Annotated in this window: 50 protein-coding genes and 7 pseudogenes (1 of these 57 only partly in view); 30 read left to right on the forward strand and 27 right to left on the reverse strand. The window is 67.9% G+C overall.

Features of this window, described 5'->3' with window-relative positions:
- A protein-coding gene (locus A3IC_RS0120435; protein WP_020551910.1) for an HTD2 family dehydratase crosses the window boundary here: on the forward strand, positions 1-391 show its end. Its footprint begins 452 nt before the window's first position; only the last 391 of its 843 coding nucleotides appear in the window; its start codon lies off the left edge, out of view; its stop codon occupies positions 389-391.
- A 796-nt stretch (positions 392-1,187) separates the two neighbouring features.
- On the opposite strand, the pseudogene A3IC_RS65055 reads toward A3IC_RS0120435, so the two are convergent.
- Both A3IC_RS65055 and A3IC_RS0120455 read right to left on the reverse strand, forming a co-directional pair.
- Positions 1,188-1,929, reverse strand: a pseudogene (locus A3IC_RS65055) (thiolase family protein); the annotation flags it as partial.
- Between the two features lie 296 nt (positions 1,930-2,225).
- Entirely contained in the window at positions 2,226-2,789 is a 564-nt protein-coding gene (locus A3IC_RS0120455) for a DinB family protein (protein WP_020551914.1), read from the reverse strand.
- Positions 2,790-3,157: 368 nt separating this feature from the next.
- Here A3IC_RS0120455 and A3IC_RS0120460 point away from each other — a divergent pair, with 368 nt between their 5' ends.
- Positions 3,158-5,767, forward strand: coding sequence for a hypothetical protein (locus A3IC_RS0120460; RefSeq protein WP_020551915.1), 2,610 nt, complete (start codon positions 3,158-3,160; stop codon positions 5,765-5,767).
- A 10-nt stretch (positions 5,768-5,777) separates the two neighbouring features.
- Here the strand turns inward: A3IC_RS0120460 and A3IC_RS0120465 are convergent, their stop codons facing one another.
- Positions 5,778-6,650, reverse strand: a complete 873-nt coding sequence (locus tag A3IC_RS0120465) for an aldo/keto reductase family oxidoreductase (protein WP_020551916.1) — start codon at positions 6,648-6,650, stop codon at positions 5,778-5,780.
- Positions 6,651-6,788: 138 nt separating this feature from the next.
- On the opposite strand from A3IC_RS0120465, the gene A3IC_RS0120470 reads away from it, so the two are divergent.
- On the forward strand, positions 6,789-7,232 hold the full coding sequence (locus tag A3IC_RS0120470; RefSeq protein WP_026218510.1) for a winged helix-turn-helix transcriptional regulator: 444 nt from the start codon (positions 6,789-6,791) through the stop codon (positions 7,230-7,232).
- A 112-nt stretch (positions 7,233-7,344) separates the two neighbouring features.
- Here A3IC_RS0120470 and A3IC_RS55535 read toward each other — a convergent pair.
- Positions 7,345-7,794, reverse strand: a pseudogene (locus tag A3IC_RS55535) (transposase); the annotation flags it as partial.
- A 410-nt stretch (positions 7,795-8,204) separates the two neighbouring features.
- Here A3IC_RS55535 and A3IC_RS55540 point away from each other — a divergent pair.
- The 5 genes and pseudogenes from A3IC_RS55540 to A3IC_RS65060 all read left to right on the forward strand — a co-directional run.
- On the forward strand, positions 8,205-8,966 hold the full coding sequence (locus tag A3IC_RS55540) for a hypothetical protein (RefSeq protein ID WP_020551919.1): 762 nt from the start codon (positions 8,205-8,207) through the stop codon (positions 8,964-8,966).
- Positions 8,967-9,007: 41 nt separating this feature from the next.
- Positions 9,008-9,831, forward strand: a pseudogene (gene dmpG / locus A3IC_RS55545) (4-hydroxy-2-oxovalerate aldolase).
- A gap of 112 nt (positions 9,832-9,943) precedes the next feature.
- Entirely contained in the window at positions 9,944-10,312 is a 369-nt protein-coding gene (locus A3IC_RS72590; RefSeq protein WP_020551920.1) for a PfkB family carbohydrate kinase, read from the forward strand.
- A 310-nt stretch (positions 10,313-10,622) separates the two neighbouring features.
- Positions 10,623-10,856, forward strand: a complete 234-nt coding sequence (locus A3IC_RS73560; protein ID WP_020551921.1) for a Cgl0159 family (beta/alpha)8-fold protein — start codon at positions 10,623-10,625, stop codon at positions 10,854-10,856.
- Positions 10,816-11,216 (forward strand): annotated as a pseudogene (locus A3IC_RS65060) (thiamine pyrophosphate-binding protein); the annotation flags it as partial. The gene A3IC_RS73560 and the pseudogene A3IC_RS65060, both read left to right, overlap by 41 nt.
- 318 nt (positions 11,217-11,534) lie before the next feature.
- Here A3IC_RS65060 and hisC read toward each other — a convergent pair.
- From hisC to A3IC_RS0120555, 11 genes are all read right to left on the reverse strand, one after another.
- Positions 11,535-12,608, reverse strand: coding sequence for a histidinol-phosphate transaminase (hisC, locus tag A3IC_RS55555; RefSeq protein WP_020551923.1), 1,074 nt, complete (start codon positions 12,606-12,608; stop codon positions 11,535-11,537).
- A 36-nt stretch (positions 12,609-12,644) separates the two neighbouring features.
- On the reverse strand, positions 12,645-14,144 hold the full coding sequence (locus A3IC_RS55560; RefSeq protein ID WP_020551924.1) for an aldehyde dehydrogenase family protein: 1,500 nt from the start codon (positions 14,142-14,144) through the stop codon (positions 12,645-12,647).
- Positions 14,145-14,229: 85 nt separating this feature from the next.
- The gene (locus A3IC_RS0120515) at positions 14,230-15,213 is read right to left on the reverse strand and encodes an ABC transporter ATP-binding protein (RefSeq protein ID WP_020551925.1); all 984 of its coding nucleotides are present in this window, start codon (positions 15,211-15,213) and stop codon (positions 14,230-14,232) included.
- Positions 15,206-16,213, reverse strand: coding sequence for an ABC transporter ATP-binding protein (locus tag A3IC_RS0120520; RefSeq protein WP_020551926.1), 1,008 nt, complete (start codon positions 16,211-16,213; stop codon positions 15,206-15,208). Before A3IC_RS0120520 ends, A3IC_RS0120515 begins: the two co-directional genes overlap by 8 nt.
- Positions 16,210-17,154 carry an ABC transporter permease gene (locus A3IC_RS0120525; RefSeq protein WP_205354391.1) on the reverse strand — a complete coding sequence of 315 codons (945 nt, stop codon included), beginning with the start codon at positions 17,152-17,154 and terminating at the stop codon, positions 16,210-16,212. The genes A3IC_RS0120520 and A3IC_RS0120525 overlap by 4 nt, the downstream gene beginning before the upstream one ends.
- 7 nt (positions 17,155-17,161) lie before the next feature.
- On the reverse strand, positions 17,162-18,166 hold the full coding sequence (locus tag A3IC_RS0120530) for an ABC transporter permease (RefSeq protein WP_020551928.1): 1,005 nt from the start codon (positions 18,164-18,166) through the stop codon (positions 17,162-17,164).
- Positions 18,167-18,236: 70 nt separating this feature from the next.
- A complete protein-coding gene (locus A3IC_RS0120535) occupies positions 18,237-19,961 on the reverse strand; it encodes an ABC transporter substrate-binding protein (RefSeq protein ID WP_020551929.1) in 1,725 nt (574 codons plus the stop codon).
- Positions 19,962-19,999: 38 nt separating this feature from the next.
- Positions 20,000-20,290 (reverse strand): hypothetical protein, encoded by a 291-nt coding sequence (locus A3IC_RS68795; RefSeq protein WP_211232300.1) that lies wholly within the window; start codon positions 20,288-20,290, stop codon positions 20,000-20,002.
- Positions 20,291-20,295: 5 nt separating this feature from the next.
- Complete coding sequence (locus tag A3IC_RS0120545; protein WP_020551931.1) at positions 20,296-21,447, reverse strand: nitrilase-related carbon-nitrogen hydrolase; 1,152 nt, start codon at positions 21,445-21,447, stop codon at positions 20,296-20,298.
- 12 nt (positions 21,448-21,459) lie between these two features.
- Entirely contained in the window at positions 21,460-23,028 is a 1,569-nt protein-coding gene (locus tag A3IC_RS0120550; protein WP_020551932.1) for a phytoene desaturase family protein, read from the reverse strand.
- 160 nt (positions 23,029-23,188) lie between these two features.
- A complete protein-coding gene (locus A3IC_RS0120555) occupies positions 23,189-23,812 on the reverse strand; it encodes a helix-turn-helix domain-containing protein (RefSeq protein WP_020551933.1) in 624 nt (207 codons plus the stop codon).
- Between the two features lie 168 nt (positions 23,813-23,980).
- On the opposite strand from A3IC_RS0120555, the gene A3IC_RS0120560 reads away from it, so the two are divergent.
- The 4 genes from A3IC_RS0120560 (at position 23,981) to larB (ending at position 27,611) form a co-directional block, all read left to right on the forward strand.
- Positions 23,981-25,600 (forward strand): thiamine pyrophosphate-binding protein, encoded by a 1,620-nt coding sequence (locus A3IC_RS0120560; protein WP_158696028.1) that lies wholly within the window; start codon positions 23,981-23,983, stop codon positions 25,598-25,600.
- Positions 25,601-25,622: 22 nt separating this feature from the next.
- The gene (locus A3IC_RS55565) at positions 25,623-26,459 is read left to right on the forward strand and encodes an IclR family transcriptional regulator (protein WP_281174502.1); all 837 of its coding nucleotides are present in this window, start codon (positions 25,623-25,625) and stop codon (positions 26,457-26,459) included.
- Between the two features lie 109 nt (positions 26,460-26,568).
- A complete protein-coding gene (locus A3IC_RS55570; protein ID WP_020551936.1) occupies positions 26,569-26,934 on the forward strand; it encodes an adenine nucleotide alpha-hydrolase family protein in 366 nt (121 codons plus the stop codon).
- A complete protein-coding gene (gene larB / locus A3IC_RS0120575; protein ID WP_020551937.1) occupies positions 26,931-27,611 on the forward strand; it encodes a nickel pincer cofactor biosynthesis protein LarB in 681 nt (226 codons plus the stop codon). The genes A3IC_RS55570 and larB overlap by 4 nt, the downstream gene beginning before the upstream one ends.
- A gap of 149 nt (positions 27,612-27,760) precedes the next feature.
- On the opposite strand, the pseudogene A3IC_RS65065 reads toward larB, so the two are convergent.
- From A3IC_RS65065 to A3IC_RS0120600, 6 genes and pseudogenes are all read right to left on the reverse strand, one after another.
- Positions 27,761-27,997: pseudogene (locus A3IC_RS65065) on the reverse strand (respiratory nitrate reductase subunit gamma); the annotation flags it as partial.
- Positions 27,994-28,326 (reverse strand): nitrate reductase molybdenum cofactor assembly chaperone, encoded by a 333-nt coding sequence (locus A3IC_RS55575; RefSeq protein WP_020551938.1) that lies wholly within the window; start codon positions 28,324-28,326, stop codon positions 27,994-27,996. The pseudogene A3IC_RS65065 and the gene A3IC_RS55575, both read right to left, overlap by 4 nt.
- A 223-nt stretch (positions 28,327-28,549) precedes the next feature.
- Positions 28,550-29,296 (reverse strand): SDR family NAD(P)-dependent oxidoreductase, encoded by a 747-nt coding sequence (locus tag A3IC_RS0120585; RefSeq protein WP_040876926.1) that lies wholly within the window; start codon positions 29,294-29,296, stop codon positions 28,550-28,552.
- Between the two features lie 447 nt (positions 29,297-29,743).
- Positions 29,744-31,732, reverse strand: coding sequence for a glycoside hydrolase family 5 protein (locus A3IC_RS0120590; protein WP_245599358.1), 1,989 nt, complete (start codon positions 31,730-31,732; stop codon positions 29,744-29,746).
- 78 nt (positions 31,733-31,810) lie between these two features.
- Positions 31,811-32,422 (reverse strand): family 1 glycosylhydrolase, encoded by a 612-nt coding sequence (locus A3IC_RS71175; protein ID WP_245599359.1) that lies wholly within the window; start codon positions 32,420-32,422, stop codon positions 31,811-31,813.
- 285 nt (positions 32,423-32,707) lie between these two features.
- Positions 32,708-33,574: an alpha/beta fold hydrolase gene (locus A3IC_RS0120600; protein WP_245599360.1), complete on the reverse strand. Its 867-nt coding sequence runs from the start codon at positions 33,572-33,574 to the stop codon at positions 32,708-32,710.
- 132 nt (positions 33,575-33,706) lie between these two features.
- On the opposite strand from A3IC_RS0120600, the gene A3IC_RS0120605 reads away from it, so the two are divergent.
- From A3IC_RS0120605 to A3IC_RS72600, 12 genes and pseudogenes are all read left to right on the forward strand, one after another.
- On the forward strand, positions 33,707-34,915 hold the full coding sequence (locus A3IC_RS0120605) for a Rieske 2Fe-2S domain-containing protein (protein ID WP_020551943.1): 1,209 nt from the start codon (positions 33,707-33,709) through the stop codon (positions 34,913-34,915).
- A complete protein-coding gene (locus A3IC_RS72595) occupies positions 34,912-35,046 on the forward strand; it encodes a hypothetical protein (protein ID WP_020551944.1) in 135 nt (44 codons plus the stop codon). The genes A3IC_RS0120605 and A3IC_RS72595 overlap by 4 nt, the downstream gene beginning before the upstream one ends.
- Positions 35,043-36,362, forward strand: a complete 1,320-nt coding sequence (locus A3IC_RS0120615; protein WP_020551945.1) for a M20 family metallopeptidase — start codon at positions 35,043-35,045, stop codon at positions 36,360-36,362. The genes A3IC_RS72595 and A3IC_RS0120615 overlap by 4 nt, the downstream gene beginning before the upstream one ends.
- Positions 36,359-37,309, forward strand: coding sequence for a DODA-type extradiol aromatic ring-opening family dioxygenase (locus A3IC_RS0120620; RefSeq protein WP_020551946.1), 951 nt, complete (start codon positions 36,359-36,361; stop codon positions 37,307-37,309). Before A3IC_RS0120615 ends, A3IC_RS0120620 begins: the two co-directional genes overlap by 4 nt.
- 21 nt (positions 37,310-37,330) lie before the next feature.
- Complete coding sequence (locus A3IC_RS0120625; RefSeq protein WP_020551947.1) at positions 37,331-38,197, forward strand: alpha/beta fold hydrolase; 867 nt, start codon at positions 37,331-37,333, stop codon at positions 38,195-38,197.
- Positions 38,194-39,006 carry an alpha/beta fold hydrolase gene (locus tag A3IC_RS0120630; protein ID WP_020551948.1) on the forward strand — a complete coding sequence of 271 codons (813 nt, stop codon included), beginning with the start codon at positions 38,194-38,196 and terminating at the stop codon, positions 39,004-39,006. Before A3IC_RS0120625 ends, A3IC_RS0120630 begins: the two co-directional genes overlap by 4 nt.
- Before the next feature lie 71 nt (positions 39,007-39,077).
- Entirely contained in the window at positions 39,078-40,502 is a 1,425-nt protein-coding gene (locus A3IC_RS0120640; protein WP_245599361.1) for a lactate racemase domain-containing protein, read from the forward strand.
- Between the two features lie 82 nt (positions 40,503-40,584).
- Positions 40,585-41,802: a cytochrome P450 gene (locus tag A3IC_RS0120645; RefSeq protein WP_040876914.1), complete on the forward strand. Its 1,218-nt coding sequence runs from the start codon at positions 40,585-40,587 to the stop codon at positions 41,800-41,802.
- A gap of 41 nt (positions 41,803-41,843) precedes the next feature.
- Complete coding sequence (locus A3IC_RS0120650; RefSeq protein ID WP_158696030.1) at positions 41,844-43,133, forward strand: CoA-binding protein; 1,290 nt, start codon at positions 41,844-41,846, stop codon at positions 43,131-43,133.
- A complete protein-coding gene (locus A3IC_RS55580) occupies positions 43,130-43,756 on the forward strand; it encodes an acetate--CoA ligase family protein (protein WP_052173653.1) in 627 nt (208 codons plus the stop codon). Before A3IC_RS0120650 ends, A3IC_RS55580 begins: the two co-directional genes overlap by 4 nt.
- Complete coding sequence (locus A3IC_RS0120660; protein ID WP_020551954.1) at positions 43,753-44,997, forward strand: phenylacetate--CoA ligase family protein; 1,245 nt, start codon at positions 43,753-43,755, stop codon at positions 44,995-44,997. The genes A3IC_RS55580 and A3IC_RS0120660 overlap by 4 nt, the downstream gene beginning before the upstream one ends.
- A 76-nt stretch (positions 44,998-45,073) precedes the next feature.
- Positions 45,074-45,181, forward strand: a pseudogene (locus tag A3IC_RS72600) (cutinase family protein); the annotation flags it as partial.
- 183 nt (positions 45,182-45,364) lie between these two features.
- On the opposite strand, the gene A3IC_RS70145 reads toward A3IC_RS72600, so the two are convergent.
- From A3IC_RS70145 to A3IC_RS0120675, 4 genes and pseudogenes are all read right to left on the reverse strand, one after another.
- The gene (locus tag A3IC_RS70145; RefSeq protein ID WP_020551955.1) at positions 45,365-45,832 is read right to left on the reverse strand and encodes a DUF6228 family protein; all 468 of its coding nucleotides are present in this window, start codon (positions 45,830-45,832) and stop codon (positions 45,365-45,367) included.
- Between the two features lie 40 nt (positions 45,833-45,872).
- Positions 45,873-45,938, reverse strand: a pseudogene (locus tag A3IC_RS73565) (hypothetical protein); the annotation flags it as partial.
- Positions 45,935-46,255 (reverse strand): ferredoxin, encoded by a 321-nt coding sequence (gene fdxA / locus A3IC_RS0120670; protein WP_026218516.1) that lies wholly within the window; start codon positions 46,253-46,255, stop codon positions 45,935-45,937. The pseudogene A3IC_RS73565 and the gene fdxA, both read right to left, overlap by 4 nt.
- 14 nt (positions 46,256-46,269) lie before the next feature.
- Positions 46,270-47,289 (reverse strand): NAD(P)/FAD-dependent oxidoreductase, encoded by a 1,020-nt coding sequence (locus A3IC_RS0120675; protein ID WP_052173655.1) that lies wholly within the window; start codon positions 47,287-47,289, stop codon positions 46,270-46,272.
- Positions 47,290-47,420: 131 nt separating this feature from the next.
- Between A3IC_RS0120675 and larC the strand changes: the two genes are divergently transcribed.
- Entirely contained in the window at positions 47,421-48,629 is a 1,209-nt protein-coding gene (gene larC, locus A3IC_RS0120680; RefSeq protein ID WP_020551958.1) for a nickel pincer cofactor biosynthesis protein LarC, read from the forward strand.
- 267 nt (positions 48,630-48,896) lie between these two features.
- Here larC and A3IC_RS0120685 read toward each other — a convergent pair whose 3' ends face one another.
- Complete coding sequence (locus A3IC_RS0120685; protein ID WP_245599362.1) at positions 48,897-50,936, reverse strand: carbohydrate-binding protein; 2,040 nt, start codon at positions 50,934-50,936, stop codon at positions 48,897-48,899.
- Between the two features lie 118 nt (positions 50,937-51,054).
- Here A3IC_RS0120685 and A3IC_RS0120690 point away from each other — a divergent pair, with 118 nt between their 5' ends.
- From A3IC_RS0120690 to A3IC_RS0120710, 5 genes are all read left to right on the forward strand, one after another.
- On the forward strand, positions 51,055-52,401 hold the full coding sequence (locus tag A3IC_RS0120690) for an ABC transporter substrate-binding protein (protein ID WP_020551960.1): 1,347 nt from the start codon (positions 51,055-51,057) through the stop codon (positions 52,399-52,401).
- A 128-nt stretch (positions 52,402-52,529) separates the two neighbouring features.
- Complete coding sequence (locus A3IC_RS0120695) at positions 52,530-53,342, forward strand: carbohydrate ABC transporter permease (RefSeq protein WP_020551961.1); 813 nt, start codon at positions 52,530-52,532, stop codon at positions 53,340-53,342.
- Positions 53,339-54,202, forward strand: coding sequence for a carbohydrate ABC transporter permease (locus A3IC_RS0120700; RefSeq protein WP_020551962.1), 864 nt, complete (start codon positions 53,339-53,341; stop codon positions 54,200-54,202). Before A3IC_RS0120695 ends, A3IC_RS0120700 begins: the two co-directional genes overlap by 4 nt.
- Positions 54,203-54,204: 2 nt before the next feature.
- Entirely contained in the window at positions 54,205-55,959 is a 1,755-nt protein-coding gene (locus A3IC_RS0120705) for a glycoside hydrolase family 36 protein (RefSeq protein ID WP_245599363.1), read from the forward strand.
- A gap of 33 nt (positions 55,960-55,992) precedes the next feature.
- The gene (locus tag A3IC_RS0120710; protein ID WP_020551964.1) at positions 55,993-57,036 is read left to right on the forward strand and encodes a LacI family DNA-binding transcriptional regulator; all 1,044 of its coding nucleotides are present in this window, start codon (positions 55,993-55,995) and stop codon (positions 57,034-57,036) included.
- Here the strand turns inward: A3IC_RS0120710 and A3IC_RS73570 are convergent.
- Positions 56,992-57,228 (reverse strand): Mu transposase domain-containing protein, encoded by a 237-nt coding sequence (locus A3IC_RS73570; RefSeq protein ID WP_425387348.1) that lies wholly within the window; start codon positions 57,226-57,228, stop codon positions 56,992-56,994. The genes A3IC_RS0120710 and A3IC_RS73570 overlap by 45 nt on opposite strands.
- Between the last annotated feature and the right edge of the window lie 443 nt (positions 57,229-57,671).

A 57,671-nucleotide genomic window follows, 5' to 3' on the forward strand; every position in this document is an offset into this window, starting at 1 on the left:
GGTCGAACAGGTCGAGGACATCGGACTGGAGCCAGAGGAGTGGCGTCTGCCGATCGATCCGGCGCTGCTGTTCCGGTTCTCCGCCCTGACCTACAACGCCCATCGCATCCATTACGACCGTGACTACGCGCGCGAGGTCGAGGGGTACGCCGGGCTTGTGACGCACGGTCCGCTGCAGGCGATCGCGATGGCCGAGGCCGCGCGCGAGCGGGGAGCGGACCGAGGGGTCTCGATCGACTACCGACTGGTGTCCCCGTTGTTGGACCACCAGGGGCTGGTGGTCTCGGCGGTCGCCGATGGTGCGAGCTGGCGCACGGGCGCGCGTGACCTTTCCGGCCGCGCGACAGCTCGCGGGCGAGTCACTCGAGGCGGGCTCGTGCAACCCTCCTGACCTATTCGATGCGATCCTGGGCCAGTCGGATCCGACCACAGGGCGCGCGCGAAGGCGGCGGTGTCGCCCGGGTCGTGTTCGTGGGCGAGTTGGGCGATCGCCAGGGCCAGGCCCGCGCGCACGCGCGCGTCGTCCTCGATCCTCAGGCGCTCGTGCAGGGCCGCGGAGATCTCCCCCGCTCGCCCCGAGGCCGCGGCGAGGGCGTACGCGGCCGCCTCCCGTATCGCGGGGTCGGGGTCGTACAGGAGCGCGATCGGGATGTGCGCGTACGCGGCGATCGCGTCGCGCGCCGCCTCGACCGTCCAGTTCCGGAGGTAGCCGCCCACGTCGAAGTGCCGGGAGTCGTCGGGATCGGCGACCCGCAACAGGCCCGCGCGGGACCCGTCGTCCCAAAAGCGCGGCCGCGCGGGCCGTCATAGTCGTCCAAGTCGGGTCCTGCGCGGTGTTCGAGGGGGCCGATCGGCAGGTGGGCCTTGAGCGCGGACAGGTAGACGGTGTTCATGTCCAGGGCGACGACCTCGTGATCCCCGGTGGGCAGGTGCTTGTTGCGCCATTTGGGGCGGGCCTCCCACACCGCGTCCGACTCCTCCTTGCTGCGCTTGCGCAACAACTCCGGCAACGGCGGGTACCAGGTGTGCTCGTAGCGGGAACCCGCCCGGGCCAGGCGGCGCGGACGCGGGACACGGGGAGGTACCCGGATCCACGACATCGGCTCCGCGGCGGAACCAGCCGCCGGCGGTCAGCGCGTCGGCGACGCCCGTCGCGTGCGACGCCCGGGGGCCGTCGAGCACGTACGCGGAGAGGCGTTGCCCGCGGTCACGGTGCCGTCGGGGCGGAAGACTGGGGCCAGTCCGGCCAGGGCCTGCGGCGTGGTGGCGCGGATCGACTCGTCGCGGATCGGTCCGACACCGGGAACCTCAATCACCTGGTTCGCGTAGAAGCCGCGGTCCCAGGCGCCGGCCGCGGCCCGATGCGAACGCAGCGCGAAGGCGTCCTGGTCCTCGCGGAAGATGCCCTCGCGCTCGGCGAGTTGCTCGGTGGCCTCCCCCAGCGACACGGTCCAGACGGCCGGCATCGCGGGGTTGACCAGTCGCCATCCCAGCGTCGTCGAGACCAGTTCCGCGCCGGCCGCCGGGAAGGCGCGCTCCGGTTTGGGCAGCACCCAGGGCGCCCGGGACATCGATTCCACCCCGCCGACCAGCACGAGATCGCTTCCCCGAGGGCGATCTGCCGCGCGCCCGCGATGGTGGCCTCCAGGCCGGAGCCGCACAGTCGGTTCACGGTGACCGCGGGTACCGAGACCGGGAGCCCGGCGAGCAGCACCGCCATGCGGGCGACGTTGCGGTTGTCCTCCCCCCGCGCCGTTGGCGTTGCCGAACACCACCTCGTCGATCCGCGCCGGATCGAGCGCCGGGGTGCGGGCGAGCAGCGCGCACCGCCAGCGCCGCCAGATCGTCCGGGCGGCAGCCGGCGAGCGCGCCGCCGTACCCGCCGAACGGGGTGCGAACCGCGTCGTGGACGAACACTTCGCCGGTCATGCGCGGCCCTCCCCTGCGGCGTGCAGAAGCCTGTCCAACTCCGGCCGGGTGACCGGCCTCGGATTGGCGTAGGGGTTGGCCGAGGTGTCGGCCGAGCTGGTCGACCTGGGCATGCCCATCTTCACCGACAACGCACCGCCGCCCCAACCGGATGCGGGAAGACCCGGGCCTCAAGGCTGACCACTGAAGCAACTACCGGCCCCGCCCGGGCGGGGCCGTATTCACTGAAGCTCGCAGCCACGGAGCGGCACGGAGTCCACGTAGGTTTTCGAAGCTCGATCGCCGGTTACCGGAAGTCATATGCGGCTCGGTACGGCTCCGTCCTGCCAGCGGTAGAGGTCGCGCAACAGGGAAATCTCGGCGCCGTGATGGATCAGCTCCCTGTTGACGTGCAGGACCCTGTTCTCCATGGGAAACCGCTCGGGACCCACCGTGGGCGGATTCTCCAGGTCAGTGTCCGAGAGTTCACGGACCCCCGCGTTCCATCTCGCATACATCTCATCGAGCTGCTTCAGCGCCTGGTCAGCGGTCCCCGCGTAGGGGAATGTCTCGGAGTTGACGTCCTGGCCGCCGAAGTACCATCCGACCCGATAGCCCAGGCAGGAGACGATGATGTGCGCCAGTCGCCAGGCAATCGTGGTCACCGGCGCCGGCTCCGGGCCAGGGGACGCGAAGTCCATCGTCCATTGCCCCGAACCTTCCGACATCGGTGCGGCCGACGTGCCACGTGGGCGGACACTCCAGCAGCCGCGCACCGGCTCCCAGAAGTACTCCTCATTGGTAAGACCGTCCAGCCGCGGCCGTAGGTTCTTGTGCCAGTACCAGTCCAGCTGGTCCGCGAGTCGCTCGCTCCTTGTCATTTCCGCACACTACTTACAACGAAGACCTGGCTGTGACCCTCGCGGACGCCGTCGTCGGCCCGCAATCCCCTGATCCATCCGCTGGCGATCCCGTGTTTGACACAGCGGACGCCACGGCGAGCCACTGCAAGATCGCGACTTCAACGCCAGTCCGGAAAAGGGCCGTGGTCCGGCGGGGTTGCCACTCGATGCGACGATATGCCCGGGCCCGCCCGAGGCGGCCGAAGCGATCCCGGGCCGTGTGGCCGGGAACCGGGTGGTGCTCCCAGGGTCGGGCCGGGCCCGGCGTCCGACGGGCCTCCTACGCTGATCGCTGCCGCGCTCCGCTCGGGGAGGTGCGGCCGTCCCGGCGAGGAGTGGCAGCCCAGGTGAACACGTACGAGAGTCTGACGGTCCAGCGCGCGGCGTTGTATGCCGCGCACCACCTCGCGCCCGCCGCGACGGCCGCCGAGCTGGTGGTGCGGCTGAGGATCGAGACGCTCCGAGCGCTCACCGCCGATCACATCGCCCCGCCCCCGAACCTGATCGAGACCGTACTCGCGTCGGGTGACCGCGACCTGCTGGTGCAACTCGCGGGCAACCGGCACCTCGACGAGGAGGCGGCCGTGCGCATGGCCCGCGGCGGCGACCCGGCCGTGGGCCATGCGCTGCTCACCTGCCGCGACCGCGGTGAGCGGGTGCGTGCGGCGGTCTGGGCGGACGCGGACCCCGCGTCGGCGGACTGGCACACCGAAGTCGTGACACCCCTCCTGGAGCACACATCGCCCTGGCTGCTGCGGTCGGCGTTGTACGCGCCGTTCCCCGAACTGGTCCGGCACGCGGTCCGCCATCTCGCCCCGTACCTGCCCCCGTGGATCGTGGTGGACCGCGTCCTGAGCACCTGCGTCGCGCACCCCCGGCCCGTGCACGCGCGCGCCGAACTCGAAGCGTTCGCGGAGCTGTTCCACGACGAGGACAACGCATCGCACCACCCGGAACCGGCTGCGGTGTTCCGGGAGGCCGCCGCCGCCGACGAGCCCGCCGCCGTGTTGCGCGCCGCCCGAGCGCGGCTCGGCGGCCATCCGCGGCCACGCGCCGACCACGACTCCTGGCTGCTCGGGCTGCGGTTCGGCGATCGCCTCGAGGCACCGCCCGGCGGCGTCGACTGGGCGGCGGTCCTGCGCGAGGACGCCCGGCTCCCGTACGCCATCGGCCCCAAGGTCGAACTGACGAGGCACGAAGGATGCCCCGAAGCACTCGTCTTCGCGGCCGTCCGCGCCGGCCTCGATACGTCGTACGCCGTGCACCTGCGCTCGGTACAGCCCACCGCCCCACTGCCGTCGGACGTGCTCGACGACGATCCGCCGGCCGACCTCCTCGTCTGGGGAATCGACAACGACCGCTTGGCCCTCGACGAGGTCCTTCGCGTCGTCACCCCGGCGAGCGAGGTCCTGGCCGCCCTCCACCGACTGTGTCCCCGCCGAACGGACTCCGTGCCCGACGACGAGGACGACGACGGTTCCACCCGCTACCGCGGCCCGGTACCCGCGGCGCTCGCCCCGGCCCTCGCCCGGCTGATCGAACCACTCGGCGACGACCCCGAGGCATGGATCTCGCTCCACCACCTCGTCGCCCGATTCCCCGGCACCTGCCACGAACTCGTCGCCGCCGCCGTGGCGCACGCCGCCGACGAGCGCGCCAAGGGAACGCCGGTCACCTGGCCGCGCGGCCTGGCCGCGCGTTTTCCACCCGACGCCCCCAAGGGCGCACGCGCGCATCTCTACGCCCTCCTCAACGCCGCACCCGACCACGTGCAGTGCGCAGTGATCCCCGCACTCGACCTGCGTGCCGTCCAGCACCTCACCGTCTACTACCCGCTGTCCGCGAAGGTCCGCGCGCACACGTACGCCGTACGCGGCACCGAGGCCGCCGTCGCCAACGCCGCGCACTGGGAGATGCCGGCCGACGTCGTCGACGGGCTGCTCGACCTCGACGATCCCGAAGTCAACGCGAGCCTCTACGACTTCGGCGGGATCGCCCAACACGAACGCATCCGCATATGCGCGGGCAGGCCCCGCGGCGGCGGCAGCGGGCGGGTTCCGATCAGCCCGGCCCTCGGCGACCTGCTCGCTCGCACCAGCGCCGCGACCCGGCGCAACTGGCTGCTCGCCGCGCTCGATTCGGGCGACCCGATGCTCGTCCGCTCGATGCTGGGCCGGACCCGCCTGAACACCGAGGTGGGTCGGCTGCGGGTCGCGGTCGGTCTGTGGGAACGTCACGGCCCCGACGCCGTGGCCTCGCTGCTGGACGAGACGCAGTACCCCGGCCGCCGCCCGGGCGCCAAGCACCCCTTCCCGGCGACGACGCACCGTACGCTCCGCACCGCACTGGCCGCGCCCACGCCCGAGGCGGGGTTGGCGTCCGTCCGCGAAATCCTCGCTGCGGCCCGGACCCCGGACGCCGCGGCCGGGTACATCCTCCGCACCGGCCGGAGCGACGAGCGGCTGGAGCACTTCGAAGCCGAGTACGGCATCACCGTCCCGTGGGACCTCCTGATCGCCGCCGACGACCGGCAGCCGCTCTCCGAAGACCTGTCGGCGGCCCTTGCCGCACACCCCGACTGCCCGCGGCGCCTCCTGACCGCCTACCTGGCACGCATCGACTTTCCGATCGGCATACACGAACCGGACTGGCTGCCGAGCGCTCTGGACGACGGCCGGCTCGTCCCCGCCGACCTCCTCACCCTGGCCGCCCCCGCGGGCAACGCCCTCGCCCATCTCGGCGGAACCGACCTGCCGTTCACCGAGGACTTGACCCGTTTGGCCGCCGAAACCGACTTCGACCCCGCTCACGCCGAACACTGGACGGTGGCGATCCGCCTGCTCCCCGAATTCACCGGCACCCTCCCCGAACTCCTCGCCACCACGGCCTCCGTCCTCCGCCATCCGCTGGGAAGCGCCGTCGCGCCCGTCGAAGGGCGCGACAGCGCTTCATCATGATGACGTGGGGTCAGCGGCCGATCTTGTCGAGCTCGGCGAGGTCTTCGTCGGAGAGCGAGAGTCCCGCGCCCGCGACGTTCTCGCGCAGGTGTGCCACCGAGGAGGTGCCGGGAATCAGCAGGATGTTCGGCGACCGCTGCAGCAGCCAGGCCAGGGCGACCGACATCGGTGTCGCGTCCAGTCGGGTGGCCACGGCCGTAAGGACCGAGGACTGCAGCGGGGTGAAGCCGCCGAGCGGGAAGAAGGGCACGTAGGCGATGCGCGCTTCGGCGAGCTCGTTGATGAGCTCGTCGTCGTGTCGGTGGGCGAGGTTGTACATGTTCTGCACGGACACGATCGGTGCGATCGAGCGTGCCTCGGCGACCTGTTCCGGCGTCGCGTTGCTTACGCCGAGGTGCCGGATGAGGCCCTGCTGCCGGAGTTCGACGAGCGTCTCGAATGCCTCGGTGAGCGAGCCGGGCACAGGGCCCTGGGCGTCGCCGAGCCGGAGGTTGACCACATCCAGCGTGTCGAGGTCGAGGTTTTCCAGGTTTTCCCGGACTGCGCGGCGCAGGTCGTCGGGCTTGCGGGCCGGGGGCCAGCCGCCCTGCTCGTTACGGGTCGCACCGACCTTGGTGACGATGTGCAGGGAGTCGCGGTAGGGGTGCAGGGCTTCGCGGATCAGCCGGTTGGTGATGTGCGGGCCGTAGGCGTCGGCGGTGTCGATGTGGGTGATGCCGAGGTTGACGGCCTCGCGCAGGACGGCGAGGGCGCCGTCCTGGTCGGCGGGCGGACCCATGACCCAGGGGCCGGCGAGCTGCATGGCGCCGTAGCCGAACCGGGTGACGGTCAGGTCGCCCAGGGTCCAGGTGCCGCCGGGGAGTGAAGCGGGAAGCGTGCTCATGCCGCTGCTGCCTTTCGTGTCGAGCCAGGCGCTGGTGCCTGATGGTTTCTTGCACCATCATTGACATGTAACTCTCCGCGGGGAAGTAGGCACTTCGGAGTGCGTAAGGCACCCGAGGGAGTGTGAGGAGTGGTTTTGATGGCGACGATGACGGCGGCCCAGCAGAGGGCGCAGGCCAAAGTGCAGTACGACGCGTTCGTGGCGGCATGCCCCAGTCGGCAGCTGCTCGACCGGATCTCCGACAAGTGGGTCACGCTGATCCTGGCCGCGCTCGGCAACGGCAGCCCGCACCGGGCGGGCACCGACTGCGCGGGCGAGCCCCGGGCGATGCGCTACTCGGAGCTGGCCCGCCTCCTGGCCGGGATCAGCCAGAAGATGCTCACCCAGACACTGCGCTCCCTGGAGCGCGACGGTCTGCTGACCCGCACCGTGACGCCGACCGTGCCCGTCACGGTCTCCTACGAGCTGACCGATCTCGGCCTGTCGCTGTACGACATGATGCGCGGTCTCAAGAGCTGGGCCGAGACTCATATGGACGACGTGCTCGCCAACCGCGGGACCTACGACGCCCGCGTCGACTGAAACCCCAAGGGCAAGACGTGGCCGGTCGCCCGTTTCGGGCCTCGGCTCGGACAAGGGTCGCCGGTCGGCAGGAACAGTCTGCGCGTAAAAGGCAGGGCGGATAGGCAGGCGGTCATGGGCGTCGCTTCGGGCGCTTGTCCCGGCGGTGGGTGGTCCAGGCTCGGCGGATCAGGCTACGGACGGTGATGATTGTGTCAGCGAGGTCGAAAAAGGCGTGGATGACGGTCGTGCCGCGCTCGTAGCAGCGGGCGAGGCGGTGGAAGGCGTTCTGCCAGGCGTGTGTGCGTTCGACGTGCCACCGCTGGTTGGCCTGGATCGGCGCCTTCTCACCCTTATGGGCGATGCGACCGTGCAGGTGACGGGCAGTGGGTTCGGCGCGGGTCTTGTCCGAGTCGTAGCCGGCGTCCAGGTGCACGGTGATGTCGTCGGGCAGGGGTCCGAGGCCATCCAGCAGGTCCAGGGTCGGGGCGAGCAGCGGGGAGTCGTGGCGGTTCGCTCCTGCGAGAACCCTGCCGAGCGGAATTCCGTAACCGTCCGTCATCCCTGAGCGTTTCAGGCGGAGAACGTGGCGCTCCACATGCTGCGGGCATGCAGTTCGGGCCGGTCCGGGAGGCGTTGGAGTGAAGGAAGACCTGGTAGTCCCCGTCCGCGTACGGGCCGAGCGGCCGACCCTCGCTTGAGCGCCCTGGCGAGCGTGGCCTCGGCGCTGACCCCCGGGCCTTGGAGGCGCGGCCTCCAGGGGCCCTCACCGCAGTCGCGGGCCTGCTGGGCCGGCGCTGAGGAAAGGACACCGCCGCGAGACGGGCGGCCGTGCCCTTCCTCGCCCACGCCGCCGTGCACGCCCTCCACGGACGAGCAGGAGTGCTCGCGTTGCTCGCGGGCGCGGGAGGCCAAGGCCCCATCCGTGGGCCGGCGACGAGGAGGGGCACGCGCGGGTCGGGGCCGAAGTCTCCGGTTTGCTGCACCTGCTCGGTGACGACGACCCGCGGGTACGCCGCCACGCGGTGCGTGTCGCCCGCCGCCGTCCGCGCGGTCGCCGCCCTGGCGCTGCTGGAGCAGGAACACGCCCCCTACCCGGCCGACCTGGTCGCGGTCCTGGCCGACGCCGGAGGCGATGGCGAACTCGCCGTCACCCGACTCGAATTCTTTCCCGGGATCGGCAACACCGACTCCCGCATGGCCGCCGTACTGGCCCACGATCCGGACGCCACCGCGGCAGTGGCCCGCGCCTGGATCGCACAGGGCGACATCGACGAGTTCACCGAGACCACCTCGGCCGCGATCGTCGAGGTCGGCGGTGCCCGGCGCGGCAAAGCGATCATCGTCCTCAACCCCGCCGAGCCGCCGCTCATCATGCGCGACACCGTCTTGGCGCTGGTGCGCGCGCCCGGCCCCGATACGGTGGACGAGATCCGTGGCGCGGTGGCGGCGATGGTCGCGTCCGTCGCCGGGTACGTGCCCGGCTACCGGCTCAAGCAGGAGGTCCAGGTGACCCCCGTCCCCGCCGACCAGCCGCTGGAAACCCTGCCGGCCCCCGGCGCGGACCGGCCCACCCACCAGGTCTCGGTGTTCCTGGAGGTCGAGGGAGCCGCACACTACCTGCCCGCCTATGCCGGAAACCTCGACATCATGACCTCGGCCGCGCTCCGCGTCGGCGACCGGATGGCGGCCCGCGGCCCGGGCGCCGACAGCACCCGCGGCACCGCACCGCAGCACGTGGAGGCCGCCCCGTGAGTACCCCGATCTTCGTCCAGGACGTCACGCTGCGGGACGGCATGCACGCCGTTCGGCACCGGATCTCCACCGCGGACGTCGCGCGGATCGTCGCTGCCCTGGACCGGGCCGGCGTGGACGCCATCGAAGTGGCACACGGCGACGGCCTCGCCGGCGGCTCGCTCAACTACGGCCCCGGCTCGCACAGCGACTGGGCCTGGATCGAAGCCGCCGCCTCCGTCCTGGAACGGGCCCGGCTGACCACCCTGCTGCTCCCCGGCGTCGGCACCATCCACGACCTGCGGCACGCGTACGACCTCGGGGTCCGCTCGGTCCGGGTCGCCACGCCGTACGGCGCGCACTGCGTCTACGTCACCGACTCCGGCGGCAGACTCACCATGAACGACGTCGCCGCCCGGGTGCGCGCGTATCGGGACGTGCTGCGCCCGGAGACCGAGATCGGCATCCACGCCCACGAGAACCTCTCGCTCTCGGTGGCCAATTCGGTAGTGGCGGTGGAGAACGGCTGCCTCCGCGTGGACGCCTCGCTGGCCGGGCACGGCGCGGGCGCCGGAACTGCCCACTGGAGGCCTTCATCGCGGTCGCCGACATCTCCGGCTTCGACCACCGCTGCGACCTGTTCGCCCTCCAGGACGCCGCCGACGACCTGGTCCGTCCACTCCAGGACCGCCCGGTCCGGGTCGACCGCGAAACCCTCACCCTCGGCTACGCGGGCGTCTACTCGTCCTTCCTGCGGCACGCCGAAACCGCCTCGGCGCGCTATGGCGTGGACGTGCGTGACCTCCTCATGGAGTGCGGACGCCGAGGTCTGGTAGGCGGCCAGGAGGACATGATCGTCGACATCGCCCTGACCCTGTCCACCTGACCGCCCCGGCCGGAATGGGGCTCCGAAGAACAATGCGGGGTTCCGGTTCTCGGTCTGCGCTCGGTCCGACCGCTTCACCCTCGGCGGCGCCCGCGTCGTCGGCCCGGCACACATGACGACTGGTGACAACGGCGCCCCATTCCTTGCGGCGTTCCCGGCCGGCGTCGATGTCGTGTCTCCCGAGGCGTTGGATCACGCGGCGCGGTCCCGGCTTGCCGATCCCGACACGACCGCTCGCGAGGTCGGGGCCGCGGCTGCCGAGGGCGACCTCGACCTCGCGGCTGCGGCTGTCCCGGGGCGCGCCGGGCTGGTCGACGGCCTCGGCGCCGGCGACGCGTTCGGCGGCGCACTCGCGGCCGGCCTGGCCCTCGGACTGCCGCTGCGCCGCACCCTGGAGATCGCCAACGCCGCCGGCGCGCTGGTCGCCGGCCGACACGCGTACGCAGACGCGATGCTCACCCTCGCGAGATCGACGACCTGATCGCGCGCTCCACCGACGATGCCGGCCGCATCGACGGCTCCGTTCCCGTCTCCGTCTCCGCCCCTGCCGAAGGACAGCTGTGAGCATCGCCCCGACATCGCCTCGGTCGTCGCCACCCGCCTGACCGACCCCGGCGCCCTCCGCCGCGCCGCACCGGCCCGGCCCGGGTTCGAGCGCGCCGGCCTCGCCCGACCGCTGTTCATCCTCGCCGCCGACCACCCCGCGCGGCGCGATCGCCGCCGGGGGGCGAAGCCACCGCGACGGGCGACCGGCACGAACTGCTCGCGCGAAGGCGCCGGCCCGCCCCGGAGTGGACGGCTTCCTGGGCACCCCGGACATCGTCGAGGACCTGATCCTGCTCGGCGCACTGGACGGCAAGCCGGTCCTGAGCTCGATGAACCGCGGTGGCATCCCCGGCGCGAGCTTCGAACTCGACGACCGGTTCGGCTCCTACGACGCGTGGCATCGCCGAGGGCGGCACCGACGTCGACGCGATGTACGCCGTGGCCGGGATCGGGCAGGCGCCCCTGGAGCGCCCCGGTGACCTGACCTACCATCAGGCCCGCAACGGGCAGACGATGGTGCACGTGGCGGTGGCCTACGCGCCCGCACCAGGCGCAGGCTCTCCACGCCGGCGTGCACGACGTCGGTGGGGCCCGGGGCGACCGACATGGTCACCGGGGCCGCGCCGGCCACGATCAACCGGCTGCCGATGCTGCTGTCGCCGGACGACACCTTCGCCACCCGCGCGGCCTCGTCGGTCCTGCGGGGACTGGAACTGCCGTACGCCGCCGACATCAGCGTCGACGACACCTTCCGGCCCGTCTCGCGCTTCTTCGACCGCGCCCAGCGCCCGGAGCAACTCGCGCACGCCGCGACGCAGGCCATGCGGGTGCTCACCGACGCCCGGCGCCCGGCCCGTGCGCCGTCGCAACCCTCACGGCTCGGCGAGGACGGTCGACTCCTGCCGGGTCTCGGGTGAATACCGCGCGGGCGCCGGCGTGTTCGGCGGCGTCGAAGTACCACCTACTCGGGGATGCCGTCGCCGAGCCCGTCGGTCAGGGTCGGCGACGGCGTCGAGGTACTTGTCCGCCCGGCGCTCGTCGGCGAGGGCCGCGTGCACCCGACCGGTCTGCGAGGCGGTCGGGGCCGGGTCGCGGGCATCGTGGCCTTCGCCGCAGCTACCGGCCGTCGACTCTCTTCCGTTGGCCCGGCCCGGGTATCAGGCGCTTGCTGCGAGATCGTGCAGGGCTTCACGTAGGGCGGCAATAAACGTCTGGTTCTGCTGCGGCGTGCCGACGGTTACTCGTAGTCCGCCTTTGAGGTCGAAGGAGGGGCCTGTGGGTCGAGAGATGACTCCGCGTGCGTTGAGTGCCGCGTCGATCGCGGGGACATCCTCGAGATCCACCACGAGGACGTGGTTGGCCTCGGACGGCAGGACCCGCAGTCCCAGCGCGGTGAGTTCGGCCGTCAGGTACGAGCGTCCCTCTCGGTTGACACGGCGGGACAGCTCCAGGTGCTCGCGGTCGGCGAATGCGGCGTTCGCGGCGCGCAGCGCGAGGCTCCCGGTGTGGAAGGGCGGCTGGACCGCGCGCAGTTGGTCGGCAAGCTTTGGCGTGGTGAGTCCGTATCCGACACGCAGACCGGCGAGTGCGTAGATTTTGGAGAAGGTGCGGGTGACGATGATGTTGCGCCCTTCGCGCAGTAGGTCGACGCCATCGACGTGCTGGTCGTCGTCGACGAATTCTCCGTATGCCTCGTCGAGGACCACCAGTACGTCGTCCGGCAGTGCGTCGAGCAGGTCGGTGATCTGTGTGCGAGTGAGCACAAGCCCGGTCGGGTTGTTGGGGTTGGTCAAGAAGAGCATGCGAGTTCGCGGGGTGACCGCCGCGCGGATGGCGTCGATGTCGAACGCGTAGTCGCGGTGCGGGATACCGACCGCGGTGGCGCCTGCCGCCCGTGCGCCTATGCGGTACATCGCGAAGCTCGGCTCGGGGATGATGGCCTCGTCGCCGTGTGTGAGCACCTGTGCGGCCACCGACAGGAGCACGTCGCATGAGCCGTTGCCGATCACGACGTTGGCGGGGCTCAACCCGGTGCCTTCGGCGATGGTGTCGTGCAGTTGCCGAAGTTCGGGTCCGGGGTAGATGTGGCTTTGCGACGCGTATGTCGTGATGGCTTCGACGGCCCGCGCCGAGGGGCCGATCGGGCTTTCGTTCGAGCCGAGCTTCACGACGGTTTCGACGCCGAGTTCACGCTTCAAGACGTCGGCGGACTTTCCTGCCACGTAGGTCACTTCATTCTCCCGTGCTCGCCAGATCGATTTCCCGGGTCACGCGTACCACCGGAAGTGCTCTCCGGGTTCGGCCAGGCTGACGACCACGGACTTCTTGAACGTGAAGCCTTCGATTCCGTCGCGGCCCAGGTCCTTCCCCAGACCGGTCATCTTGAGGCCGCCGAAAGGCGCCTCGGCGAACGGGATGGCCGGCAGGTTCACGAAGATCGAGCCGGCTTGCAGGCGTGCGGCCATCGAGTGTGCCCGCTGCACATGGGTGGTGTGGATGTTCGCCGACAACCCGTACATGTTGTCGTTCGCGAGTTGCACGGCCTGCTCCGGGGTCTCGAACCGAATCGCGGCCAGGACCGGGCCGAAGACCTCCTGTTGGGCCAACTGCGAACCGTTGTCGACGCCGTCCAGGATTGTCGGTGTGTAGAAGGTGTCGGCCAGACCGGCCACGGTGAGCGGCTCGCCGCCGGTCAGAAGCCGGGCTCCGTCGCTCACTCCGGCTTCGACGCACCGGTGGACCTCATCGAGATGCGAGCGGGAGATCAATGCGCCGACCTGGGTGGTCGCGTCCAGCGGGTCGCCGACCCGCAGCCGCCCGGCGCGCTCGACGAGGCGGCCGAGGAACTCCTCGTGCACGGTGCTCTGGACGAGAAGGCGCGAGCCGGCGGCACAGACTTCTCCCTGGTTGAGGAAGATGCCGAACAAGGTGGCCTCGACGGCCGCGTCCAGGTCGGCGTCGCCGAAGACGATGTTCGCCGACTTGCCCCCGCACTCCAGCGTCAGGGCTTTCATGGTCGGGGCTGCGCGAGACATGATCGTCTGCCCGACCGATGTGGAGCCGGTGAAACTGACCTTGGCCACCCCGGGGTGGGTGACGAGTGCATCGCCGATGGCCGATGGACCGGTGACGACGTTGAAGACACCGGCCGGGATACCCACGTCCTGCGCCAACTCGGCAAGCCGCAGCATGCTCAGCGGGGTGAGGCCGGCCGGCTTGAGCACCACGGTATTGCCTGCGGCCAGAGCGGGTGCCACCTTCCACGACCCGATCGACAACGGGCCGTTCCACGGGACGATGGCACCGACGACACCGAGGGGCTGCCGAATGGTGTAGTTGAGGACGGGCATGCTCGAATTGGGGATCGTCTCACCGTAGAGCTTGTCCGCCCAGGTGCCGTAGTAGTCGAAGCACGCGGCCGTCCCGGGGATGTCGAGCTCCGACGTTTCCCGGATCGGCTTTCCGACATTGCGGGTCTCCAGCTCGGCGAGCTCCTCGCGATGCGCGTCGACTGCGGCGCCGAGCGCGCGCAACAGCTTGCCGCGCTCACGGGGGCTCATGGCGCCCCACTCGCCGTGGAACGCGGTGGTCGCGGCGTCCACGGCGCGGTCGACGTCCGCGGCCGAGCTGTGGGCGACCTCCGCCAAGGTCTCCCCCGTCGCGGGGTTGCGCACGGCGAGCTGTTGCCGCGTCGCGGACGGAGCGAAGGTGCCGCCGATGAAGTTGCCCCACACGCGGGTGGCTTCAGCCGTCGTTTCGGTGGTCATCGTACGGGCCCTTCGAATCGGTCGGAAAGGTTGACCGCATGTCTGCGGTGGGCCTGAGCAGTTGCTTCCGTGCCCCGCCCGGGCACTATGCGCTCGCCTGCCGCTCGTAGAGCAGGCAGGCCGCTTCGTGCCCGCCCGCCCCGACCGGTAGCAGCTTGGGAACCGTCCTGGTGCACGCCTCCACGGCTACCGGGCAGCGATCGGTGAACAGGCAGCCGTGCGCCGCACCGGGAGTCGGGGGAAGCTCGTCGGGCAGCTCCACGGTGCCGTCCCACTTTTGGTCGATGCGAGGAATCGAGGCGACCAGTTGTTGCGAGTAGGGATGCTGGGGACGGCTGAGAACGGTGCTCCCCATGCCGTGCTCGACGGTGACCCCGCGGTACATCAAGAAGGTCTCGTCGGCGATCTGGTGCGCTGTGGCGAGGTCGTGGGTGATGTAGAGGAAGGAGATACCGTGCTCGTCGCGCATCCGCTGCATGATCCGCAGGATCATCGAGCGTAGTGATGCGTCGATCATCGAAACCGGCTCGTCGGCGACGATCAGGTCCGGCTTGAGCAGATAGGCGCGCGCCATCATGATCCGCTGGCGCTGGCCGCCGCTGAGCTGGTGCGGATACTTGTGCAGGACCTCGGCGGCGTTCAGGGAGACGACCGACAGCGCTTCCTCGATCAGGGCCTGTGCGTCGTGGCGCTGCCTGGCGAGCCGGAAGTTGCGGATCACCGTGTCGAAAGTGTGGCTGACCCGGTAGAAGGGGTTGAACGTGCCGTAGGGATCTTGGAAGACAGCCTGCACGTATCGGCGGAACTTCTTGCGGTCCACGCGGCCGAGGCGTGAGATGTCGCGCCCCTTGAACATGATCTTGCCCTCGGTCAGCGGAACCAGTCCGAGGATCGCGGAGGCGAGGGTCGACTTCCCACTACCGCTCTCCCCCGCGATCGTGACGATGCGCGCCTCGCCCGCGGGGATCACGAGGTTGAAGTTGTCCAGGACGGTCGGCGTCGCGCCCGAGCCGTCATGCGCCGGGTATCGCTTGGTGGCCCCGATGATCTCGAGCAGCGCATCATTCATGCGAGACGTCCTCAGACACGGAAGAGGCGGGCGGTTGTGCCTGCGCGAAGTGGCAGAAGGAGATCCGGTCGGGCGAGACCCGCACCGCCGGCGGCGCCGTGCCGCGGCATACGTCGGCCGCCTTGGGGCAGCGGCCCTGGAAGATGCATCCGGCAGGCGGGTGGCGCAGGTCCGGCATGCGATGCTCGCCGGTCATGACCGTCAGATCCTTGCCCGGCGTGGGCACGGAGCCGACGAGTTGGGCGGTGTAGGGGTGGGCGGGCGCGGCGAAGACCTCGGCGGTCGGCCCGGACTCGACGATCTTGCCGGCGTACATCACCGCTATACGGTCGGCGAGTTGAGCCATCAGGCCCATGTCGTGGCCGATCATGACGATCGCCACGTCGAGCCTCTTCTTGATGTTGTCGAGGGTCTGCGCCACCACGCGCTGGACGATCACATCGAGAGCACTTGTCGGCTCGTCCGCGATGATCAGCTCGGGTTCGAGCGCGATGGCCATGGCGATGCAGGCTCGCTGCTTCATTCCGCCGCTGAGCTGGTGGGGGTACATGTCGGCGACGCGGGAGGGCAGGCCCACCGAGTTCAGGTGGCCCAGTATCCGTTCACGCAGTGCCGAACGGTCGATGCGGTCGTCGGTGTGGGCCTTGATCACATCCGCCAGTTGCCTGCCCACCGGCAGGACGGGGTTGAGTGAGTTCTGCGCGCCCTGGGGGATAAAAGCGACCTTCGACCAGCGTACCCGGCGCAGTTGCTCACCCGAGAGGGCCAGCAGGTCCACCCCGCCCAGCGTCGCGGTGCCTGCGTGGGTGCGGCCGGGGGGCTGAAGCAGGCGGAGCAGCGCCATGGCGGTCGTTGTCTTGCCGCAGCCGGACTCGCCTATCAGTCCGAGGAGTTCGCCCGCGCGGACGTCGAAGTCGATGCCGCTGACGGCGTGTACCACGCCGCGCGTGGTGTCGTATCGGATGTCGAGGCCGCGTACCTCGAGCCCGGCGGTGCTCACGCCTTCCCCCTGAGCCTCGGGTTGGCCACCCGGTCCAGGCCCAGTGTGACGCCCAGGAGCGCGAGAAATATCCCGAGCAGGGCGATGACGGGTGGCCCCCACCACCACCACATACCGCGGAAGATCGCCGATCCCTGCAAGGCGTCGGAGATGGTGGAGCCGAGTGTGGGATAGCGGCTGGGTGCCAGGCCCAGCGCCTCGAGGCCGGTGACCGCGAGGATCACGCCGGAGACGGTCTGCGCGAAGGTGGCCGCTATGTAGGGCAGCATGTTGGGCAGGATCTCGCGGAACATGATGCTCGGTGACGAGGCGCCGGAGAGTCGGGCCAGCGCGACGTAGCCGCGTTCGCGCATCGACAACACTTGGCCCCGCAGAACCCGTGTCGGTATCGGCCAGGCGAAGAGCGCCATGATCAGGCTGAGCCCGACGACTCCGAGGTCGGTGACGTAGCTGGCGATGACGACCAGCACGGCCAACCCCGGGATGGCGATGCCCACGTCGGTGACGGTACCGATGACTGCGTCGATCCAGCCGCCGAAGAACCCTGCCGTGAATCCCAGGACGATTCCGACCGCGACGCCGATGCCGGCGCCGAGCAGTCCGACTTCCAGGGTCTGCGGAATACCGATGAGCATGCTTGCCAGCATGTCGCGCCCCTGGCCGTCGGTACCCAGCGGATGGCCGCCGGTGTTCGCGACGAACCCGTGCGTGACGGACGGGTCGGCCCAGGCCGGCACCATGTTGTTCGCCGCAGCGCCGATCAGCGCCTCCTTCTTGGCGACGAAGAGCGGCGCGATCCACTTGGTGACGAAGAGGAGGGCGAGGACGCCCAGCCCGGACAGCAGCATGGGGTTGAGCCAGGGGTTGTCTCGGCGTCCTCGGCCTGCGGCGTCCGGTTGCTGCTCGGCCGATGACTCGACGAGGGAGGTCATCACTACCATGCCTGCCTCACCTTCCTCTCATGTCGATGCGCGGATCGAGGAACGGATAGACCAGGTCGAGCAGGAATGTCGAGACGGACACTCCCAGGATCAGGAAGAAGGCCACTCCTTCGATGACTGTGTAGTCGTTGGCGAGGATGGCCTGATAGAGCAGGTTTCCAAGACCGGGGTAGGCGAAGACGGTTTCGACGACCACAACACCGCCGGCCGCCGTTCCCAGTGCGAGTCCGAGCGAGGTGACCTGCGGCAGGATCGCGGTCCGTATGCCGTAGTGAAGGAATACCGAGTGTGGCCGGAGTCCTTTGGCTTCGGCCAGCATCACGTAGTCCTCGGACGTGGTCGTGATCAGCATGCCTCGCATGCCCATGGCCCAGGCGCCCATCTGGACCAGGACCACGGACAGCAGGGGCAGTATCGCGTGGCTGACCACGCTCGACACGAACGGCAGGTTCGGTCCGGGCACCACGTCGGCGCTGTACGCGCCGGAGAAGGGCAGGAGGTGCCATTGCTGCGCGAACAGGAAAAGCAGCACGATGCCGATCATGAACGCGGGAAGCGAGGAGAAGAGAAGGGTAATGGGCAGTATCCGCCGCAGGGCGCGCGGCGACTTGGGCCAGCCCATTATCGCCCCGATCAGCGTTCCCATGACGAACGAGATCAGCGTGGCGGAGATGACCAATCCGAATGTCCACGGCAGGGCTTCCAGTACTATGCTGTTCACCGTGGCAGGGAATTCCGACAGGGAGTATCCCTGGTCGAATCGGATCGCATTCCACAAGTAGTCAAGATATTGGTGCCACAGTGACTCGTGCAGACCGAGCCGCTTTTCATAGGCGTTTACGAGCGATGGGTCTGCGGCGCCTCCGCCGGCCGCCAGCTTGGCGATGATCGCGTCTGCCGGGCTGCTGCGTCCGAGCCGCGGGATGATGAACATCAGGGTCAGGCCGAGCCAGACCGTCAGCACCAGCCTGGCCGCACGTCCCAGCACATAGCGCCGGGTCAGTCGGGACATGCTCTCTCCTCCGTATTTCCCGCGGTCGTGATGTTCGCGTGGGTGCCGTCCACCGGCACCCACGCTCGCGTCAGCGGGCCGGCTGGATCGTGTGCAGGAGCTTTTGGACGGACGAGGAAACGTACAGACCCCATACATAGGGATTTGCCGCGGTGGGCCAATCCGTCCAGTTCCGAGTACTGACCGGGTTGATCTGATAGTTGTTGAGCAGCGGGATCATCGGAAGATCCTGGTACCAGTAGCCCAGAGCTTCCATGACCAGCTTCTGCACATTCGTGGAGTCGTTGGGCGGCACTTGGGCCAGCTTGTCGACGACCCCGCTGTACTTCTTGGCGTTGTCGGTGTCCCAGCGGAAGGGATTGGCATAGAAGCCGGAGATCTTTTCTCCCTTCGACACGAGGTGGCTGACGTTGAAGGCGTTCAGCGATTCCCAGGGATGCGTCGTGCTGCCGCACGATCCGAAGAACAGGTTGGCCTGGAAATTCCCGGAAGTCTCGTCCGCGACGAAATTCGGAACCGTCAGCTTGTCCTGAGAGGCGTCGATGCCGATCTGGCGCAGTTGTTCCACCAGGACGGCGGTCACCGCGTTCTTCGGTGCGGCGTCGAAGTTCTTGATGACGAGGGTGAGTTTCTTGCCGTCCTTCTCGAAGACTCCGGAACCACCGCGGTGGTAGCCGGCGGCTTCGAACATGCTCTTGGCCTTGGCCGCATCGAAGGTGCCGACGTTCGTCCTATCCGCTTCGGCGGAGCCGGTCACTGCGGTGACCTGGTTGATGGCCGGGAAATCGGGGAACGGCGTCAGCATGGGCTTCGAGGCGCCCGAGAATGCCACGTCGATCAGCTTTTGGCGGTCGATGGCGTAGTTCACGGCCCAGCGCAGTTTCGGGTCGTTCCAGGGGCTTCGGGAGGTGTTGAAGTCCAGCGAGTATCCGCACACGTCGGGCTGCCCGTACGGCGGCCTCGTCTGCCAGGTCTGGATTTTCGTGTCGTTCGCCTTCAGCGCCTGGTAGGTGCCGAGCGAGAACTGCGCCCCGACGTCGAGAGCGCCGCTTGCCATCGCGGAAGCCCGCGTCGACTCGGTCCCGAGTGCGGTCCACTGCAGCTTCTTCGGGGCCGGTAGCGGCTGGAACTTTGCTGCTACCCCCCACCAGTTGTCCGAGCGGGTGTAGGTGAACGTGTTCGGTGTGACGGAGGCCAGTCGGTACGGTCCGGTGCCGACGGGCCAGCCCTTCTTCGGGTCGTAGTTGGTGAAGGTCGCGACATCGTTTTGCTGCGCCCAGATGTGCTTCGGCAGCACGACCAAGGTCTTGGAGGCCAGTGCGGTGCTGAACAGGCGCAGGGCGAAGAGCGGGTCCGGCTTGTCGACTTCGAGCGTCACCGTCAGCGGATCGACGGCATGCGCGGTGACGTCTTTGACGTCGAGCGAGCCACTGAGGATCTTGCCCGTCTTGATCAGGTCGACCGTGTAGACGACGTCGTCCGCGGTGAACGGCTCTCCGTCGCTCCACTTGATGCCGTTCTTGAGCTTGAGGGTCCACACCTTGTTGGCGGCATCGGGCGCGATGTCGTCGGCCAGCCACGGCTCGAGTTTGCCGGTGGACACGTCGGTGATGAACAACGGCTCGTAGACAGCCTGGATCAAACCATTGACCTGGTTGCCCCCGTATGGGCTGAAGTTCGTTACGGCGTCAGGCTTGCCCTGGTCCATGTCGAAGACGACCGTACTGGACCGGTCCGTCTTGGGGGTCGAACCGGAGGTGCAGCCGGCCAAGGCCAGCAGCGTGGCAAGCCCCACCGACGCGAACCCTCGGGTGGCTCTGGCTCTTCGAGCTGTCATGACGGTTCTCTCTTCGTTCGTGGATGTGACGAAGACGCCGGCGCGGCGGGAGACGCCGCCGAGGCACGCTTGCGGCGCCGGAGGATGAGGGGCAACCGGAACACATAACCGATCACCGCCGGCCGAAAGGCCATTCGTAGGAACGCGATGACATCTTCTGCTTCGACATAGGCCTTGACCTTCAGGGCCTTCTCGTTTCCGCCGCTGGTGATGACGAGGGCATCGCCGTCGGGGGCCAGCGCGCCGATGGTGAACTCCATCCGCGCAAGCTTCGTCACAACACGCATTCTGATCAGTCCTTGCGGAGGAGGCCGCGGTTCTGGGCGCGCAGAACTCGGGATTCGAGGAGGTCGGCCATTTCCTCGGCGATGAACCCGTCCGGCGGTGTGAACTGTCCTCGCGCATACAATGTGCGCATGGCGTCACGGGCGCCGCGCACCTTGGCGGCCAGATTGCGGGGTGGCTGCCCGTCGGGGAAGCGGTTCGCCGGGTAGATGGGATCGGCGTAGATCTCCCGGAAAGGCTCGGTCCGAACGTCGATCCAGGTGTTATGGTTGGCGATGGTGCGGTGTTCACGCAACGATTCGATGTCGATCGTCGCGGCGATGATCTGCTCGCTCGGGTACGGCGCTTCGCGCAACACCATGCCGGTGTAGTCGATAATCATGGATCCGCCGGGGCAGAACGCCTTCGGGTAGAAGGCGTGGTTCACCTGACCCCAGTTCGAGCCGAGCAGGTAGGACATATTGTCGTGCGCGCGCGTTTGCCGGGTGAACTTCCAAAAGTCCCACGGCCGGCTCACGCCCTCGAACTCCTGGATGGCGCCCGGGTGGCAGATGACCTCGACCCCGTTGAAACCGAGTGCTCGTGAGACCTCCGGCGTGCACCCGTCGTGACACGTCATCGTTCCGAGTTTGCCGATCTCGGTGTCGAGGACGGGGAAGAGGTCTTTGATCGAGTTGCCGTAGACCTTGCCGTAGTCGTCGTACAGGTCGTGGGGACTCGAACCGAGGCCGAGGGTCGCGGGAATATGCCACTTGTGGTATTTGAGGGCGATCTCGCCGGAGGGGTCGATGATGAAGGCGGTGTTGAACCAGCGATCCGGGAATTCCGGCGTCACCTCGATGACACCGCCGCCGGCGATGTAGATGCCGTACTCGCGCGCCTTCTCCGCGAGTACATCCATTTCCGGCCCGGGTATGCTGACCGCCTTGTCCAGGAATTGCTGGATGCCGTCCTCGCCCTTACCCGGAGTTGTCACTCCCTGCATGAAGTACTCCGGCAGGACGACCAGGCGGACGGGGACCTCCCAGAAGTAGCCGACTCCGAAGTCGATCAGCTGTGTTATTCGCTCGAGATTGGCGCGGATGCCTTCTTCGTTCTTGGCGACCGATACTTCCGGCTGGACCACGAGCGCCGTGTACTTCTCGATCCGTTCGGGCATGCTGGCGACTCCTCAGAATTCGGATGCGCGGAGACCGAGGTCTTCGAGAATCACACCGGCGGTTACGGTGCCGGCCGCGGATATCGCGCCGCCGGGGTGACAGTAGGAGCCGGCCATGTAGAGCTTCTTGAGTGGCCCGCGGTAGTCGGAGAAGCCGGCGAACGGCCGGAAGATGCCGCCCTGCGACTGTCGCATGGCGCCCCCCGTGGTCGTCCCGTTGACCAGGCAGGGGTTGTCGCGCTCCATGCTGGGGCCGGTCTGGATGTAGCTGCCGAGTATGTTCTCGGTGGTCATGTTCGACGTGTATTCCTGCAACTTCGGGAGCATGACGTCCCACATGTACTTCTCGCCGACCTCGTCCCAGTCTTCGCCGTTCGCCAGCTCGATCGGCACGAAGGTGTCCATGATCAGCGTGTGCTTGCCCTCGGGGGCGCGAGTCGGGTCCTTGAGCGTCCAGCAGGCGACCCACAGGAACGGATTGGTGGGGGCGATTCCGAGCTCGATCTCCGCGTACTGCCGACGGATGTCGTCGACCGAGCCGAAGATACGCTGGAACGGCGTGTGGTCGACCTCTTCGCCGCACAGGTACTTCGGTGCCTCGTGGAGAGCGAAGTGGGCGCGGACGATGGTGAAGTCGCCCGGGTTGTAGTGGCGCACCTTCTCCAGAAAGGCGTCGTCCAGTACGCCCTCGTCGAACATCCGGCCGAAGAGCTTGGGATTGAGCGTGGTCACCACGCCCTTGCCGGCGTGGAAGGTGCGTCCGTCCTCGAGCTCCACGCCGGAGGCCTCGCCATCGGTGGCCAGGAACCGCTTGACCGGTGCCTCGGTGAGCACGGTGCCGCCGTAGTGCTCGATCATCCGCGCGAGGGCGTTGGGGAGTTCGATCGTGCCGCCTTCCGGGATCGACTCACCGAACTCGTGGATGGCGGGGATCATGATGTAGATGAGCTCGCCGCGACCCTCCTGCCACGGTCGGTTGCCCGCTGCGGTGGCCCAGCCGAGAATGAAGGAGCGTACGTGCTCGTTCTCGAAGTTCTCCATCGCGAAGTCGTGCGGGCTGAGCGTGAAGCTGCGCAGCATCTCGACGCCCTCGGGCGTGGTCTCGAGCATGGCACTCATGAGGCTCGGCGGGTTGGGGGGTGAGAACATCCCCGTGACGAAGCCGTCGCGTATGTTGACGAAGTTGTCGTAGATCTCGCGGTAGCGGCGGGCGTCCTTTTCCGAGTACCACGCGATCGACTCACACGTCTTGTCGACGTCGCGGTGTACCACGATGCCGGGCCCGTGCTTCATGGGGTGTCCCGTGATGTGGTCCTCGGCCCAGATGTACCGCAGGCCGAAGTCGCGCTCCAGCTCCGGGAGGATCTCCTTGAAGCCGGGGTTGATGTGGTTCCACACGTGCGATGACCCGTAGAGATCGTGCTTGAAGCCGGGCAGGGTCACCTCGTCGGTGGTGCATGCCCCGCCGAGCCGGCTGTGGCGTTCGAGAACCAGCACCCGCAGGCCGTTCTTGGCGAGTACCGCGCCGGCGGCGAGACCGTTGTGTCCCGCCCCGACGATGATCACGTCATGGTCACTCATGCTCACCCGCTGCCTCCCGGGACACCTTTGGTTCACCGAGTGGTGACCTGAATGTCCTGTGTAATTTCCTGCAAATTGTGCTGGCAGTGAAACTCGCACTGGGCGATGACAGCGTCAACGCGGCCGGTCCGTCCAGCGGACCCGGTGTCGGCGGCCCGCCCTACAGGGTCGGCGGAGTGATCGCCGTGACGATCAGGACGTCGACGTCGCCGATGTTACGGCTCCTGTGCGGGTGCGTGCTGAGTTGGTAGATCGCGTCTCCGGGGCCGAGTTCGATGTACTCCTCGTCCCCGGGCGGACCGACCCAGATTCCGACGTGTCCCTGGATGACCAGCCCGCATTCCTCTCCGTCGTGCACCAGGCCCACGTCACCGGTGTCCTGGCCCACGGGGATGACCACCCACATCATCTGCAGAGCGCGGCCCAGATCCGGGGTCAGCATCTCGTTGTGGATGCCCGAACCGGGATAGATGATGGTCTTCCGCATGTTCGCGCGGACGATTTCGGCGTACTTGGTCTGCTGTTTCGAGGCTGTGTGCCCTGCGGGCGGCGAGCCGACCTCGAACAACTCCGCCATGGACAGACCGAATGCCTCGGCCAGATTGTGCAGTGTTCCCACCGAGGGACGCGCCACGTCGCGCTCGATCTGGCTGAGAAAGGACACCGAGATCCCGCACTGGGGCGCCAGGTCGCGCAGCGTCTGCCCTCGCCGCTTGCGCTCGGCGCGGATCCGGGCGCCCAGTGAACTGCCCGCTCCGCCGTGTCCGGCCGGCTTTAAGGCCACGATGCCTCCTCGTGTCACGTGCGACGACCGCCACCGGCGCGGTACGTAACGCTTCCTTCATTGCTGCGGACACCCCCTTGAAACCGGCGGGAGCCGAGGGTACCGTGCAAACGAAATTACACTACAGTCAAAATTTGAGGAAACCAACTGCTTATGATCCACGCCACGGTGGCACGCACGCTCGTCCGCTACCTGTCCGAGTACGGCATCGACACGGTCTTCGGAATACCCGGGCTGTACAATATGCCGCTCTTCGAAGCGATTCGGGAATCACGGCTGCGTGTCGTCACCGTGCGCCACGAGCAGGGGGCGGCGTTCATGGCGGACGGGTACGCGCGAGCCACCGGACGGCCCGCCGCGGTGGTCACACTCCCCGGGTGCGGTGTGCTCAACGCCATGACGGCTCTGAGCGAGGCACACGCGGACTCATCGCCGGTGCTGCTGCTCAGCTCGCAGGTCCCGGTCGAGCACATCGATCACAACGACGGCCTGCTGCACGAACTCACCGGCCAGTTCGCCGTCGTGGACGCGGTCATGAAGCACAGCGAGCGACTGTACCGAGGTGAGGACACCACCGCCGTGGTGCGCCGGGCGCTGAAGGCTCTGGGCCGTGGCCGGCCGCGTCCGGTACAGATCGAAATCCCCCTCGACATCCAGGACGTGGAGGTGTCGGCACCGGATCTGTGCGGGGTGACGTGGCAGGCCCGAGCTGCGGCCGAGCCGTCGGCGGAGGACGCCGGGGTGCTGGGCGAGGCGTTGGCGGAGCTGTCGGCGGCCGAGCGTCCGCTGATCATCGCCGGCGGCGGTGTGGTTGCCGCCGGTGCGTCCGCGGCGTTGACGCGGGTGGCCGAGCGGCTCGGTGCCCCGGTGCTGACCACAGGCATGGGAGTGGGCGTGATTCCCGGAGACCACCCGCTGGCATGCGGTGTCTCATGGATCGCGTCAGCCGACATCACCGATCTGATCGCTGCCTCGGATGCCGTTCTGGCGATCGGGACTCGCTTCAATCAGGGCATGACCAACGGGTGGAACGTTCCGCTGCCGCGGACGACCCTGCGTGTCGACATCGACCCCGAGGAGATCGAGCGCAACATCGCGGTGAAGTACCGCGTGGTCGGCGACGCCGGCGTGGTACTCGAGCGTGTGGGGGCCTGGCTGGTGGACCGCTCCGTCGACCGGCGGGCGCAGGTGGAGCCGCGGCTCGCCGAGGCGCAGCGGGCCTACCGTGCGGCCCAGCACGCCCGCGTGGGCACCACTCGACCGTGGTTCGACGCGCTGCGTGCCGCGCTTCCCGAGGACGGCATCATCGCCGCCGACATGTCGCTGTTCTGGGGGGACATGCTCGGCTCCTTCCCCGTCCGGGCCCCACGCCGGATCCTCTTCCCTTGGGGCATGGGCACTCTTGGCTTCGGCGTCCCCTCCGCCATCGGCGCGAAGATCGGCGTCCGCGACCGCGCCGTCGTGTCGATCGCCGGCGATGGCGCCTTCCAGTTCACCGGCAGCGAGCTCGGCACCGCAGTGCAAGAGCGCCTGGCACTGCCGTTCATCGTCGCGAACAACAACGCCTACGGAATGATCAAGATGCAGCAGCTCGCGCGGTACGGCCACGACGTCGCCGTCGACCTGCCCGCGCCGGATTTCACCGCGCTGGCCACGGCCTACGGCGCGCGGGGGGTCCGGGTCGAGCGACCGGAGGACCTGGCAGGTGAGCTCAAAGCCGCCTTCGCCGCCGACGGCCCGACTGTCATCGAGATCCCATGGGGAGACACGTTCGCCGGACGCGAGTGAGGTGTACTTCATGTCCACGCCGATGGATTCGGTCGTCATCGAACCAATCGATCCCGCCAACTCCGTGTTGGGGAAACTGACCTTGCTCTTGGGCGCGTTCGGGTTTGACAATCCCGACTTGTCCCTTACCGAACTGGTCCGCCGCAGCGGGTTGACCAAGCCGACGGTGCATCGGCTGTGCGGTGAGCTGATCCACTGGGGCTATCTCGAGCGGTCGGGCACCGACTACCGGCTCGGCATCCGGCTGTTCGAGATCGGACAGCGGGTGGGCAGCCAGCGCCAACTGCGCGATGCCGCCAGGCCGTTCATGGAGGACGTGCAACGCATGACCGGCGGTGTGGTCCACCTGGCCGTGCGGTACGGCACTGAAGTGCTGTACCTGGACAAGATCACCGGGCATCGGGTTGTGCAGCCGTCCCGGATAGCGGGACGCATGCCGATGCACTGCACCGCCACGGGCAAGGTGCTGCTCGCGTTCGCGTCTCCCGAGCTGCTGCGAATGGTCGTGGCGGCCGGGCTGACGCGGATGACGCGGCACACCATCACGGCGCCCGGCTCCCTCGCACACGAGCTTGCCCAGGTCCGGCGCGCACACCTGTCGAAAGAGGTCGAGGAGACCCGACTCGGGTACCTCAGCATGGCGGCGCCGATCCGCGACGCCGCCGGATCGGTGATCGCGGCCCTCTCGGCTACCGTGCCCAGTGCACGCGCCAACCTGCCGCTGATCTCCCGGGGCGTGCGGAACGCGGCGCACAGCACGTCGGACAGCGTCGCCCGGGCAGACCCGCCCGGAGCCGCAGACGGCACGGGCGGCGCTGTCCGTCCTGCCCCCTCAAGGGCGGACTACGGAGAGGAGTGAGCGCCATGGCAGTCGACCGCACCTTCGGTGGCACGCTACCGCCGCGGGGCGATGCCACTGTTCGGCGTGTCCTGGACCGGGCGTGCTGCGTCCGCCTGCCGGTGCCGGCGTGGACAGGGCCGGCGTACGGCGCGTCGCGTGCGCCCTGCGCCTACCGTGTGCGGACAAGCCCGCCGCGCCGTGTCCCGCCTCGCGGCTTGCTCACTTCGACCCTGTCGAGCCGGGCAAGCTTCGGCAGATCGAGCAGGCGGAAGACGCCTTGCCCGAGCTGGGCTTCGCCGAGCCGCGCGTTCGCCGCCACGGCGACGTCGCCCGCGTCGAGCCGGTTCTCGGGGAGCTCGCCCGTGCCTCCGGTGGTGCCCGTCTTGCGGTGTTGGGCGCCGGGCGGTCTACCGGCTTCCGTTTCGTCGCTCTCGATCCGGCCGGCGTGCGGTCCGGTGCTTTCACTCTGCCGTCGGTTCCGGCCCGCATATGACTGACGACTGGGCGATGCCGAGGGCGCTCGCCGATTTCGTGGAACTGGATGTCGACCGCACCGCCCGCCGCGGCTATCCGGAGGCGGTCTACTGCGAGGGCAAGACAGCCGAGCAGGTCGCCGCCATCGCGCGGACTGTGCGCCACGACGGCTTGCGAGCACTGTTCACCCGTGCGGGCCCTGAGCACGTTGCCGCTGTGCGCTCCGAGCTGCCCGACGCCGTCCTCGAACCGGCGGCCCGGATCCTCGCATGGCCACCCGATCCTCCCGAGCCGTCAGGCGGACATGTGGTGGTGGTTGCCGCGGGCACATCCGATCTTCCGGTCACGCTCGAAGCGCACTTCACCGCGCGCCACCTCGGCCGCCACTGCGCCCTCGTCGTCGATGTCGGCGTGGCGGGCTTGCACCGCGTGCTGGACAAGCTGCCCCTGCTGCGGGCGGCTCGCGTCATCGTGGTGGTCGCCGGGATGGACGGCGCACTGCCAAGCGTCATCGCGGGCCTGGTCGCCGCGCCTGTCGTTGCGGTTCCGACATCGGTCGGCTACGGCGCCTCGTTCGAAGGGCTGGCCGCGCTGCTGGCCATGCTCAACGCATGCGCACCGGGCGTATCCGTCGTCAACATCGACAACGGGTACGGCGCAGGCCACCTCGCGGCACAGATCGCAGCAAGCCACTGAGATTCACCTCGCGATGCCGCCCCGCGCGTAGGCGGCGTATCCGTGATCTCCTCCACCTGCGGGTGTAGGTACTCCCGGACCTGCGCCAGGTGGCCGTCACCCGCCTTCGCCTCCGTGCGCACCCGCTCCATGCGGTGGCGCCGGGCCGGGCCGCCGATGTGGCCCAGGACGACGAAGAGGATGCCGAAGTGGAACAGCGGGCTGCCGATTCGCAGCAGCCGGTTCTCGTAGAGCTGGGAGGATCGGGTGGTCCAACCGAACTTGTCGTACCGGTAGCGCCAGGCGTGACCGGCGACGAAGGCGACCAGGGCCAGGTAGGGCAGGACGACCCACAGGAGCGAGTCCAGGGCTCCGGTGTCCGCCGGCGTCGCGGCGTGCGGGTTCATCGGCGCTCTCCGGTCGGCTGCGGCATGAACTCGGGGGGTGCGAACGGCGCGAGTCCCACTTGCTCCTCGGGCGGCCCTTGGGCGGCGGGCGCGGCCACGGCCTTGCGCTGATCGCGGCCGAGGGCCGGCAGGGTCGCCGAGACGGAGTCCAGGACGTCGACCCAGGGCGAGCCCGCGTCGCCCAGCGCCAGGCGCAGCAGTTCCAGTCCGGCGCGGTGCTCCTGGAGGAGTGCGCGCCCGGTGTCCGGGGCGCCGGTGGCGGCGAACTCGAGGACGACCGCGAGGTGGTCGGGCAGTTCGGCGTTCGCTCGACGGGACGGCTGAGGCACCTGGTCGGCGAGCTCGCCGAGACCGTGATGAGTACTCGGCGCTTGTGGAAACGGACCGTCCTACGGCCTGCGGGCAACCGGAAAGGCACGACGCGAGCACGAACGCATCCGACCCTCCTCCGAATGCGACACTGGAGAGTCGACATCGAAGCCCCGCCTCATCAGCCACCTCAAGCGCACGCTGTGACGGCGACGGCCCGGGCCAGGCTTCCGGGGGCGAGATTCAATGCACCGGGAACATGGCCAGCGCCCCACCGTCCACCGTGAGCACGGAGCCGGTGAGGTATGCCGCCCCAGCTCCGGCCAGCCAGGCGATCACCGCACCGACCTCGTCCGGTGTCCCCAACCGACCAAGCGGGATCGAGCGCGCCACCGCGGAGGCAGTCGCGGGATCGGCAAGCGCTTCGGCGTTCATGGCGGTCTCGACGATGCCGGGGACCAACGCGTTCACCCGGACAGCCGGGGCGAGTTCGACCGCGAGGGCCTTCGTCAGACCAAGGACCGCAGCCTTGGTGCTGCTGTACGCCACGCTGGAGGCGGAGCCGCGTAGACCATTCATCGATGCCACAGTGATCAAGGAACCGTCGCCCGAGGCGGCAAGGGCGGGAGCGAACGCCCGCGCCATCTCTATGGTCGCCACGACGTTCACGTCCAACAGGCGCCGGACGACATCCGGCGTGTGGGCGGAGAGATCACCACGAAATGTCTCGGCGGCGCAGGCTACCAGCACCTGTGGCGACAGCTGCTCAGCGGTGGACTGCGCCCAGCGAGTCACGGCGAGCCCGTCAGCCAAGTCGAGCTGTTCAGGGCGTACCCTGCGGCCCAGACCAGAGATCTGGTCGCATACGACACGCGCCTCTGACGCGTTGCTGCGGTAGGTGAACGCGACGTCGTGCCCCGCGTGCGCGAGCGCGAGGCTCGCGGCTCGACCGATCCCACGCGATCCACCGGTAACTGCCGCCCACGTCATCCGCTCCACCTCGCCGGGATATCGGGCACCGGCCGTCGGCACCCTGCCCGCATCCTGGCAAGGCGCCGTGGTCTCGCCAATTCAGCGGTACTGGTGAGCGGACCTCGTGGTACACCCCTGTCCATCCGAAACTGACGATCATCGTCGACACCCGGGTCTCCCATCACCAGGGAGATCCACACGCCGGAGTCCACCCCCACCGCCCCACCGGGAGGCCAACCGGCGCCGTCGTCGTGGCTTGTCCGTTGCCAGGGCGGCACGCGCCGGTCGGGCGGGTGGACAAGACAGTGACGGGGCTTCTTGGCCAAGCTCCAATGAGGTCACAAACGCCCGTCCGGCCGCGTGCGTGGTGACGCCCGGGCGACAAATCCCGAACAGGACAGCCGCAGCGTCGGTCAGGTCAAGGGTCGGACCCACCGGCAGCGTCACCACGTCACATCCTCACTGTCAGGTCAGCGGGCGGCAGAGCAGTGCGTCGGGGACGGCTTTTTGCCCGTTGCTCCAGCCGCCCTGCCACAGGTTCCAGGTGTAGGCGACGCCCGCGAGGTACTCGTTGTCGGCGCACTGGCCCTTGTAGTCGTGGGGGGCCCAGTCGTTTTGGACGGCGCCACCGGTGGTCGGGCGGTTGTCACCGCGGTCGAACCACAGGACTCGGCGGTCGGTCGACAGGGTCTTGGCGGACGGCGCGCACAGCAGGCCGGACATCGCCGTGCCGTTGACGCTGAAGCCGACCACGAAGTGGTTGTCGGGGCATTCGAACTTGCTGTATCCCCCGGCCCAGTCACCGTGGGTGACGTAGCGCTCGTCGGTGACCAAGACCCAGTCACCGGCCGCCTTGGCGGGCTGGTTCGCGTCGGTGCACAGGGCGCGGTGACCGAGTCGGCTGAGGGCGACCAGGCGCTGGGTGTCGGGACAGTTGCCCTTGCGGTTGTTCGGATGCCAGTCCGGCTTGGCCGGCATGGTCTTCGAGGCGTTCTGGTCTCCGAAGTCGGTGTCGAGCATGTTCCAATGGTCGACTTGGTCGATCGGCCCGGTCACGCTCGGGGCGTCGATCAGCTTGAACCAGTCGGTGGCGCGCCAGTCGCCGGGGTCGGTGAGACCCAGCCGCTTGCCCGAGGAGTCGTAGGAGATCAGCGCCCAGTTGTCGTTCGGAACGCCGTGCGTGGTCCAGCCGATCACCGGCCACTGGGCGAAGTCGGTGTCGTTCTTCACCAGGATGTCGGTGAAGTTGTCGAACCAGGCCTTCTCCTTGACGTTGTCGGAGCCGCGGCCGCCGGCGCCGAACTCGCTGATCCACACCGGGGCGGTGAAGTGCTGACCGGCCTGAGTGACGAACAGCGCCTCGTCGTCGACGACCCGGGCGAGTTGCTCGGGGGTGAGGTCCTGGTAGCGGGGGTCGTTGGTCTCCCCGTTCTGCCAGCCGCCGGTCGCGCCGGTGTGGTTGGGGCCGGTGTAGCCGTAGAAGTGCGCGGAGTAGACCAGCTTGCCGGAGTCGACCAGGGTGTTGGAGAGGTTGCGGACCGGGGTGAGCGTCGGCCGGCCGTGGCTGGTGATGCCGGACGGGATGCCGTACCAGTTGATGCCCTCCATGATGACCAGCATGTCGGGGTCGGCTTCGAGGATCTTGTTGCCGGCCTCCTCGAAGGCGGCGTACAGGTCATGGCCGTTGCCCCAGCCCCAGTTGGGGTCGTCGTACCAGTCGCGGCGGACCTCGTTGCGCAGGTCGGCGCCGACCACGCGTTTGTTCGCCTTGTACCGATCGACCATGGACAGCCAGTCGTCGATCCATTGACGGGTGGTCTGGCCGCTGTTCCAGCGCTCGTTGCCGTCCAGGGCGCAGCACCAGCGGTAGGTGGTGGTGTGGTTGTTGAGGATCACCGCGAAGCCGTCGGCGGTGAGTGCCTCGACCACGGCGTCGTACACCTGCAGCGGGGTCTTGCCCTTCAGTTGCGGATTGGCCGCCACCGCGGAGTCGGGGACCGCAGTGGTGTCGTGCACCATGGCGTTGGCGAAGGGCAGCCGGATCGCGTTGAGACCGAGGGCGTGGAAGTCGGCCGTGATCCGGGCGATCGGGGCGCGGTCCAGGCCGAGCGGGATGTTGTGCGAGACCTGCCCGGACTGGTTGTTCGCCGGGTCGTCGACGTCGCCGCTGCCCAGCCGGTTGCCCTGGGCGCCGGCCCAGTTGCTCGCCTTGAGCTTGAAGCGGTTGCCGTTCGCGTCGACGATGTACCGGCCGCGCGTGCTGAGCGGACCGCTCCAGGACGCGGCCGGCCGGCTCCCGGTGAGCACGGTGGTGCCGGTCGGAGTGGTGGCGTCGGTGGCCGCGGCCACCGGGCCGGGGATCGCGCCGAGCAGCAGAACTCCCGTGACCAGGGCGGCGGGCACGGCTCGGGCGACGGTTGCTCTGACGGTGTGCAAGGGTGCGGTCGATCTCACGGCGCTGCCCTCCGAGGCGTGGTCGAGTGGAGGCGCTGCAGAACCGGACCGGCGGTCCGGAGTCGGGGAAGAAGGCCGTCAGCCCTTGAGGCCGCTGGTGGCGATGCCTTCGACGATGTACCGCTGGGCGATCACGAACATGACCACCAACGGTGCGATGGTCACCACCGCACCGGCGAAAATTCCGGGCAGGTTGATGGTCCGCGAGGCGATGAAGGTGGAGAACGCGATCCGGGTGGTCCAGGCGGACGGATCCTGGCCGACCACCAGGGGAGCCACAGGAAGACGTTCCACCGGGTTGAGCCGGCCGCCGTCGTCCTTGAGGCCCTGCGGGAGGTTCCGGTGGAACAGGGTCGGGACGGGCTCCACGCCGCGCGCACGCAGGCCGTCGACCAAGTCGAGGCACCCCGAATGAAGTCCGCGGGCAGATGGTCCAGTGCCATGTCCAACCCCTAGAACATGAGTTCTGCTCATGTTAATCCCTCTGGGTGGGATGATGGAAGCGTGAGAGATCGCACCGCGGGCGCTGTCGCCGAGCACGCCGATCGTCACGCCGACCGGGCGAATTCGTCGGGAAGCCGCCGGGCTTGTTCCGGCGGCATCCCCCGCGCGCACGAGGTCTTGCACCATGGCCACACGCAGCACCGACGCCACCTCCGAGCGCCGTCCCACCTCCACCGTGGCGGCCACGCGGAACAGGCACCGGCACTTCCTCCGGACACCGCGGCGTAGAACCGGACTTCTTCCGGCGGCGGAACCCGGCTGGTGGACACCCGTGGCGCGGCGCACGCTCGACTGCCATGGGCGCCGCATCGGCGAGACCGTGGCGAGGTGCCGCACGGAGCGGCTGCGGCGACGGACGCGGGCCAGGCACTCCAAGGTCCGGGGTCTCGATCGACGCACCGTGGTGAGGTCGGCACGATCGCCCGGGTGTTGCGCGTCCGAGGGCGTTGGGACGGCGTCTTTGCGCGGGCCTCAGTGCTGCTGGTCGAGGAAGCCTGTGACCAGGCTGTAGAAGTCGTGCGGGCGCTCCTCTTGCAGGTGGTGAGAGGCGCGATCCATGACGTAGAGGTGCCCGCGCGGCACCATCCGGGCAAGCATGAGTGGGTAATCCGGGGTGAGGAAGGCATCGTGCATCCCCCATGCGAAGAGGACGGGTGCGGCGATCCGGCCGAGTTCCGTCGTCAAGTCCTGCCATTCGCCTCGGGGGTTGTCGGATGACGCGGCCAGCGACATCTCCTCGGGATCGAGGCTTTGGTCGTATCGCATGGTCACGTTCTCGTCCGGTATGGCGTCGGCGTCGTACCACTCCAGCCGAGCCAGGAGCTCACGCATCTTCGTCCACGACGGCCCTGTCCCGCCGTAGTAGGCATCGCGGGCGTTGCGTCCTCGTCGGCCGCCCTCCGGCAGGGGGGCGAGCGGACCGTGGAAGACGGGCATGCTGCCGGTGACCACCAGCGATCGCACCCGGTCGGGGTACTTGGCCGCGAGATTGAGCGCGATGGTTCCACCCCAGGAGTTGCACACGAAGTCGGCACGCTCGATGTGCAAGGCGTCCAGGAGGGCCACGGTCTTGGCGGCATGGAAGTCCCACATCGGCCCGGTGATCCGGCACTTCTCCGAGCGGCCGTACTGCAGGATGTCGACGAGGTGGCAGCGGCGATCACGCGCGAACAGCGGCGCGACCGGACCGAAGTCCGACCACCCCGTGCAGCCCGGGCCGCCGCCGTGAAGGAAGACGGTCGGGCTGCCCTCACCAAGATCGACGTGGTGATACGTCACGCCTGCCGCTTCGGTGAGCACTCCAGGGGGCATGGGGTCGATCCGGTTCTTCGAAGTCATGACCTCATCGTCCCGAGTGAAGGCTGTTTCCCGGGCGTACTCGGGTTCGCTCAGTGAGACGACGGCCTTCGACACGGGCTGCGGGATCGGCAAGATGAGGAGCGAACTGCCGCGCCGCGGGAGGAAGGCACGATGAATCAATCACCAACACCGGAGGCATCGGCGACCGATGTCGCCGGACGAACCGCGCCGCGTCGCGCCGGTCGACAGGACTGGTCGACCTGGCCGCACTACGATGCGGCGGCTCGGGGCCTTCGCGGCTACTGGTACCCGATCACATGGGCGAGCCAGGTCACCGACAAGCCGTCCGCTTTCACCATCTGCGGAGAGAAACTCGCGCTGATCCGCGACAGCGGGGAGGTGTACGCGCTCCATGACCGGTGCCCCCATCGGGGCGTACCGCTGTCGCTCGGCAATCAGCAGTTCCCTGGCACGTTGAGTTGCCCGTACCACGGCTGGACCTGGAACCTGGCCGACGGCGCGCTGTGCGCGGTGATCACCGACGGACCATCCTCGCCGATCCGCGGCAAGGTCACGGTGCGGACGTATGCGGTCGAGGAGCGACTCGGCATGGTCTGGGTATACATCCCGATCGGCGACGAAACGCCGCACCCCATCGATGAACAACTGCCCCCCGAACTGGTGAGCAATCCCTTCGTCATGGGCGGGAGGATCGACCAGCGGACCGGTAACTGGCGCTTTGCCTGCGAGAACGGCTTCGACGAGGGGCATGCCAAGTACTTGCACCGCACGGCGCTGTGGCGCCTGTTCAAGCCCATGCCCACGTGGAACATCACGCGGATCGTCCCGCAGGATCGATGGATCTTCCGGGTGCAGGACGAGGTGCACTGGGAGGCGGACTTCCCCGGACTCGGCAAGTGGAGCAACCAGCGCTGGTGGAAGAAAAGCCCGCCGAAGGAAACGTTCAACATAGGCAACACCGGCGCGGCAAAGAAGATCGATCCGACGATCGAAGCCCAGGGGTTCCCGGGCTTCGCATCGCTTTCCGCGCCGGGCGTGCTGCGTATCGCATACCCCAAATTCATTCATTACGAGTTCTACGTGCCGGTTGATGAAGACAGTCACCGATATGTCGGGGTGATGGTCAACTTCACGCACGGCTGGCGCACGGCGCTCTTCTACGGCAAGTACCTCGGGGCGATCCGGTGGCTGTTCCATGGCCAATTCTCCGGCCAGGACGCCTGGATGGTCGATGTGACGGACGCTCCGCCCGAGAAGCTGTATCGCCCGGATGTGTCGCTCACCTCGTGGCGCAACCTCGTCGAGACGGAAACGACGACCAAGTTGGCTGCGCTGGAAACCCGTGAGGAGGCACGATGACCCGCACGGAGGGCATGCTCACCGTGGCCGTCGGAATGGCCTTCGGAATGGCCTTCGTGCCTGCGTGGCGCTTTCTCTTCCGGCGCGCCCGCGCCCTGCCCCAGACCCAGGTGCACCGGATCAACCAATGACGGATCTCGATGAACAGCGCCGGTCCTGGAGCGAAACCGCCAAGCGGCGCATCACGCCCGAGCGGCTGCGCCGGCTCGTCTGCGGGCTGGTCGACATCCCCAGCCCGACGGGTGGCGAAGGACCACTCGCGGAGCACATCGCGGCCACCTTGCAAGCCTCGGGGATCGCCGCAGCGGCACAACCGCTCGATGACCGGCAGGCGAACGCGTGGGGCCGGCTGCCCGGTTCCGGTCTCGGCCCGGATCTGATGCTGTATGCGCCGATCGACACGCTCACCACCGGCGACCCTGACCAGGACATGCCGTGGATCGGCCCCCGGTGGCGCCGGGACATGGCTGCGGAATCCGTCGTCGACGGCGACCTGGTCCTCGGTCTCGGCGCGTCCAATCCGAAGGGCCATGCCGCCTGCGTGCTGGCCGCTGCGGAGGCGATCCGCGCCGCCGACATTCCGCTGAGCGGCGACCTGGTGGTCGCGTTCGGAGCGGGCGGGATGCCGACCAACTCATTGCCCGGCAGCGTACGCCGCAACACCGGGCAGGGAGTCGGCTGTTCCTTCCTTCTCGAGCAGGGCGTGTGGGCCGACTACGCCCTGATCGCCAAGCCGGGATGGTCGGTGTCCTGGGAGGAGGTGGGCCTGGCGTGGTTCGAGGTCACCGTTCACGGCACGCACACCTATGTCGGCTCCCGTCACCGGCTGCCCTACCGCAACGCCATCGCTGATGCAGGTCACATCGCCCAGCACCTGGAGAAGTGGTTCATCGACTACGCGCAGCGGCACACCGACGGGCTCGTCTCGCCCCAGGGCATCGTCTCGTCCATCGAGGGCGGCTGGCCGAGGATGGCGGCCGTGACGCCCGCCGCGTGCCGGTTGATGGTCGATCTTCGCTTGTCTCCTCGGACCTCTCCGATGCAGGCCAAGCGCGAGTTCGCGGCCGCCATCGACAGCGTTGTGGACCAGCACCCCGGGTTGACGGTCACGTGGCGGCCGGTACTTGCGATCCCCGCAGCCTCAACCGACCCGGCGTCCTGGGTATGCCGCAGCGCGATCGCCGCGTGGGAGCGGATGGAGGGACGCGCCCACGAGCCCATCCGGGGCAACAGCGGCGCGACGGACGCCAACATCCTGCGTTCGCGCGGAATTCCCACGGTCCGCGTCGGGATGCCGAAGGTCGCAGACGCCTCGTCCCCGATCGATTTCACCCTGGGCATGAACACCGTGGACGTTCAGTGGATGCAACGGCTCAGCGAGTACCTGGTGGAGGTCGCCATCGACACGGTCACACGTACCCGCGCGGAAGTGAAGCTTTCGTCATGAGTGAAATCGTGCTCGGCATCGGGGCGTCGCACAGCACCTTGATGAATACGCACTGGGACCAGACCGTGCACATCGAGCGGGCCGAACGGTTCCGCGACGCGCTCGGCGTGGCAAGGGACCGGTTGGCCGCGGCCGCACCCGACACCGTGGTGCTCGTCGGCTCCAACCATTTCCGTGGTTTCTGGCTCGACCTGATTCCCGGCTTCACGATCGGCGTGGACGAATGCATCGCCGGCGGCGAATCGGGGACGCCTTCGGGCCCGCAGGCAGTGGACGTTCCGCTGGCCCGTCACCTTGCCGAGAACCTCATCGAGGAGGGCGGTTTCGACATCGCGTTCTCGGCACGGCTACAGATCGATCACGGCCAATCGCACGCGATCCAGTACCTCCTCGACGGGCTGGACGTGCCGATCGTGCCGATCGTCGTCAACGTGTTCGCCCCGCCACTGCCCCCGTTGGCACGCTGCGACGCGCTGGGACGCGCGATCCGTCATGCCGTCACCGCCTTCCCGGACGACCGGCGCGTGGCCGTCATCGGCTCGGGCGGCCTGTCGCATCGCCTGCCGTGGCCGGACTGGCGTGACCCTCACGGGGACGACGAGGTGTTCATCGCGAAGGCGTGGCTCAACGGCCGCGAGAACTGGAAGGAGTACGAAGCTCGCCGGCGCGAGATCGTCCGCGCCGGCGAGGCATCGATCAACCCTCACTTCGACAACGCGTTCCTGCGCCTGCTGGAAGCCGGGCAAACCCACCGCATCACCGAGTACACCACCGAACAGCTTGAGGAAGCGGCCGGCAACGGGGGGCAGGAGATCCGGACCTGGCTGATAGCTGCCGCGGCATGCGGCCACGCCCCCGGACAGGCGCTGGCGTACGAGCAACTTCCCGAATGGCTCACCGGCATGGCTGTCGCTGTCATCGACCCTGCCGTCAAGCGCTCGACATAATACGAGAAAGAGGTCAGGCACATGAGCGTGTGGACTGCACTGGCAGAGCTGGACTACCGGCACGCCTACATCGACGCTGCCGGAATCCGGACTCGCTCCGTTCAAGCCGGCCCCGAAGACGCCGAACACGTTGTGTTCCTCCACGGCACCAGCGGGCACCTCGAGGCCTTCGTACGCAATCTTCCGGCGCACGCGCAGCACTATCGCTGCCACGCCATCGACATGCTCGGGCACGGCTTCACCGACAAGCCCAAGCATCCATACGATATCCCCCACTACGTCAAGCACCTGCTCGACTACCTCGACGCCGTCGGCGCTCAGCGTGCCCACCTCGTCGGCGAGTCGCTCGGCGGATGGGTGGCATCCTGGCTGGCGAGCGAGCACCCCGATCGAGTGGCCTCGCTGCAGTTGCTGTGCATGGGCGGCACCAAGATCAATCCCCAGGTGATGGAGCGACTGAAGATATCCACGACGGCCGCGGCACTGGGAGAGGACCGCAACCTCACCAGGCAGCGGCTGCAACTGCTGTGGGCGGAATGGGACGAGGAGTTCGGAGAGGAACTCACCGACATCCGCTACGCGATCTACCATCGCCCCGAGTTCCAGAAGAACCTGCACAACCTCCTCTCCCTTCAGGAACCCCAGGCACGCGAGCGCAATCTCCTGCGTCCCGACCGGATGCAGCGGATCAGCACGCCGACCCTCGTCGTGTGGGGCAACAAGAATCCGTTCGGCGCGGTGCCGGAGGCCACCGCGATCGCCGAGGCCATCCCGGGAGCGAGGCTTGAGGTCTTCCCCGAGTGCGGACACTGGCCGCAGCACGAGCAGGCCGACCGCTACAACGCGTTGAGCCTGGAGTTTCTCGCCCACGTGGTGAAAGAGCAGTGACGGCGGACCCGGGTTCCCTCGCGATCCGACGCGGATACGCCGATACCGCGTTCGGCCAGGTTCACTACGCCGAGTGCGGCTCGGGCCCGCCTGTGGTGTTGCTGCATCAGACGCCGCGGTCGTGGGACGAGTATCGCGAGGTACTGTCACCGCTCGGACACACCCACCGAGCCATCGCGATGGACACCATCGGCTTCGGGGCCTCCGCTCCCGTCGTGGATCACAGCATCGAAACGTATGCGGCGGCGGTGCTTGCCTTCTTCGACGCCCTGGGTCTGCCGCGTGCCGCACTCGTCGGGCACCACACCGGCGGTGTCATCGCGGTCGAGGTCACCGCGGCGGCTCCCGAGCGGGTGGAGCGGCTCGTCCTCTCGTCCACCCCGTACATCGACGCCGAGGCGCGCCGGCGTCGCAAAGACCTGCCGCCCATCGACCTTGTCGAGGTGGATCCGAACGGAACTCATCTGGGAGAGCTGTGGGGTCGGCGACAAGGCTTCTACCCGCCTGGGCGGCCGGACCTGCTCACCCGCTTCATCCGCGACGCGCTCGTGCATGACCCGGCCGACCTGGAAGCCGGCCACGAGGCGGTGGGACGCTACCGAATGGAGGAACGCATCGGGCGGATCGGCTGCCGAGTCCTGTGTATCGGGGCCACTGCTGACCCGTACGCGTTCCCCGAACTGCAGAGGCTGCGTGCACACTTGCCCGGCGCGGACATCGCGGTGGTCGACGGCGGCATGGTGCCGCTGATGGAGGAACATCCCAGCGAGGTTGCGGAATTGATAGCCCGTTTCCTGACCGACGCGTGATCGCTGTCGCCCTGCCGACGGCTTCATGCGTGCTCTGCGGCGCCGCGTGACCGGCGGCTTCGGGCCCGCAGATGTCCGGGCGTGAGCATGAAGGGGTCGAGCGACCCGCCTGCCCCTTCATCCTCACGCCTGCGATCGCCTCGGATCAAAGATCCTCGGCGCTACGCGCGGAGAACATTCGCAAGACGATGAAAATGGTGAGTTCCATGGCGCGGGTGTCCCCTTCACCAAACGGGCCGGACGGCGACGTCGGGGTGATCGGCGGGCCGCATGAGCGTGTGGCCGACGCAGAGGCTCGCGCCTTCATACGGGCGGCGCTCGACAGGCAAGCTCTCGACGGACGCAACGTGGTGGTCATCGTCCCTGACGCGACCCGCAGTTGCCCACTCCCGTTCCTTCTCTCCTGCGTACACGAGGCACTGGTCGAACGCGTGCGCGGGATGACCTTTCTGGTGGCTCTTGGTACCCATGCTCCGATGAGCGAGTCCGCCCTCGCGGCCCACCTCGGCTACCGGCCGCAGGAACTCGACGCAACGTATCCCGGTGTCAGGGTGCTGAACCATGAGTGGTGGGATCCTGCGACGTTCGTGTCGGTCGGCACGATCTCCGGGTCACGTCTCAGCGAGCTGTCCGGTGGCCTTCTGTCCGAGCCGGTCGACGTCCGGATAAACCGCGTCGTCGTCGACAGCGACGTCGCCTTGATCGTCGGCCCGGTCTTCCCGCACGAGGTCGTCGGCTTTTCCGGAGGGAACAAGTACCTCTTCCCCGGCGTGGCGGGCCAGGACATCATCGACATCTCGCACTGGCTGGGCGCGTTGATCACGAGCGCGTCCATCATCGGCACTCGGGCGGTCACTCCGGTCCGTGCCCTCATCGACGAGGCGGCGTCGCTCATCTGCGCCCCCAAGACGGCTTTGTGCCTGGTGGTCGGCTCGGGCAGTGGTGCACTTCACGCAGTCACCTTCGGCTCGTCCGAGCACGCCTGGGCGGCTGCCGCGGAGATCGCCGCGGAGACACACGTGCGCTACCTGGACGCCCCGGTGAAGCGCGTGTTGTCGATCATCCCGCCCAAGTACGACGACATCTGGACGGCCGCCAAGGGCTTCTACAAGCTCGAGCCGGTCGTCGCCGACGGCGGCGAGGTCATCCTCTACGCGCCGCACGTGCACCGGCTCAGTGCGATGCATCCGGAGATCGAGCGGATCGGTTACCACTGCCGCGACTACTTCGTCGGCCAGTGGGATCGATTCAAACATCTCCATTGGGGGGTGTTGGCTCACTCCACCCACCTACGCGGAGCGGGCAGTTGGGATGCGGAGACCGGCGAACGATGCAGACTACAGGTCACGCTGGCGACCGGCATCCCGGAGGATGTGGTGCAGCGCGCCAACCTCGGATACCTCGATCCTTCGACGATGGACCTCGACACCTACGCCGCCGATCCGGACACGCTGGTGGTGCCCAACGCCGGCGAGGTGCTGTTCCGGCTCCGCTGAGCTCGGACACAGCCTGCGGCCAGGGTCCGGTCGCCGGAACGACCGCGTTGACCCACTCCACACCTGCTCGAAGACTTGCCGCATGAGTGAGGACTGGTCCGTTACATCGGTGGTGCGGCGTCTGCTGAGCCCGGCAGGTCTGGCGGACCCATACGCGATCTACCGAGAGATCCGGGCGGCTGCCGACGCAGGCGAGCCCACCGGCCGTTTCCTTTTCCGATACGTCGATGTACGCGAGGCTCTCTACGATCGCGACCTGAGTTCGAACCGAGTCTCAGCGATCCTGCGCCCCCTATCCGATGCTGCGCGTGCCGAGAACGACCTGCTCGAGAGCACCTTGCGTGACATCGTCGTCTTCCGCGATCGCGCGGATCACCGGCGGCTGCGCAAGCTGCTCACCTCTGCGTTCTCTCCCCGCATGGTCGAAATGGCCCGCCCCATGATCGAGCGGATGACCGATGATCTGCTCTCGGACCTCGGCGGATCGGGAGGCGCCGACCTTCATCGCGAGCTCACGTACCCGCTTCCGGCCATGGTGGTCGCCGCTCTGCTCGGCATCCCGGAAGCCGACCGCAAGGCCTTCCAGTCGTGGGCCTTGGACATCGTGCTGGTGGTCGGCTCGGGTTCGCTCACCCCACAGTTGGCGCACCGAGCCAATGACAGCATGGGCCGGATGCGCGAGTTGATGGCGTGGCTGGTGGAGCGGCGGCGGCGCGAGCCGGGACCCGATCTGCTCAGCGCGATGATCGCTTCGTCCGACGATGGTGATCGGCTGAGCACCGAGGAGTTGTACGCCAATTCCCTCTTCCTCATGACAGCCGGGCACGAGACCGCGACGAACCTGCTCGGCAACGCGCTGCTGACCCTGCTGCGGCATCCGGATCAACTCGCCATGCTGACCGAGGACTTCTCGCTCCTGGATGACGCGATCGAGGAGGTCCTCCGCTTCGAAGGGCCGGTCCAGATCGCAGCTCGGATCGCCGACCGCGATCGCGAGGTTCAGGGCGTCCCGCTCAAGGCCGGGCAGCCGCTGATCGTCATGCTCGGCGCCGCGAACCGTGACCCGAACGTCTTTCCCGACCCCGACCGGTTCGACATCACCCGACCGGCGAGCCGGCACGTCGCCTTCGCACACGGGGCTCACTTCTGCCTCGGCGCGACCCTGGCCCGAGCGGAGATGCAGGTGGTTCTCCCCCGCATCCTCACCCGCTTCCCGAAGCTCCAGCTTGCGGAGGACGAGATCGAGTGGCAGCCGACGCTCGACTTCCGCGGCCCCAACCGACTGCGGGTGACCTTGTGACAGCTACCCTGGATCCGCTCTTCGCGCCGCGCAGTGTCGCGGTGTACGGCGCGTCGGCTTCCGATCCGGCCAAGCTCGGCAACACCCTCCTGGCGAACGTCGCCGGTGGTATCGCCGACCTTCGCTGTATCCACCCCACCGCTTCGGCGATCGACGGCGTGCCCGCGCAGCCATCCCTGACCAAGGCGGTCGACCTCGCCTTGGTATCGGTTCCGGCCCGTGGTGCGGAGCAGGCCGTCCGGGACGCCGTCGGCGCGGGCGCACGTGTCGTTGTCGTGCTGTCCTCCGGATTCGGCGAGGCCGGTCCGGACGGTCTGGCCGCCCAGGAGCGCATCGCCGCACTGGTCCGCGAGCACGGTGCTCGGCTGGTCGGCCCGAACTGTATGGGCGTGGTCAGCCACTTGGGCGATGACCGGTGGCTGAACGGCTCCTACTTCTGGGCGGTACCGAAAACGCCGGGCCATGTGAGCTTCGTAAGCCAAAGTGGCGCATTCGGCGGGATGTTCCTGTCCGAGGTACGCCGCCGAGGGCTGGGCTTCACCCGCTTCGTCAGTCTCGGCAACTCCCCCGATGTGGATGTCACACAAGCTCTCGGCTGGCTGGCGGACGATCCGGAAACCCAGGTCATCGGCGTTTTTTCCGAAGGATTGCGTGACGGGAGGGACTTCGTCGATGTAGCGCGCTCGATCACGCCGCACAAGCCGATCGTCGTGTTGAAGGGTGGCCGCAGCACGGCCGGTGCACGAGCCGCTTCCGGACACACCGGCTCGCTGGCGGGCACCGCACGCGCCTACGAGGCCGGTTTCACACGTGCCGGAGTGGTGCCGGTCGCCACCTCCGACGAGTTCTTCGATGTCCTCAGCGCTTTCGCGGTTCCGCGGCTGCGCCGACACGGTCGGCGGGTCGCCGTCATCACCGTCTCGGGAGGCCCGGGCGTTCTCGCGGCCGATGCCGCCGAGGCGGCAGGCCTGGAACTCGTGCCGTTGAGTGACCAGCGGCAGTCTGCGATCCGCGCCTTCGCGCCCGACTTCGCGGCGACGGCGAACCCGGTCGACCTCACACCGCAATGCCCACCTGGGAATTTCCACGGGGCCATATCCGAGGTCTACACCGACGAGAGCCTGGACGGCGTTGTGGTCATCAACTGCGGATTGGACATCCCGGAATTCGGCGAGGCTGTCGCTGCCGCACACACCGCGACAGGCAAGCCCACCACTGCATTCCTCCTCGACACGCCACGCGTCCAGGCCGCCGTGTCCCACGCCGGCATCCCGTGCTTCGGCTCACCCGAGGCGGCCGTGCGCGGCTTCGCGGCAGGAGTGAAACCATGACGAACGTTCCTACAGTCCTGTCCGAGTGGGAAAGCAAGAAGCTGCTCGGATCCGCCCTGCCCACTCCTCGTGAGGCGTTGACCACCTCGGTGGAGGAAGCCGTCGCGCTGGCGACGTCGATCGGCCGTCCGGTTGTGGCGAAGGCTTCCTCGGTAGCCCACAAGTCGGACGCCGGACTCGTGCGGATCGGACTGAGCCCGGACGAGCTGCAGCAGTGCTGGTCGCAGCTCGCCGAGGCAGGGGACGGGACCGTGCTGGTCGCCGAACGCCTGCACGGCGAGCTGGAACTCATCATCGGCGGAAGCCGCGACACCAGCTTCGGCCCCTTGATCACTGTCGGCCTCGGAGGCGTAGCCGCCGAAGTCTTCGACGATGTCGCCGTGCTGCTCTCTCCACCCGAACCCGGTGAACTCGATGCGGCACTGCGTCGGCTGCGATCCGCAGCCCTTCTCGAAGGCTTCCGCGGAACCCCGGCCGTCGACCGTACGGCGTTGACACACATCGTCGGTCTCGTCGCACAGCGGCTCGACCAGGACCCCGATGTGATGGAAATCGACTGCAATCCCGTGCTCGTCTGCGAAGGCCGGCTTGTCGTCCTGGATGCCCTGGTGGTGAAGCGATGACCTCGAACGCAACCACGCCGATCGCCCCGGACGCCCTTCGTGCGACGCTCGAACGCACCTATGCCGGTTCACCGTTCCTGAGGGCGAAACTTGATACCGCGGGTGTCCACCCGTCGAGCATCAGGTCCTCGAAAGACCTGAAGCGGCTGCCCTTCACCACCAAAGAAGAAATCCGGGAGACCCCGTTCAGCGAGTACGCCGCAGTCCCGCTCGACGACATTGTGCGGGTGCACTCGTCCTCGGGGACGACCGGACGACGCACCGTGTGCACATACACGGCGAAGGACATCGACGACTGGGCCGCCATGTTTGCCCGCTGCTACTCCTACGCCGGCGTCGACAGCGGCGACCGGGTACAGATTGCCGTCGGCTACGGCCTGTGGACGGCGGGCGCGGGCTTCCAGGCCGGCAGCGAGCGCGTGGGTGCCATGTCGGTACCGACCGGCGCGGGAAACACCGAAATGCAACTGGAGATGCTGCAGAGCATGGGCAGTACTGTGCTCTGCGCGACCTCCTCCTTCGCCCTGCTGCTGGCAGAACTGGTGGAAAAGCGCGGGCTGCGCCCGCGGTTGGCCTTGCAGACCGGCATCATCGGCTCGGAACGCTGGGGCGACGCCGCGCGGCGAGCGATCGAGTCCCAACTGGGCATCGAGACGTTCGACATCTACGGCCTGACCGAGTTGTGGGGCCCCGGCGCAGGCATCGAATGCGGGGAGCACGCCGGCATACATGTCTGGAGCGACTACTTCCACGTAGAGATCCTCGACCCGCGGACGCTGCGTCCGGTTCCGGCGGGAACCGTCGGCGAAGCAGTGATCACGACGCTTACCAAGCAAGCCACACCGTTGGTGCGGTACCGCACCAACGACCTGACGTACCTGTACGACGAGCCCTGCCCATGCGGCAGCCCCTATCCGCGGATCGGTCGGCTCAGCGGTCGCTCGGACGACCAGGTGAAGGTGCGCGGTGTCATCTTCCTGCCTGCCCAGGTCGACACTGTGCTCGCGGAGTTGCCCGGCTGCGGTTCGGAATTCCGGGCACTCATCGATCGCGACAGCGACGGCCGAGACTCGATCACCGTGCAGGTCGAAGCGGAGGGCCGTGCCGGATTGCGCGAGGAACTGGCCCTGCGGCTACGCGGGAAGATCGGCCTGCGTGTGGACGTCGACCTCGTCGCCGTCGGCACCCTGCCACGCAGCGAACGCAAGACCCAACGCATCATCGACCGCCGTGAGTTGTGAACGGTCTTGGTGGGAAATGCACCAAGAAATCTGACGAGACCTTGAGATAAGACTGTGGACGCCTTGGTCCGCGGCCATCGGCGACTGGGACCTCGTTCGGCACATCAAGGCCCAAGCCGCCGCCTGCCCGAACCAGAAGTTCGTGGCGGTCGGCTACGCGCAGGGCGCCAACGTCGTCACCAACTCCGTCGGCGTCGGCCGCTTCGGCGCCCTCACCGGCGCCGCCCTCACCGCGAGGATCGACTGTGGGTTTGCCCGGTCACTGGATCGGTTGCCCGCGGAGGATCCTCGCTCGCCCGACACCTCCCTGCCACAACGCCAGGGGGCGGGAGCCATAATGCCCCCGCCCCCTGGCGTCAGTCGCGGCTCAGCGCGCGCCGAAGGCCGGGTCGCTCGTGCTGACGCGTCCCGTCTCGACGTGGCCCGCGACGCCGCGCAGGTACGCGGTGTCCTGCGCGGCGGTGACCGTCAGGTCGTACCAGCCGTTGTTGGCGTCGAGCTTCGCGTTGTGCACGACGCTCTTGCCGGGCCGCACCCGGTAGGACTTCGTCCGCCCAGGCTGGTACGCGTCGGCGACGGTCAGGTCGACCGGCTCGGCGCCCTCGTTGACCAGGATCAGCTGCACCTGCTCGCTGCGCCCGGGTCGGCGCACCCGCACCTCGACGCCCGCGCGGGTTCGGCGCTCCGGATGCGGAAACTCGCGGACGTCGGCGGCGAGGTTCTTCGCTTGTTCGCCTGCCTCGATCCAAGTGGTGATGGTCGCTTCCCAGGAATCGTTTCGGGTGAGCCGGGAGCGGAGTGTCCCGATGAGGCTGACATGCCCACCGATGGGCAACAGCCCTCAGGCTGAAGTGGTTGGTCTGCCAAGTGCGTTCGCCGTCCCAGCCGCGGAAGTCGGCCGCCGGTTCCGCCAGGACGTCACCGAGACCGGCTGGGTTCACACGCTGCTCACCGGCGGTGTGTCCACGCCGACTACACCGATCTTCCTCGAACCACCGGGCGAGCCAAGGGGCTCGGCGCGGCCGGGAAGTGTGATCTGGAAAAACTGGCGGTTGTCCTGCTTGTGGACGGCGTCGGCCTGGCGGTCGGAGACAATCGCCTCTGTAGGGCATGCCAGTTCACACGCGCCGCAATCGATGCACTCATCAGGATGAATGTACAACTTGCGGTCGCCTTCGTAGATGCAGTCGACCGGGCACTCCTCCATGCACGAGCGGTCCATCACATCGATACATGCCGCGCCTATAACGTACGCCATGAACTCGGGTCTCCTTAATTGTGGACGAGGCTGTCCGTGGAATGGCCGGGGAACAGGTCGGCTTGGGGGTCGATTTCCGTCGCGGCGTTGTTCACAGCAGTGGCCGCCTCCCCGAATCCCACCGAGATCAGCCGAACCTTGCCCACGTACTCGGTGATGTCACCGGCTGCGTACACTCGCGGTCGGTTCGTTGCCATACGCGTGTCGACGATCAGGTGACGGGCGTTCATCGTCAGGCCCCACTCGCCGAGGGGACCGAGATCCGCGGTGAATCCAAGTGAGGCGACAAGCACCTGCGCGCGGATGTCGTGCACGGTGCCGTCCTGCACGTTCTTCACCCGTATCTCCTCGATCGATGAGTCTCCGAGTACTTCGGTGACCTCGCAGTTGACGAGCAGCCGCACGCTGCTGGTGCGCACCGCGTCGACCGTGGCCCGGTGGGCGCGGAAACGGTCGCGACGGTGCACCAGGGTGACCGAGCGGGCAAGTGGCTCGAGCGTCGCCGCCCAGTCGAAGGCGCTGTCGCCCCCACCGACGATGACGACATCCCGGTCCTGGTAGTCCTCGGGCCGACGGACAAAATAGACGAGGCCGCTGCCCTCGTAGCGTTCCGCGACGGTCATCGGTCTCGGCGTGAATGTGCCGAGGCCGCCGGTGATGATGACGGCGCGGGTCCGGATCTCAAGACCGTTCGTCGTGCGGACGATCAGGCGATCCTCCTCGTAGTGCAGTGTGGTGGCTTGCCGGCCGAGCAGGTACAGCGGTTCGAACGGCGCGGCCTGGGCCACGAGGTTGTCGACCAGGGTGCGGCCCTTGACTGCGGGCAGGCCGGCGATGTCGAAGATTGGTTTCTCCGGATACATGGCCATCACCTGTCCGCCCACCTGGGGCAGAGCATCGACAACCGCGGTCCGCAATCCGCGGAACCCCGCGTAGTAGGCGCCGTAGAGACCGGTCGGCCCTGCCCCGACAAGCAGGATGTCGACCTCCACACGGGATTCGTCTGTGGTGTTTTCACTGCCTGGCGTGGTCATGCGGCGACGGTAGGAACAGCACGCCGTGGAAACAACGGAATCGTTCCGCTCACCAGACTCGCTCAGCCCGCCCGGCCGACGCGATCTGCCAGCATGTCGTGGCAGGGCCACTAGACCAAGGAGCGTTCACAGTGGGAAACCAGGAGGTAACCGCCTGGGTGGACGCGTCCGCCGGCGTCGCGGGCGACATGCTTCTCGCCGCGCTGCTCGATGCCGGCGCCGACCTGACCGCCGTACAGGGAGCCGTCGACGCCGTCGTCCCCGCTGCGATAGATCTGACGGTCGAGGAGGTATCACGTGCAGGGCTGCGTGCGCTTTACCTCAGACCACAGATCTCGTCGACGGAGCCGGGGTATCACACCTGGCGGTCGCTGCGACGGCGACTGAACGCCGCTCCCCTCGCCGGTCCGGTACGCGCTGCCGCCCTTCGCGTGTTCACGCGACTCGCCGAATCGGAAGCCCGGGTGCACGGTGTATCGCCGGAGGATGCCCACTTCCACGAAACGGGCGCACTCGACTCGGTGGCTGACGTCGTTGGTGTGTGCGCAGCGCTGCACGATCTCGACGTGGGTGATCTACGTGTGGGAACGATCGCCCTCGGATCGGGCCGCGTGCACGGTAGTCATGGGGACCTCCCCGTGCCGACGCCCGCGGTGCTGGATCTGACCTGTGGGTGGTCGGTGCGTGCCGGCGGGGAGGGGGAACTCGCCACACCTACCGGCGTGGCGTTGCTCACCGCTCTCGCGGCGCAGAGGGTGCTGCCCGACATGACCATCCGCGCCGTGGGGGTGGGTGCCGGCACGCGAGACCCTGCAGAGCGGGCCAATGTGGTGCGTGTCGTACTCGGAAGCCCCGCCGTGCCGCCCGAGTCGCAGGCCGCCGTCGTGCTCGAGAGCAACGTCGACGACCTCGACCCACGCGTTTGGCCGACGTTGCTCAAGGATCTGCTCGACCTGGGTGCCGACGACGCGTGGCTGGTCCCGATCCTCATGAAGAAGGGCCGCCCGGCACACACCTTGCACGTCCTGTGTTCGGCAGCGTCGGCCACGGCGCTTCGCGAGGTCATGTTCACTCACACCACCACAATCGGGCTGCGTCAGCGGGCCGTTGACAAGTTCGCCCTTCCACGCGCCGTAAGCCAGGTGTCGGTGCGGAACAGCCGGATTCGCATCAAGATCGCCCTACGGAACGGGCGGATCATCAACGCCATGCCGGAATTCGACGATGTCGCCGCAACCGCCCGGTCCGCAGGTGTGCCGGTGTCGCGGGTCCTCGCCGAGGCCGGCGCGGCGGCGCACGCTGCGGGGCTGGTCGCGGGCGAGTCTTGGACGGCGTCGTAGGCGTTCGCATTCCTTCCCGCCCACAGAACAGCCACCACGGCAGGCAATGTCCGGCTGCGCGGGAGAGCATCGAAGGGTTCGACAACACACCTGTTCGCGCCCTCCGCGATGTGCTTCATGGACCCAGGCGATGCCGACCACGCGTTGGTGGCGCGGTTGTACGACGCGGTCCTCGACGACTGCACCGTGTGTCGGGAGGCGCTGCTGGTCCGGTTCGCGGTGGACCCGGCGACCACCGGGCCGGTCGTCACCGTGATTGGCAGGGCATCAGCGGACCTTGGCAGTCGCAGCCGCTCCGGGGGCGATGGTCACGGTGACGTAGGCATAGGTCACACCGTTCACCACTTTCGTACTGGCCTTGTGCGGCTTGCCGTTCACCTCGATGGTGTCGTGGTCGCCACGGAACCGCGCTTCCCAGGTGTACTTGTCGGGGCCTGCGCTGTTTGTGAGCGTCGACTTCGTGGCGCCATCATGGCGTAGGGCGAAGGTGTTCCGGCCGATGCGCATGTCCTTGATCTGAAGCCAGTCAGTACCGGTCGGCAGACGCGACTGCGTGGTCAGCGTACGGCTGGGAGCATTGGGGGCGACGCCCATGAGGCCCTCCACTGTCTGGCTCACCAAGGTGTACGACACCTCGGGGTAGTCGCCGTTGGTGCCCTGCTTGCTGACAGGGTGCTGTTCGTCCCGCCGATCGTAGACCTGCTGCATCCACTTCCAGGCGGTGTCGTTCCGCTCATGGGCGAAGAACGTGTCGGGCAGATAGGTGATGGCCTCGATGTTGTCCGGGACGCCGCTGCCGCCGGCCTGCTGGTCGATGAAGTCGAGATAGGCGCTGTTGCGTGCGCCCGGAGCGATGATCTGCTTCATGGGCATGAACCAGCTGTTCTCCTTGCCCCAGCCGGTGAGCGCCTGGCCGTCGACGGTGTATCCCCGAACCATCTGGCTGCCTGAACCGTTGCCGCTCCAGGTCGAGTTGAAGTACGACTTCAGATCGGCGGCCTTCTGGCTGAACCGGGTGGCGAGCTCCTTGTCTCCCTTGTCGGCGGCGAGTGCCGACATGGCGAGGTAGGCCTGGTACTGGGAGCCGATCGCGTCGCCCGCCTCCGCGAGGTGCTCGTCGTCGGCTTCGTTGTAGCTGGCCGAGCCGGCGAAGATGCCGTTCCCCGTGCCCTCGGCGACGCTGTTCGGCTTCGCACCGTCGTGCAGGTTGATGAATTCATCGGTGGCGTGCCGGTAGAAGTTCCAGAACGCCGCGTCGTCGATGTACGCGCAGTCCCCGCTCCAGCGGTATGCCTCGTTGGCCTTCTCCACCAGTTCGAACGCCGCGGGGACCTCCCGGACGTAGTTGGTCGGGCTTTTGTAGTCGATCGAGAGGTAGGTCTTGGCGTCGAAGTTGAACGCCCATACGGGGAAGTACTTGTGCTCGGCCGTCGCGGAGGCGGCGAAGGAACGCAGCATCGTCTTGTTCTCGCGGTTCAGTCCGAGGACGGCGGCGCCGGCCACCTGGTGGACCATGTCGCGTGAGTAGTAGCCGCTGCGGTGCGAGTATCCGGCCCAGTACGAGGGGGCATAGACACCCGACGCGGTGCCGGAGGGGTTGCCCTCGTCGACGTTGAGTCTGCCCTCGGTGCCGCTCAGCTGGACCCAGCTGTTCGCCTTGTGCTTCGACCAGTCGAAGATCTCGACGATCTTCGGGTTGGACGAGGTGACGACCGGGTCGGCGGGGGCTGCCGGCGAGACCATGACGTCGTCGGCGTTGATCCACCCGTCGCCGGACTCGAAGGCGATCTCCAGTGTGTCACCGGATCTGAGCGCCACCCGGCTTACTGTGTACCGCGCGTAGCCGGAGCGGCTGGGCAGGGCCACCGCCCCGACCGGGCTCCCGTTGACGCGTACGACGAACGTCCCGCCCGTTCCGCCCGCGGCGATCCAGGCCGAGAAGTCATAGGAACCCGTGGCGGACACCGTCTTCGTCTGGGAGACCTTCTTGCCCGCCCCCGCGTCGAGGTAGATCAGCTTTGCGCCGCCGTGCGGGCGGTTGGTGGCGACACCGGTGCCGGGGGTGAAGTTCCAGCCAGTGGCGTCCTGTTCGAAGCCGGGATTTATCACGGTGAGGAGTGGCGGTGCCGCAGCGGCGGCCGAGTCGCCGAGGGGCAGGGGAGCGAGGGGCGCGAGCGTCGCGAGTGCGGCGGTCAATGCAAGGCGCGCAGGTCGGGAGGATCTCATGGCGGCTCCAGGCTGGATCGATGGGTGAGGGCAGCTCGAAACTAGCCACGGTTTCCGGCCGCTCGCAAGACTCTTGCGCATTTCAGTTGACAGTTGCGACAGAAAATTTTCAACGAAATCTTGCAAGCAGGGTGGCCGGTTGCTAGCTTCCCGGTCTGTCAGACGCGGGCGTGATTTCGCGAACAAAGGTGGTCCGGTCATGAACGTCAGTCGTCGCAAGGTCCTCGGAATCGGTGGGGCCCTCGCCGCAGGTGCCGGCCTGGCCGGCCTCACCGCGTGCTCCGGCACAGGCAGCGCCGGGGCCGGTTCCGGATCCGCCGGGGATGGCAGGAAGGGTGACATATCGGTCTGGAGCTGGGCGGGCCCGGCCGCAGAACTCAGAGCCCTCGTCCCCGACTTCAACAAGCGGTACCCGGACATCAAGATAAACGTCCAGGACATCGGCAACCCGGCCATCTGGAACAAGATCACCACGGCCATGGCGGCCGGCGGCGCGGGTCTCGCCGATGTGCTCCACATCGGCGTCGACTACCTTCCCGGATACGTCGAGAAGTTCCCGGACGGCCTCGCGGACCTCGGCAAGCTCGGCGCCACCGACTACAAGGACTCCTTCGCGCAGGGCTTGTGGCAGACGGTGGCCCCGAAGGGCGACCGGGTCAGCGCCCTGCCCTGGGAGGCCAACTCGGCCGGGTTCTACTACCGTGCCGACATCTTCGAGGAGTCGGGGGTGGACGCCGCCGCCCTCGAAACCTGGGACGACACGCTCGAAGCGGGAAAGAAGATCAAGCAGAAGACCGGCAAGTACCTGCTCGGCATCGACAAGCCCGCCTCTCAGGCGGACGCCGCGAACTTCTTCCAGATGCTGCTCCAGCTGCAGGGGGCCTTCTACTTCAACCTCGACGGCGACATCACTCTCGCCTCGCCCGCGGCCGTGAAGGCCATGACGATCATCAAGGAGCTCAACGACGCGGGACTGGTGAGCGACCTCGCCGGCGGGTGGAACGCCCTGATCAGCTCGATCAAGAAGGGCACAGCGGCGGTCCTGCCGTGGCCGACCTGGTTCGGCGGCATCATCGAGGAGACGGTTCCTGGGGAGGCCGGAAAATGGGGCGTACGTCTACCGCCTGCCGTCAGCCGCGGAGGCACGCAGGCCACGACGGTGAACTCCACACACCTCGCCATCGCGGGAAGCAGCAAGCAACAGGCCGCGGCCTGGAAGTTCGTCGAATTCGTTCTCACCCGGCCGGAGTCGCAGGTCCGGATCTACAAGGGGAAGGGCATCGCCCCCGCCCTGATGACGGCCTATGACGACCTCGTCTTCCATACACCGTCGGAGTTCTTCCGCGGCCAGAAGAAGGGAGAGGTCTTCCTGGAGGCTCTCAAGGCTCCCTCGCCCGCTTTCAACTACAGCCCCGACTACGCCCGTGCGCTCAAGGTCGTCGCCGACGCCCAGACGAAGGTTCTCCTCAAGGGAGCCGATCCTGCCTCGGCACTCCAGAAGGCCGCCGAGCAGCTGGCAGAGCAGACGGGACGCAAGGTCCTGTGACGACCACCGTCGGCGCAAAGCCGCGCCCCCCGCAGGAACCGGCTCGGATCCGGCGGCGTACGCAGAGCCCGCCGTCACCACGGCTGACCGCACGTCGCGTCGCGCCGTACGGGTTCGTCATGCCTGCAGTGCTCCTCTTCGCCGCCTTCAAGCTCTATCCCATCGGCTGGTCCTTCGTCCTCAGCCTGCACAGGAGGGTCGGGGGCGTCGACACCTTCGTCGGAGCGGACAACTACAGACGGCTCCTGCATGATCCGCTCTTTTGGACCGCACTGGAGAACACCTGCGTCATCCTGGTGATCCAGGTCCCTCTCATGCTGGCGCTGGCCACGGGACTCGCCCTCGCCTTCAACTCTGCGACTCTGCGGGCACGTTCGGTCTTCCGCCTCGGCTTCTTCCTCCCGATGGTCACCGGCCTGGTGGCCTACGGAGTCATCTTCTCCGTGCTCCTCAATGAGAAGTCCGGCCTGGTCAACTGGCTTCTCGGGCTCGTCGGGATCGGCGAGGTGCCCTGGCTGACCGACCCGCTCTGGGCGAAGATCTCGCTCGGTCTGGTGCTCACCTGGCACTACACCGGATACAACGCCGTCATCCTGCTGGCGAGACTTCAGACGATTCCCTCGGAGCTCTACGACGCCGCCGCAGTCGACGGTGCGGGAGCCTGGGGGACGTTTCGCCACGTGACACTGCCCGGCCTGCGGCCGGCGATCCTGCTGACCACGGTGCTTTCCACCATCGGCACCCTGCAGATCTTCGACGAGCCCTACATCCTGACACAGGGCGGTCCGGACAACGCGACGCTCACCATCGGTGTGTACCTGTACCAAAACGCCTTCATGTACTTCGACTTCGGCTATGCCTCGGCCATCGCCTACGCCCTGGCGGTTGTGATCGGAGTCCTCGGGCTGATCCAATTCCGTGTCCTGGGAGACAGACCATGAAGAGCCGTTCCACAGGGTTCAGCCACCTCGGCGCTCCTGTATCCCGGCGCCGCAACAGCATCCTGCTGACGTCCGGCCTCGCCATCGCTCTCGCGGCCGTCGCCATCCCGTTCTACTGGCTCGTCATCGCCGGCACGCACAGCTCCGACGACATTTTCGGCTCGCCGCCGCCGCTGCTGCCCGGCGGGCACCTGGGAGAAAACCTCGCGAGCCTCCAGGAGACGGCATCCTTCGGCAGGGTCGTGCTCAACTCGGCTCTCATCGCCGCCATTTACACCATCTGCGCCGGAGCGGTCTGCACGCTGGCCGGCTACGCATTCGCCAAGTACCGCTTCAAGGGGCGTGATCCGCTGTTCGGCGTGCTCATGCTGGGACTTGTCATCCCCACCCAGGTCACCCTGGTGCCGTTGTTCAAGATGATGGCCGAGCTGCAGTGGCTCGACACCTACCAGGCCGTCATCATGCCCAATCTTGCACTGCCCTTCGGGATCTTCCTCATGCGCCAGTCGATGGCGGCCCTCCCCGACGAATTGCTGGATGCGGGCCGGATGGACGGCTGCGGAGAGTTCCGGCTCTTCTGGAAGGTGGCCCTGCCTCCCATGAAACCGGCGCTCGCGGCACTGGGGATCTTCCTGTTCCTCTACCAGTGGAACGACTTCATATGGCCGCTGATCGTGCTGCGAGACAACACCTCCTTCACCATCCCCGTGGCGCTCGCCTCGCTGCAGGGCGTGGATGACACCGACTACGGAGCACTTTTCACCGGGACAGCCGTCGCCTCGATCCCCATGGTCATCGTCTTCCTGGCCCTCCAGCGCCACTTTGTCTCCGGCCTGCTCGCCGGGGCCGTCAAGGAGTGAATGTGAGCATCCTGTCCCACGAAGCCGTCACCACCGCCGAGCTGGTCCAGACGTCGTATCACCCGCTTCTCGACACCGTGCACGTCGCCGTCCTGGCCTCCGGCACCGAGGCGGCATGGACCCTGTCCGAACTTCCCGGCGGGCTGAAGATGCTGAGCGTCGACGCGCCGGGCATGCCGGTCACGATCCGGCTGTCCGTCCCGCTGGGCGACGCGGCCGGCTACTGGCACCCCCAGGCCGATTGGAACAGGACGCTGGTGGCGGACTGGGAAGGCCGGGCCAGTGTCAGCCTCGTCGACGGGCTCGCCGCCGGGTGCCTCTACGACTACGCCGGCGCGACCATGCTCACATTCGCCGCGGCCGACCCGGTGTCGGAAGTGACCCTGCGCTTCGGGGTGTCCGAGGAGCAGGACACCTACGTCGTGCATCTGGACCTGCCGGCGGCTCCCGCTGCCCGTCAACTGCTCTTCGTACCGCGTGCCGAGTCGGTCGCCGCCGCAATGCGTATGCTGCGTAACTGGTTTGCGGCCGAAGTGCCGGCCATGCCCGTCCCGGAGTCCGCACGCGTCCCCGTCTACTCCACCTGGTACGCCTTCAACCAGCAGGTGAACGCCGCCGCGGTCGAAACACAGGCAGATCTGGCCGCGGGCCTGGGCTGCGGCGTCCTCATCCTCGACGACGGCTGGCAGAGCCTGGGAAGCGGCCGGGGGTACGCGGGGTGCGGCGACTGGGTTCCCGACCCCGACAAGTTTCCCGACTTCGCCGGGCACGTGGCGCGCGTCCGCGAGGGGGGAATTCGATACATGGCATGGATTGCCCCGTTTCTCCTCGGCCCACTCGCGATGTGCTACAAGGAGTGGGCGGTTTTCGCACCGGCCGCTGCCAGGGTGCCCGGAGCTCAGGTGCTCGACCCGCGTCGACCGGAAGTACGCGCCCACGTCGTTCGCATGTGCGTGTCCCTGGTGAACGACTACGGCCTGGACGGCCTCAAGGTCGACTTCCTGAACGAAGCCATGGTCTATGCCGGTGACGGCCGCGGTGACATCGGGCACGCGCTCACCGAGCTGCTCACCGAGCTGCGATCCGCGCTGGAAGCCGTACGCCCCGACGTGCTGCTCGAACTCCGTCAGCCATATGTCGGCCCCGGCATGGCCGCCTTCGGGAACATGCTGAGATCCATCGACTGCCCCGCCGACGCGACAGCCAACCGGGTGCGCACCATCGACACCTCGCTGCTGGCCGTGGGAGGCGCGGTCCACTCCGACATGCTGCTGTGGGACACCTCGGCGTCGGCCGAGGCGGCGGCGCGGCAGCTCATCGGTACGCTGCACTCGGTGCCCCAGATCTCCGTCAGACTCGACACGCTGACCCAGGAGCAGCTCGAGACCACGCGCTTCTGGCTGGCCGAGTGGCAGCGTCTGCGGCCGCAGCTGCTCGACGGGATCGTCGAGCCCGGCCGTCCCGACGACCTGTACTCGCTGGTCGAAGCCGTGGCAGACGGCCGGTGCGTGCTCAGCGTGTACAGCGAGCGGACCGTCCCCCTCCGGCCCACCGTCTTCTCGGAGACCGTACTGGTCAATGCGACATCCGCAGACAATGTTGTTCTGGACGTGCGGGACGGCGGAGCGACAGTGGACATCGAGGTGCACGCTCCCACCGGTCGGATGACCAGACAGTCCCGGATCTCTCTCCTGCCCGGTCTGCACAGGCTGCCGGTTCCGAGAATGGGACTGGTCCGTTTTCGGAGCAGCACCTGAACGGCACGATCAACCACCTGGAAAAGGAAGTACATGAAAGTCGGCATCGTCGAGATCGCAGCGCGCGCGGGTGTAAGCGAGGCAACCGTCAGCCGGGTCATCAACCGCCGGCAGGGTGTCGCGCGAAAGACGAGGGAAGCGGTTGAGCGCGTCATGGCCGAGCTGGGCTACGAGCGCCCGGTGCAGGGCCAGCTCGTGGCCGTGGTCACCGAACACGTGTCCAACCCCTTCTTCGCCGACGTCGCCGAACGCATCGAGTCCGCGCTCGCCCCGCATGGCCTCAAGACCGTGATCTGCCCGTCCTTCCCCGGTGGTGTCCAGGAGCGCGAGTTCATCACCTCGATCGTCGACAAGGGCATCGCGGCCGTCGTCTTCCTCTCCGCGTCGAACACCGTGGAGGGAGCGGACCCGGAAACCTACGAAATACTCAGAGCTCGGCATATCCCGTATGTCGGGATCAACGGAGAGTTCGCCGACGGCGTGCCTGTGCCCGTCTTCTCCACCGACGACGCGCTGGCCGCGGAGCTGGCCGTCGACCATCTGTACCAGCTGGGTCATCGGACCATCGGCATGGCTTCAGGGCCGAAGGGAAACCGTCCGGCAGACCGGCGCGTGCGTGGCTTCATCGAAGCCATGGCCAAACGCGGAGTCGAGGAGCCGGAGCGTTGGGTCAGCCGCCAGTCCTACACCCTGGAGGGCGGTCAGGCGGCTGCGAATGTCCTGCTCCAACTGGGGGTTACGGCCATCGTCGCCGCCAGCGACTACATGGCGCTCGGCGCGATCCGCGGGATCCGCCGGCAGGGCGGCTCGGTGCCCGACGACATCTCGGTCGTTGGCTACGACGGATCGATGATCACGGAATTCGTGGATCCGCCGCTGACGACGGTGCGCCAGCCGGGAGACCGACTGGCACTGGAGGTGGGCCGCAGCGTTCTGGCTCTGGTCAGCAACCGGGACGTCCCGACGGGGGAGCTTCTCTTCGACCCTGAGCTGGTGATCCGCGCGACGACGGGGCCCGCGCCGGGGGGCGGGTCACGTGGATACAGGCAGCGGCACCCTGACCGTGCCCAGAGGTGAACGGCAGGTTGCGGCAAGTGGGCGAGTACGCCCAAGACATCTACCGGCCCACCGCGGTGGGCAGTTCCGCGCCTGCCCTTGAACTCGGGCCGGGACCGAGTACCGACACATCCGCACGGTGATCAACGCGTAGCGGTCGACCCGCAGTGTGAGGACGAGGCCGGTCTCGAAGGCATCGTCGGGAAGGCCCATCAACAGCGCACGCACGGGATGGATCGAAGGCAACCCGAAAAGCAACCTCGGCCTGCCGCTTCCCGCCCGCGCGCCGGCCCGGCCGGCAGTCGTTCACGGAAGCTCCGGGCGCAGGGCGGATACGGCGAAACCTCGCCGCATCCGCATCCGGCCATCGTCAGCTGCTGATCCCCCGCAACCGCCGAACCGGCGAACTCCCTACATGGTCCACGGCAACATCCTCACCGTCACCGTCCTCCACGTCATCATCTGAACCCACCCACCCGAACAGCGATCGCCCGAACCTGACCGCGCCCCGACCCCACCCGAACCATTCCGGCAACTCGGGGATGGAGCCGTTCGCGTTGCGGCGCGGGGCAAAGGGGCCGGGGGTCCGGCCTGTCAGCCGACGTCCTCGGACCGTTTCGACAGGGCCCGTTCGGCCGTCGACGGGCGAGCGGCGA

Source organism: Embleya scabrispora DSM 41855 (assembly GCF_000372745.1).
Classification (GTDB): domain Bacteria; phylum Actinomycetota; class Actinomycetes; order Streptomycetales; family Streptomycetaceae; genus Embleya; species Embleya scabrispora.

What these genes read in the sequence shown, in the direction of transcription:
- A3IC_RS0120455 (WP_020551914.1), bottom strand. Translation starts at nt 2,789, where the DNA reads ATGACAAGGAGCGAGCGACTCGCGGACCAGCTGGACTGGTACTGGCAC.
- A3IC_RS0120465 (WP_020551916.1), bottom strand. Translation starts at nt 6,650, where the DNA reads ATGAGCACGCTTCCCGCTTCACTCCCCGGCGGCACCTGGACCCTGGGC.
- A3IC_RS0120470 (WP_026218510.1), top strand. Translation starts at nt 6,789, where the DNA reads ATGGCGACGATGACGGCGGCCCAGCAGAGGGCGCAGGCCAAAGTGCAG.
- A3IC_RS72590 (WP_020551920.1), top strand. Translation starts at nt 9,944, where the DNA reads ATGACGACTGGTGACAACGGCGCCCCATTCCTTGCGGCGTTCCCGGCC.
- A3IC_RS55560 (WP_020551924.1), bottom strand. Translation starts at nt 14,144, where the DNA reads ATGACCACCGAAACGACGGCTGAAGCCACCCGCGTGTGGGGCAACTTC.
- A3IC_RS0120515 (WP_020551925.1), bottom strand. Translation starts at nt 15,213, where the DNA reads ATGAATGATGCGCTGCTCGAGATCATCGGGGCCACCAAGCGATACCCG.
- A3IC_RS0120525 (WP_205354391.1), bottom strand. Translation starts at nt 17,154, where the DNA reads ATGGTAGTGATGACCTCCCTCGTCGAGTCATCGGCCGAGCAGCAACCG.
- A3IC_RS0120530 (WP_020551928.1), bottom strand. Translation starts at nt 18,166, where the DNA reads ATGTCCCGACTGACCCGGCGCTATGTGCTGGGACGTGCGGCCAGGCTG.
- A3IC_RS68795 (WP_211232300.1), bottom strand. Translation starts at nt 20,290, where the DNA reads ATGCGTGTTGTGACGAAGCTTGCGCGGATGGAGTTCACCATCGGCGCG.
- A3IC_RS0120545 (WP_020551931.1), bottom strand. Translation starts at nt 21,447, where the DNA reads ATGCCCGAACGGATCGAGAAGTACACGGCGCTCGTGGTCCAGCCGGAA.
- A3IC_RS0120550 (WP_020551932.1), bottom strand. Translation starts at nt 23,028, where the DNA reads ATGAGTGACCATGACGTGATCATCGTCGGGGCGGGACACAACGGTCTC.
- A3IC_RS55565 (WP_281174502.1), top strand. Translation starts at nt 25,623, where the DNA reads ATGGATTCGGTCGTCATCGAACCAATCGATCCCGCCAACTCCGTGTTG.
- larB (WP_020551937.1), top strand. Translation starts at nt 26,931, where the DNA reads ATGACTGACGACTGGGCGATGCCGAGGGCGCTCGCCGATTTCGTGGAA.
- A3IC_RS0120585 (WP_040876926.1), bottom strand. Translation starts at nt 29,296, where the DNA reads ATGACGTGGGCGGCAGTTACCGGTGGATCGCGTGGGATCGGTCGAGCC.
- A3IC_RS0120600 (WP_245599360.1), bottom strand. Translation starts at nt 33,574, where the DNA reads ATGACTTCGAAGAACCGGATCGACCCCATGCCCCCTGGAGTGCTCACC.
- A3IC_RS0120605 (WP_020551943.1), top strand. Translation starts at nt 33,707, where the DNA reads ATGAATCAATCACCAACACCGGAGGCATCGGCGACCGATGTCGCCGGA.
- A3IC_RS72595 (WP_020551944.1), top strand. Translation starts at nt 34,912, where the DNA reads ATGACCCGCACGGAGGGCATGCTCACCGTGGCCGTCGGAATGGCCTTC.
- A3IC_RS0120615 (WP_020551945.1), top strand. Translation starts at nt 35,043, where the DNA reads ATGACGGATCTCGATGAACAGCGCCGGTCCTGGAGCGAAACCGCCAAG.
- A3IC_RS0120620 (WP_020551946.1), top strand. Translation starts at nt 36,359, where the DNA reads ATGAGTGAAATCGTGCTCGGCATCGGGGCGTCGCACAGCACCTTGATG.
- A3IC_RS0120625 (WP_020551947.1), top strand. Translation starts at nt 37,331, where the DNA reads ATGAGCGTGTGGACTGCACTGGCAGAGCTGGACTACCGGCACGCCTAC.
- A3IC_RS0120640 (WP_245599361.1), top strand. Translation starts at nt 39,078, where the DNA reads ATGTCCGGGCGTGAGCATGAAGGGGTCGAGCGACCCGCCTGCCCCTTC.
- A3IC_RS0120645 (WP_040876914.1), top strand. Translation starts at nt 40,585, where the DNA reads ATGAGTGAGGACTGGTCCGTTACATCGGTGGTGCGGCGTCTGCTGAGC.
- A3IC_RS55580 (WP_052173653.1), top strand. Translation starts at nt 43,130, where the DNA reads ATGACGAACGTTCCTACAGTCCTGTCCGAGTGGGAAAGCAAGAAGCTG.
- A3IC_RS0120660 (WP_020551954.1), top strand. Translation starts at nt 43,753, where the DNA reads ATGACCTCGAACGCAACCACGCCGATCGCCCCGGACGCCCTTCGTGCG.
- fdxA (WP_026218516.1), bottom strand. Translation starts at nt 46,255, where the DNA reads ATGGCGTACGTTATAGGCGCGGCATGTATCGATGTGATGGACCGCTCG.
- A3IC_RS0120675 (WP_052173655.1), bottom strand. Translation starts at nt 47,289, where the DNA reads ATGACCACGCCAGGCAGTGAAAACACCACAGACGAATCCCGTGTGGAG.
- A3IC_RS0120685 (WP_245599362.1), bottom strand. Translation starts at nt 50,936, where the DNA reads ATGCGCAAGAGTCTTGCGAGCGGCCGGAAACCGTGGCTAGTTTCGAGC.
- A3IC_RS0120690 (WP_020551960.1), top strand. Translation starts at nt 51,055, where the DNA reads ATGAACGTCAGTCGTCGCAAGGTCCTCGGAATCGGTGGGGCCCTCGCC.
- A3IC_RS0120700 (WP_020551962.1), top strand. Translation starts at nt 53,339, where the DNA reads ATGAAGAGCCGTTCCACAGGGTTCAGCCACCTCGGCGCTCCTGTATCC.
- A3IC_RS0120710 (WP_020551964.1), top strand. Translation starts at nt 55,993, where the DNA reads ATGAAAGTCGGCATCGTCGAGATCGCAGCGCGCGCGGGTGTAAGCGAG.
- A3IC_RS73570 (WP_425387348.1), bottom strand. Translation starts at nt 57,228, where the DNA reads ATGGGCCTTCCCGACGATGCCTTCGAGACCGGCCTCGTCCTCACACTG.